Source organism: Sulfitobacter sp. IGS-18 (assembly GCF_059628195.1).
The window spans coordinates 2126937-2184330 of sequence record NZ_CM184556.1; the positions used below are offsets into that span (position 1 = coordinate 2126937).

The window sequence follows — 57394 nt, forward strand, 5'->3', positions numbered from 1 at the left end:
GCGACATTTCGGTCATCCCCCAGGCGTGGATCGTATCGACCCCGAATTCCTCGCGGAAGCTCTTGATCATCGACGGCGGACAGGCCGAGCCGCCCACCACGGTGCGCTTGAGGCTGGCCAGCGTGCTGCCGCTTTTCTTGGCCTCGCCCAGCAGGCCCAGCCAGATCGTCGGCACCCCCAGCGCCAGCGAGACGCGGTAGGTGTCGATCAGCCGGACCAGCGACGGGCCGTCCAGCCCCGGCCCCGGCATCACCATGCGCGCGCCGACCATGGCGCAGGCATAGGGCGCGCCCCAGGCGTTGACGTGGAACATCGGCACCACCGGCAGCACAACCTCGGCGGCGGAAATCGCGACACTATCGGCCAGGTTGATGCCAAAGGAATGCAGCACCGTGGAGCGGTGGCTGTAAAGAACACCCTTGGGGTTTCCGGTGGTTCCCGATGTATAACAAAGGCTTGAAGCGGTATATTCATCCATTTCCGGCCAGTCATAAGCCGCATCGCCCTGGGCCAGCAGATCGTCATAGGCGATGATGCCGGGCAGTTTGCCGGCGGCATCGCCCACCGCGCCCTCCATCAGGACGATATGTTCCAGATGCTCCAGCTTGTCGCGGATCGCGGCGACCAGCGGGACAAAGGTGGCGTCGATGAACAGCACCTTGTCCTCGGCATGGTTGAGGATATAGACCAGCTGTTCCGGGAACAGGCGCGGGTTGATCGTGTGGCAGACAAAACCGCCCCCCGATACGCCAAAGTAGATCTCAAGATGCCGCCGGTTGTTCCAGGCAATCGTGCCGCAGCGCGCCTGCGGGTCGAGCCCCAGGCCGGTCAACGCCGAGGCCAGACGCCGGGCATTCGCCGCGACCTGCCCCCATGTGGTTTCCTCGACCCCGCCACCGGTGTTGACCGAATAGATCTGCCCCCCGGCATGGTACCTCTCAGCATGTTCAATCAGGCTGGAAATCAACAGGGGTTGTGACATCATCTGGCCTAGCATCGGGATCCTCCTCATCCGTTCTTTTCGCCAGAGTGGATCAGCGGCCCCGCACTTGCAAGCGTACCGTAAGGTGCCTAAAGGTCAGCTATACGGCCTGTCTGCCTGCCCGCGGGCACGCCCTGAACCGGAGGATTTCCCAATGACACTGATCATTCGCCCCACCACATCCGAAGACCGCGAGAACTGGGACCGGCTTTACCAGGGTTACGCCGAATTCTACAAGGTCGAGCAGACCCCGGAAATGCGCGATACCGTGTTCGGCTGGCTGATGGACGAGGCCCATGAATGCAACGGTCTTGTCGCCGAAACCGCAGAGGGCCGCCTGATCGGGCTGACCCATTTCCGCCCCTTCGCCAGCCCCCTGCGGGCGGTGACCAATTGTTTTCTCGACGATCTCTTTGTCGACCCGGCCGCGCGCGGTTCGGGTGCGGCGCAGGCCCTGATCGAGGCGGTGGCGGAACAGGCGCGGGCGCGCGGCTGGGCCACGGTGCGCTGGATCACGGCGGATGACAATTACCGCGGGCGCAATGTCTATGACCGTCTGGCCACAAGGACCATGTGGGTCACCTACGACCTCAAGACATGAACTTTCTGCAGATCACGTCCCTGCTGATTGTCATGGCCGGGGCGTTTGGTGCGATCAACTACCTGTTTCTGAAGCTGCCTTCGGCCATCGGCATCCTTGTGGTGTCGCTGCTGGCCTCCTTCGGGCTGCTGGGGCTGGACCTTGCCCTGCCCGCCCTGGGCATCGCCGACACGGTGCGGCAGCTGGTCACCGGCATCGACTTTTCCGAGGCGCTGCTGGAGGGGATGCTGGGCCTGCTGCTCTTTGCCGGAGCGCTGCATGTCAAGCTGAGCGACCTGCGCAGCGAATGGCTGAGCGTGTTCCTGATGGCGACGCTGGGCATCGCCCTGTCGACGCTGGTGGTGGGCGTCGGGTTCTCCTGGCTGACCGGCATGCCGCTGCTGCTGGCGCTGGTCTTTGGCGCGCTGATTTCCCCCACCGATCCGGTGGCGGTGCTGGGCGTGCTGCGCGAGGCCGATCTGCCCAAGGCGCTGGAGACCAAGATCGCGGGTGAAAGCCTGTTCAACGACGGAGTCGGCTATGTGGTGTTCCTGGTGCTGGTGGGCCTCGCCTTTCCGGGCGCGCATCACGGGTCGGGCGGCAGCCCCTTCGGCGATGCGGCACTGCTTTTCGTGCAGGAGGCCTTTGGCGGCGCGGTGCTGGGGCTGGTGCTGGGCTGGCTGACCTTCCGGGTGATGCGCCGGATCGACGATTATTCGCTGGAGGTGCTGCTGACACTGGGGCTGGCTTTTGGCGGCTACGAGCTGGCGGTCTGGCTGCATGTCTCCGCCCCGATCATGGCGGTCTGCGCCGGTCTGCTGATCGGCGATGTGGGGACCGCGCGCGGCATGTCGGAAGAGACCCGCAAATACGTGGAGGCCTTCTGGAAGCTGATCGACGAGATCCTGAATGCGGTGCTGTTCCTGATGATCGGCTTTGAAGTCTTTGCCATCGCCCTGAACGCGGATGTTCTGGTGACCGGCGTGATCACGATTTTCATCGCGCTGCTGGCGCGGCTGGCGGCTGTCGCGGTTCCCATCGCGATGCTGCGCCCGTTCCGCAGTTTCAGCGCCGGGGTGACGCCGATCATGACCTGGGGCGGGTTGAAGGGCGGCATCTCCGTTGCGCTGGCGCTGTCGCTGCCGGACGGCGAGTGGAAATCGCTGATCCTGACCTGCACCTATGTGGTGGTGGTATTCTCCATCATCGTGCAGGGGCTGACCGTGGGGCGGCTGGCAAACCGGATGGGCCGGGCGCCGGACCTGATGTGACCCATCGGAGCGGCTGCGCCGCATTCGATCCATATTTTGTTGGGGCTCTGCCCCAAACCCCGGGAATATTTACAGCCAAAAAGAAAACGGGGTCAGGCCCGGTGTTTCAGGATGTAGCCCACCAGGGCGGCGGTGGAGCCGTCCTTGCCCTGGGGGTTTTCGCGGCCTTCCACGATGGGTTGCAGGGAGGTGGCCAGTTCCTTGCCCAGTTCCACGCCCCATTGATCGTAGGAATTGATGTTCAGGATCACCCCTTCGACAAAGACGCGGTGTTCGTAAAGGGCGATGATCTGGCCCAGGGTGAAGGGATCGAGCAGCGGATAGACCAGCGTGGTCGAGGGGCGGTTGCCCGGAAAGACCCGGTGGCGGGCCTGGCGTTCAAGCTCATCCCCGGTCAGCCCCTTTGCCTGCATCATGCGCCGCGCCTCGGACAGCGAGCGGCCCCGCATCAGCGCCTCTGACTGGGCGAGGCAATTGGCCAGCAGCAACTGGTGGTGATGGGCGAGGTCAGGCTCATGCCCGTTGGCGGCAACCAGGAATTCGCAGGGCACCACCCGGGTGCCCTGGTGGATCAGCTGATAAAAGGCATGCTGGCCATTGGTGCCTGCCGCCCCCCAGACCACCGGGCCGGTATGATGCGCGCACTCGGTGCCGTCCATCTGCACCGACTTGCCGTTGCTTTCCATCTCCAGCTGCTGGAGATAATCCGGCAACATCCGCAGCCGCTGATCATAGGGCAAGACGGCGCGGGTCGCATAGCCGCAGAGCTGGTTGTGCCAGATGCCCACCAGCGCCAGCATCATCGGCAGGTTTTCCAGCGGCGCTGCCACACGGAAATGCTGGTCCATCGACTGGCCGCCGCGCAGAAAGGCGTCGAATCCCTTTGGCCCGATGGCGATCATCAGCGCGAGACCGATCGGCCCCCACATGGAGTAACGCCCGCCGACCCAGTCCTCGAAGCCGAAGACCTGATCGGGGCTGATGCCAAAGGCTGCCGTCTTGTCCTCTGCCGTGCTGAGCGCTGCGAACTGCGTTGCGGGATCACCGCCGTGATCCGTCATCCAGGCCTTGGCGGTGCGGGCGTTGGTCATGGTCTCGATCGTGGTGAAGGTCTTGGAAGCGACGATCACCAGCGTGGTTTTGGCATCCAGCCCGCGCAGCGTGTCGGCGATATGCGCGCCATCGACGTTGGAGACGAAATGGCACCGCGGCCCGTCGTGATAGGGCGCCAGTGCGGCCACTGCCATTGCCGGACCCAGATCGGAACCGCCGATGCCGATGTTGACCACATCGGTGATGGCACTTGCGCGCACTGCGTCGGCATAGCGGCGCATCCGCTCAAGCGTGGCGTGAACCTGCGGCATCACATCGGTGCCATCCATCATGACCGGCCCGCCGTCGAGATTGCGCAGCGCGGTGTGCAGGACCGCGCGGCCCTCGGTCTCGTTGATCTTTTCGCCCGCGAACATCGCGTCGCGTTTACCCGCCACATCTGCCTGTTCCGCAAGGGCGATCAGATCGGCGCGGCTGTCCGCGTCGATGTTTGTCTTGGCGTAGTCGAAATGCAGATTCTCCAGCGTGACGGAGAAATCACCCGCCCTGCCCGCATCCTCGAACAGGGCCAACAGCGGTCTGTCGGTGACGGAATCCGCCCGGCTTTTCAGTTTGTCCCAGATCGTCATCATGCGGCCCAATGTACCTCTGCGTTGTTCAGAACGGTGGCGACGGGCGCCTCTTCGGGGGGCAGTGTTTCAGCGCGTTCCAGTGCCGCGCGTTTCGCATCGCCAAAGATGATCAGATGGGTGGACATCGCGCCGCGCAGCACATGGGCGGGCAAGGTCACGCGCGCGATCTCCTGATCTTCAGGGCGGACGACGCAAAGGTTGGGCGCGCCTGCGGCCATCGCCGCCGCGACCCCGGGAGCCCCCGGAAACAGCGAGGCGGTGTGCATGTCATCGCCCATGCCCAGCACCAGCAGCGACAGCGGCAATTGCGTCTCCAGACCGGGCGCGATGGCGGCGGCGCCCTCCTCTGCCTCCAGACCCGGCTGGTAGAAAGGCAGGAACTGTGCCGCCGCGGCATGGCCGGTCAGCAGCCGCGACCGGACCAATGCCCCGTTCGAACGCGCATCCTCTTCCGGCACCCAGCGTTCGTCGGTCAGCATCACATGCACCCGGCCCCAGTCCAGATCGGTGCCGCTGAGCATGTCAAAGACCGGGCCGGGCGTGGTGCCGCCGGGCACGGCGAAGGAGGCGAATTCATGCACCAGAAGGCATTTCTTCAATTCTCCGGCCAGCCGGTTCGCGACCTTCATCGCCAGGATTTCCCGGTCGGGATATTCGATCAGGTTCATGGGGTCACCTCGCGCCATTCGCGGCCGTCACGCCGCATCAGTTCATTTGCGTAATCCGGCCCGGCGGACCCGCTGTCATAGGGTTTGGGCACATCGTTGCGCGCTTCCCACCCCTGGATGATCGGATCGGTCCAGGCCCAGGCGGCCTCGACCTCATCGCCGCGCATGAACAGCGTCTGGTTGCCGCGCATCACATCCATGATCAGCCGTTCATAGGCGTCGACCTGATCCGCATCCTCGCCCAGGGCTTCGGCAAAGCTCATGTCGAGGGGCACGTCGATCAGCCGCATGCCGCCCGGCCCCGGCTCCTTGATGGTCACGCCGAGGGTGATCCCCTCGTTCGGCTGCAGGCGGATCGACAGCACGTTGCGGTGGCGGCCCGCGTCCTCGCCAAAGATCGAATGCGGGGTTTCCTTGAACACCACGGTGATCTCGGAGGACCGCGCAGACAACCGCTTGCCCGTGCGCAGGTAGAAGGGCGTGCCGGCCCAACGCCAGTTGCTGATATGGGTCTTGAGCGCCACGAAACTTTCGGTGCGCGACCGCGGCGATTCCACCGCCTCCCGGTAGCCGGGCATCTTTTCCTCATTGCCGGTCTCGGCCAGATATTGCCCCCGCACGATATGGTGCGGCAAGACCGGGTCAAGGGCGCGGATGACTTTCAGCTTTTCATCGCGCACCGCATCGGGCGAAAAGCGGGCGGGCGGTTCCATCGCGATCAGGCACAAAAGCTGCATCAGGTGGTTCTGCACCATGTCGCGCATCGCGCCGGACTTGTCATAATATTCACCCCTGCCCCCGACACCCACGGTTTCGGCCACGGTGATCTGGATATGGTCGATGAACTGCGCATTCCACAGGGGTTCGAACAACATGTTGCCGAATCGGACCGCCATCAGGTTCTGCACCGTCTCCTTGCCGAGGTAATGGTCGATCCGGTAGATCTGATCCTCGTTGAAATAGGTGGCCAAGGTCGCGTTCAGCGCATGGGCGCTTTCCAGGTCGCGGCCAAAGGGTTTTTCAACCACGATGCGCGCATCCTTGTCTGCCATGCCCCATTGCTGCAGCCGTTCGGCCAGATCGCCGAACAGCGTCGGCGAAACAGAGAAATAATAGGCTTCGGTCCGGCCCTTGCCCTTCATGATCTCCTGCAGCTCGGCCCAGCCGGCCTCACCCCGCGCGTCGATGGCGGTATATTCGATCCGCGACAGGAACGCCTGCAGCGCCTCGGGCGTGTGGCTGAACCCGGCGTTGAATTCCTCAATCGCCTCTGCCACCATCTCGCGATAGCCTGCGCTGTCCAGCTCAGTCCTTGCGGCGCCGATGATGCGCGATTCCGGTGGCATCTGTCCGGCGACGAAGCGGCGGAAGAGACCCGGCAGGATCTTGCGGCGGGCCAGATCACCCGTGCCCCCGAAAATCACCAGATCGAATGGATCGACCGGAATCACCCGGCTTTCCATATGTGGCAGCCGGTCTTTGGCCTGGGTCATGCTGGCTTTGGTCTGGGTCATATCGGCCCCCGCGGTTTCTGAGCTTCCGTTAGCGCTACCATACTCGTAATTTCGGGCTTCACAAGGTCGTGCACTGCCCCCGGACAGGTCTTTTCATGCCTTGCCCGATCGCTTAGCACAAAGAATAGCATCCGAAACGATCAGACAAGGACCTATCATGAAAGATATGGCCAACGCCAAATCGCAGGCGAATGTCGGCAAGTTCATCGATCCGGCGATCACCGCCAAGGGCGAGCCGCGCGCGACAGTGGCGCTGAGCAATCCGCAGACGCTGTGGTTCAACACCGGCACGCTGTGCAACATCGAATGCGCCAATTGCTACATCGCCTCCTCGCCCACCAACGACGCGCTTGTCTATATCACCGCCGATGAAGTCCGCGATTATCTAGACCAGCTTGAGGCGCGCAAATGGGCGGTGCGCGAAATCGCCTTTACCGGGGGCGAACCTTTCATGAATCCCCAGATGATCGAAATGACCGAGGCATCGCTGGCGCGCGGATATGAGGTGCTGATCCTGACCAACGCCATGCGCCCGATGATGCGCAAGACCATGCAAGAGGGGCTCAAACGGCTGAACACGGCCTACCCCGGCAAGCTGACGCTGCGGATCTCTGTCGATCATCATCGCCCGGCGCTGCATGATGCGGAACGCGGCGAAGGATCTTTTGACAAGACGCTCGCGGGCATGAAATGGCTGCGCGACAACGGCTTGCGCATGGCCATCGCCGGCCGCTCCGTCTTTGCCGACAGCGAGGCGGAAAGCCGCGCGGGCTATGCCGCATTCTTTGCCGAACACGGATTTGACATCGACGCCGACAATCCCGGCATGACCGTGCTGTTTCCGGAGATGGACGAACGGATCGACGTGCCCGAGATCACAACCGCCTGCTGGGGCATATTGAACAAATCGCCAGACGCGGTGATGTGTTCGTCCTCCCGCATGGTGGTCAAGCGCAAGGGGGCCGAGACGCCAGCGGTGCTGGCCTGCACCCTGCTGCCCTATTCCCCCGAATTCGAACTGGGTACAACGCTGGCCGAGGCCGAGGGTGCGGTGGCCCTGAACCACCCCCATTGCGCGAAATTCTGCGTGCTGGGCGGGGCCAGCTGCTCGGCCTAGGCTGAGGCTCCCGACAGATGCCGCTGCCAGCCGCGCTGCATCGCCTCTGGCACATGCCTGGATGCGGGCAAGACGTTCGGTTTCGGGCTGCCTGCACCGCAGGGCTGCTTCCTGACGCGTCCTTTCGGGCCGATCCAGAAGGCTTCTGCGAACCGCCTGGATTCACGAACAGCCATTGAACATGAACCGACCGCAGATCGTCGGACATCCTGCGCTATATGCCAGAGCGGAGGTCTCGGCCCCCTGCTCCCGGGCGGCGCGCACCAGCGCCAGCAGCGCGCCGTTCCTCCTGAACAATGCCTCGTGACCGATGATCAACGACAGATGCGGTGCGGCGGACCGCGCCATGAGGAAGCGGGCTAGATCACTTCGTGTATCAAGATGAGTTTTCAATCACGACAACATGTCCGTCGCGCGGGCTGGCGCGGCCCTCTGCCAGATCGGCATAGACCTGGGGCGCGGCCTCGATGCCCTCGTGCACCCGGACTTGCATCCAGCTCCCGGCTTCTGCTGCGATGCGCTTCCAAGCCGCCGTGATGCGCTTTTCGATCTCGCCCGGCCCCCATTCCTCGCGCCGCTTCGCAATCTGGGACGGGGCGAAAAAGAACTGTGGTTTCGGCCCCGGCAGGGATTTCTGCGGGCGAAACTGGTCCCAGTGGCTGGTGCCGACGGCGGCCGAATGCTTCAGAACCTCTGCCAGATGGCTGTGCAGCTTCAGCTTGACCTCCGCATTGCCCGACATGTCCACATAGACCGAGGGCACCTGCGCGATCTTTTCGATCTCATCATAGCTCAGCACCTGGTCACAGGCCCCCAGCCCCTCGACAAAGCTGCGGTTACCTTCCGAGGTCAGGCCGATGATGCGATACTTGCGGCCCTCCGGCTCTGCCAGGTATTTGCACAGCCCCAGACCGGTCTTGGAGGAGGCCGAGCCGATGATGATCTGCTCCGCGCCAAAGCAATCATTGTCCATCAGCCAGTCGAACAAAAGGTATGAGGTCGCCAGAAGCGGCTGCAACAGGGCGCGCAGGTGGTCCTGTTCCGCCGCCCCCTGCCGCACCGGGATATAGCGGTTGTAGACCGCAGGCAGTTCGGCCCGATGCGCCGCCGCATCCAGGATCACGCCCTGCCCGTCAATTTCCGGGGTGATCACAAGCTCCTCCGCCAGCGGATAGAACCCATAGATCCGCGCCCCCGGCTGCAGGGCATCGCTGCGGCTTTCCACCACATTTGCGACGCCCCAGACCGGGACCTGCCCCATACCGTCAACGCTCGTGGGAAAGAACTTCCAGTAGCCGATGTCAAATCCCACCGCCGCATAGGTGACGTTGTTGGCCGTGATGGCAAAGCTTTCCAGCCGCAGCCGGGCCTCGCCCGGTTGCAACGGCGGGTGCGCCACCTCTTCCAGCCGGATTTGCGTGATGTTCTTCTGGTCGACAAGCAGCCGTTTCATGCCGTTCCTCCCATATGGCCTGCCTCAGCCTAACCGGGGAACAGCCGCATGTGAGCCGGAAAATACAGCGACGCCACGTCACATTGCGATACGCTCAATGAAGGATGAATTCGCCCACCTGATTGCGCCACTCACCCGGGCCGATCAGCTTGCGATGGGTGAACCGCACGGAATGAAGCGGGCCTTCGATCTGCTCCTGCCAGAACTCGACAAAGCTGAAGAGTTTCGGATGATCCGGTGCCAGGTCGTAGTCCTGCCAGATGTAGCTGTTCAGCACATGGGTATAATCCGGCATCCGGTAAAAGAACTCTGCCGTGGTCAAACCATATCCCCTGAGCATCATTTCGGTTTCAGTTGGAACTTGTGTCTGGGCCATTTGTGACCTCTCCTTGCTGCTTCCATAGAACCACCTTGGCACGAATGAATTACTTTTCAATAAAAACAGTGTGTTATCACTCTATAAGATTGGCTGCCAGTGTTCCGGGGGCATCGTGCATTGCACCTGATATGCCCGGTCTGCTATAAAAACTTACAATATATAGATCGCCATCAGAAGCAGAGCAGTCAACGTGAACGACACGCCGGAAACCCCTGAAAACGAAGATGAAATGCCGCCACAGCGGCCCGAATTCGATGGCCCTTCGGTCACCATCGAACATGAGATGCGCACATCCTATCTGGATTACGCCATGTCGGTCATCGTCAGCCGTGCGATTCCCGATCTGCGGGACGGGTTGAAACCTGTGCACAGGCGTATCCTTTTTGCCATGCACGAGACCGGAAATACCCACGACAAGTCCTATCGCAAGTCCGCGCGGCCCGTGGGCGATGTCATGGGCCAGTACCACCCCCATGGCGATTCCGCGATCTATGACGCGCTGGTGCGGATGGCGCAGGATTTCTCCATGTCGCTGCCGCTGCTCGACGGTCAGGGCAACTTTGGTTCGATGGATGGCGATAATGCCGCCGCCATGCGCTATACCGAGGTGCGGATGGACAAGCCTGCGGGTTTCCTGCTGGCGGACATCGACAAGGATACCGTCGATTTCCAGGACAATTACGACGGCAAGCAGAAAGAGCCTTCGGTTCTGCCCGCCCGTTTCCCGAACATGCTGGTCAACGGGGCCGGCGGTATCGCGGTCGGCATGGCCACCAACATCCCGCCCCACAACCTGGGCGAGGTCATCGACGCCTGCCTGGCGCTGATCGACGACCCGGATCTGACTTCTGAGCAGCTGATCGAATATGTCCCCGGCCCCGATTTCCCCACCGGCGGCATCATGCTGGGCCGCTCCGGCGCGCGCAAAGCCTATCTTGAAGGGCGTGGCAGCGTCATCATCCGGTCGAAAACCCGGGTCGAAGAACTGCGCAAGGACCGCTGGGCCATCGTCATCGACGAGATCCCCTATCAGGTGAACAAGGCCACGATGATTGAACGCATCGCGGAACAGGCGCGCGAGAAGAAGATCGACGGCATTGCCCATGTGCAGGACGAATCCGACCGCAATGGCGTGCGGGTCGTGATCGAGCTCAAGCGCGACGCGACCGCCGAGGTCGTGATGAACCAGCTCTACCGCTTTACCCCGATGCAAACCTATTTCGGCTGCAACATGCTGGCGCTGAACGGCGGCCGCCCCGAAACGCTGACCCTGCGGCGCTTCCTGACCTCCTTCATCGACTTCCGCGAAGAGGTCGTGGCGCGGCGCACTGCCTATCTTTTGCGCAAGGCGCGCGAGCGCAGCCATATCCTGTGTGGTCTGGCCGTTGCGGTCACCAACATCGACGAGATTGTCGCGACCATCCGCGCCTCTGCCGACGCCGCGGAAGCGCGCGAAAAGCTGATGACACGACGCTGGCCCGCCGCCAGCATCCTGGAATATATCGCGCTGATCGACGATCCGACCCATACCGCCAATGACGACGGCACCTATAACCTGTCAGAGGCACAGGCCCGCGCCATCCTTGAACTGCGGTTGCAGCGCCTGACCCAGATCGGCGTCAAGGAAGTCACCGACGAGTTGGAAGAACTGGCAGGCAAGATCAAGGAATACCTGGAGATTCTGGGCTCCCGCGAGCGGATCATGGGCATCATCTCGGACGAGCTGCGCGAGGTGAAAGAGCTTTTCGCCGTGCCGCGCCGCACCGAGATCGTGGACTGGTCCGGCGACATGGAGGACGAAGACCTGATCGCCCGCGAGGACATGGTCGTGACCGTGACCTCCGGCGGCTATATCAAACGGACCCCATTGGCCGATTTCCGCAGCCAGCGGCGCGGTGGCAAGGGGCTGTCGGGTGGCGGGTTGAAAGAGGACGACGTGGTCACCACGCTCTTTGTGGCCAACACCCATACGCAACTGCTGTTCTTCACCACCGAAGGCATGGTCTACAAGCTCAAGACCTGGCGCCTGCCGCAGGGCAGCCGCACCTCCAAGGGCAAGGCGATTGTGAACATCCTGCCGATCCCGACGGGCGTGTCGATTGCCGCCATCATGCCGGTGGACCGTGACGAAGATGAATGGGACGACCTGCAGGTGATCTTCTGCACCGATCACGGCACCGTGCGGCGCAACAAGCTTTCCGATTTCACCAACGTCAAATCGAACGGCAAGATCGCGATGAAGTTCGAAGGCGAAAGCGAAGGCTGGAAGCTGATCAACGCGCGGATTGCCTCGAACGACGACAATGTGATGCTGACCACCAATTCGGGCCGGGCGATCCGGTTCCGCGCCGATGACGTGCGGGTGTTCAACTCGCGCGCCTCCACCGGGGTGCGGGGCATCAGGCTGGCGGGCGACGACCGTGTGGTCTCCATGTCGGTGATCCGCCACTTCGAGGCGACCTCGGACGAACGTGCCGCCTATCTCAAGATGCGCCGCGCGATGGCGGGCATTGCCGATGACGCCGAGGTCGAGGATGAGGACGAGGGCAACGCCAATGCGATCCTGCCGATGGAGCGTTACGTGGAAATGTCCGAGGCGGAAAACCTGATTCTGACGATCACCTCCGGCGGCGTGGGCAAGCTCAGCTCGGCCCATGATTATCCGCTGCGCGGGCGTGGCGGCATGGGTGTCACCGCCTGGGACAAGCGGATGCAGACGGGGCAGATCGTGGCCTCCTTCCCGGTGGAGATGGATGATCAGATCATGCTGGCCACATCCAAGGGGCAGTCGATCCGGGTGCCGGTGGATGGTATTTCGTTCCGGTCCCGCTCAGCGGGTGGCGTCAAGGTGTTCAACACCGGCAAGGGTGAAGAAGTTGTCAGCGTGGCCTGGATCGCGGATCAGGGTGATGCGGATGTCGATGGCAGCGCATCGGAAGATCCCGCTGAATAAAACCTTTCCGGTTTTCGTTGAAACGAAGCATCGCCAATCCCCCGATAGCGCCGAAGGCGTGGCAGGGTATTGGCGATACTATAGCGCTTCGGGATATACCTGAATCACTTGTTCGCTGCCTCTCCCTGCGGTCGAACGCGAAAAGTGATGCGGGATGTTTCAAGTTAATCCCGAAACGCTGTAGATAAACTGAAAACTCAATAAAGCGTCATGCGAAAAACCTGAATCAGGTAACGCTGCCTGATGTTTCAGGCATTTCGTCAGACTCTGTAATTCGCCAAATGGAATGTCGGTCCATCGCGTGACGAGCAGGTCAGCTTTGGCTGATCTCTGGCACCTGCGCCAGCAGATCCAACGCCCGGACCGTTTTACGATCCGGGGCAAAACAAAGGGTCACAAACGCAAACACCTCCCGACCATATGGCCGGGAGGTGTGAATTTTCCAAACCCTGCCCCGAGGGGCGCGGTCATGAATTAATCAGTGACAGTTGTGGTGGTTGTTGTGCCATTGCTGCTGTCGCTGGCTGCCAGAACGACAAGCAGCAGTGCACCGGCTGCAACTGCCGCGCCTGTGCCAAGACCGGCACCGGCTGCGTAGAGCGCGCCACCATCGTCATCCTGAACGCAACGACGTGCACGCACACCGTCGATTGTTTCGATTTCAGCTTTGCAGCTGTAGATCTGGCCATTGCCGCCCTGAACCCGGATCGGGTAGTTCGGATTGCCGGTTTCACCCAGGACAGCTGCCTGAGTTGTATTCTGTGCGGATGCACCTGCGGCAATGGACATTGCTACAGCTGCGGTAAGTGCGAAAATCTTTTTCATCTGGACCAAACTCCCAAGAGTATTTCTGTTCACAATTCTTATGACACGTATCAAAAGTCACTGAAAGCCATGTATCGCATTCATCGGCATTTTGCACCTGCTGATACAAAAAAATCGCACAAAAAACAGGAGAACATTGGCGAAAAAATGCTCATTGCCCGCTACAATTCGTAAATCTCGGTAAATTTGCTCCGCAAATAGCCCAGAAGCGGCGACTCGGATGGCGGTTTTCCCGTTGCCCGGGCGATGACATCGCGCGGTTCCAGCAGCCCGCCGTGGCTTTGTACATTGTCGCGCAGCCAGGCGGTTGCGGTGCTGGTATCCCCTTGCGCCAATTGGTCGTCCAGACCGGGAACCGCAGCCCGCATCGCCTCGTTCAGGCATCCGGCATAGACATTGCCCAGCGAATAGGTCGGGAAATAGCCCAGCAGACCCACAGACCAATGCACATCCTGCAGTACACCGTTCGACGGCTTGTCGACCGGAAAGCCGAAATCGGCCTCGAATCGATCGTTCCAGGCCGCTTCCAGGTCCTGTACCTGCAGGTCATGCGCCACCAGCGCGCGTTCCAGGTCGAACCGCATCAGCACATGCAGATTATATTGCAGCTCATCCGCTTCGGTGCGGATAAAACCGTCGGACACCCGGTTCACGACCCTGTAGAAGGTTTCGGCATCGGGAATGCCGAAATCGCCGAACACCTCTTTCATCTCGCCAAACAGCCAGGCGGTAAAGGCGCGGCTGCGGCCGATCTGGTTCTCGTAGATCCGGCTCTGGCTTTCGTGCACCCCCATCGACACGCCGCGGCCCAGCGGGGTCAGCAGATAGGCCCGGTCGATCCCCTGTTCATAGGCGGCATGGCCGACCTCGTGAATCGTGGAATAAAAACAGTTGAACGGGTCCGTCTCATTGGTCCGCGTGGTGATCCGGACGTCCAGACCGGAGCCGGAGGAAAACGGATGCACCGCCTTGTCCACCCGGCCCATGGACATGTCATAGCCAAAGGTCTTGGCCAGATGGCGGGTCAGTTTCATCTGCGCCGCCTCGTCAAATGTGCCCGTCAGCTTCGGCGGAGCCTTGGCGGCGCGGACCGCCGCGCGCAGCTCGCTCAGTTCCGGGCGCAGCGCGCCGAACATCCCGGCAATTTCCGCCCCCGTGGTGCCGGGCTCATAATCCTGCAACATGGCATCATAGACATCCCCGCCCAGGGCCAGCGCCTGCCCCTCTTCGCGTTTCAGCGCGATGACCTCGGTCAGCGTGGGGGCAAATGCGGCAAAGTCATCCGCAGCCCGCGCCTCGGCCCAGATGCCCTGCGCTTCGGAGGTGACGCGGGCGATCCGTGCCGCCAGCTGGGCGGGCACCTTGCTGGCGCGTTCAAAGCTGCGGCGGATGTGGCGCAGGTTGGCGCGGCCCACATCATCCAGCGCGCTGTCCTCGATCTCTGCCAGCCAGTCGCCCAGGCGGGGATCGACGCGGCGGGCGTGCAGCACCGATTCCATCGCGGCCATTTCCTCGGCCCGTTGCGGTGCTGCGCCGCGCGGCATCATGGTTTCCTGATCCCAGCCCAGCCTGCCGGCCACCTGCGACAGGGCTTCGGTTTCGCGCTGGTACGCCATCAGGTCATCATAGGCTGTCATGGTCATTTTCCTCTCAGGGATGTCGCGACGGGATAGGCGCTCAGGAACCGGGCGCGCAGGATCAGCACCCACAGGACCACTGCAAGCGCCTGATGCGCCAGGGCAATATGGACGGGCGCCGCGTAAAGCACGGTGGTGATACCCAATGCAATCTGCAGGGCCAGTGCCGCCATCACGGCGTTGAAGGCGAAACGGGTGGTGGCATGGGCAGAGCGGCGTCCGCGCAGCCAGACGACAATTCCGAAGACGGCCAGCAGATAGCCGGTCATGCGGTGGATGAACTGCACCAGCCCCGCATTCTCAAAGAAATTCCGCCAGACCGGGGTAAGGTCAAAGGCCTCGGGCGGAAAGAACTGCCCCTGCATCAGCGGCCAGTCGATGAAGTAGCGGCCCGCGTCGATCCCGGCGACCAGGGCGCCCAGCAGGATCTGCACGAACGCAAGATGCAGCAGCCCCGTGGCCATGCCGAATTGTTTTGCCTCCCTGGTCCGGCGCGCCTGCATCAGGTCGCGCTCCGACCGGCCCAGCATCAGGATGTACCAGGTGATGAACCCCATGATGACAAAGGCGAGGCCAAGATGCGTCGCGAGCCGGTAACTGGCCACATCCGTGACCCCTTCACCGCTGGTCACGCCGGAAGAGACCATCCACCAGCCGATCGCCCCCTGCGCACCGCCAAGCGCGCCCAGCAGCAACAGCCGGCCATGCCAGCCCGCCGGAACCTGCCGGCGCAGGGCGAACCAGCCAAAGCCAAGCGCCCAGACCAGCCCGATCACCCGGCCCAGCTGACGGTGGCCCCATTCCCACCAGTAGATCCGTTTGAAATCAGCCAGTTCCATCCAGGCGTTCTGCACCTGGAATTCGTCGATGGCCTGGTATTTCTCGAACTCCGACTGCCAATGCGCCTCGCTCATGGGGGGCAGCGCGCCGGTCACGGGGCGCCATTCGGTGATCGACAGGCCGGAATCCGTGAGCCGGGTCATGCCGCCCACCGCGATCATGATGAAGACCAGCGCGAAGAGGATCATCAGCCAGATCCGCATCGCGCGGCGGCCAGCGCCCCTGCCCCGGTCGATCACACCTGCCTGGGTCTGCGGCCTCGTGGTGCCGGTCTCGGCCACTTCTTCGAACAACTTGCGTTTTTCAGCCATATCCTGCCTCGGTCTTGAAGTACCGCCTTGGTAGGTCACGGCGCGACAGAGGTCCAGTGCGGCAAACCACCTGTCCGGGCGCGCAGTGTCGCACCCATGGGATGGTTCCGGGCGGGAAAGGTATCGGCGACGGTGCGGGCAAGCTTGGCATCGTCCTGGCAATGGCACAGCCGACGCCTGCGGCAGCGCGGTCCGCCGGGCCTGCACAGGGTTTGATCCCGACGTGATCTTCGCCCTTGCACCCCGTCATGTCCGAGGCCTGTGCCGTGCCGAAACTGCTGACATGTCATTTATGACAGGTCATCGAAGACATGTCATAAATGACATGTCTTCACCTTTTGACGCCTTCGCCAATTGTCGCGGCTCCTGTCGCAGCAATCATCTGCGTGCGGTGTGTGGCGTTTCGACGGGGCAGCGCTTTTCGCAAGGCGCTCACAATTCGATGGGGGTGCTCATCGGCTACGCGTCTTTGCCAACGAGGGTGCATGCCAAAGCCACCGCACCTCTCAGGCATGTCGGATTTCGGGCAATCGCGCACTGCCGCAGCAGCCCGCACCTTACTTGCCCCGATCCTTCCAGCGCACCATCTGCCGCATCATCCCGTGCATCATTTGCACATCCGCCCGCGTCATCGGCATCCGCGACCACATGTTGCGCAGGTTCAGCTTCATCGAGGCGACCTTATGCGCGGGGAAAAAGAACCCCGCCTCCTCAAGCCGTTCCTCGTAATGCGCCGCCAGATGCTCGATCTCCTGGCCGCTGGCCCAGTCCGTGCCTGCCATTTCGGTGGTCACATCGGTGACAGAGCCCGTGGCGCGCATCCATTCATAGCCCATCAGCAAGACACATTGCGCCAGGTTCAGCGATGCAAACGCCGGGTTCACCGGGACCGAAACAATGGCATTGGCCCGCGCCACATCCTCGTTCTCAAGCCCCGCGCGTTCCGGGCCGAACAGCACCGCAACCCGCTCGCCCCGGGCGATCCGTTTCGCCGCCTCCGCCATTGCCGCCTCGGGCGCGAAGACCGGCTTGGTCATATCGCGGCCGCGCGCCGTGGTCGCCAGCACGAAATCGCAATCCGCCAGGGCATCCGGCAGATCAGGGCAAAGCCGCGCCTCGTCCAGCAGCCGCCCCGCGCCTGATGCCATGGCCACCGCCGCAGGGTTCGGCCAGCCATCGCGCGGTGCCACGATGCGCATATGGTCCAGACCGAAGTTCCACATGGCGCGGGCCGCCGCGCCGATGTTCTCGCCCATCTGCGGACGCACAAGGACAAAGGCCGGAATTTTCGGAAGGCTCACAGGGCGGGTCATGCCGCCTCTTACCGCCGGTCCACCAGGCCCGCAAGAAAGGTTTTCATTTCCCCGCCGCTTGGGGTACGCAGACCGCCAAAGACCGCAAAGGACCGTGCCCATGGACACCCCCGAACAGCCGCAGATCTATCTGATCACCCCACCCGAAATCGAACTGGGCAGTTTTCCGGCCCTGCTGGGTTCCGTTCTTGATGCGCATCCCGTGGCCTGTGTCCGCCTGGCCCTGTCCAGCAAGAACGAAGACCGCGTTGCGCGCGCCGCCGACGCGCTGCGCGAGGTGACCCATGCCCGCGACGTGGCGCTGGTGATTTCGGATCATCTGCTGATGGTCGAACGGCTGGGCCTTGATGGCGTGCACCTGTCGGATGCCGCGCGGTCGGTCCGCTATGCCCGCAAGGAACTGGGCGAAGACGCCATCGTGGGCAGCTACTGCGGCCCCTCCAAACACGATGGCATGGCCGCAGGCGAAGCAGGCGCGGATTACGTCAGCTTCGGCCCGGCGCAGGCCTCCGCCCTGGGCGATGGCAGCCACGCAGAGACCGAGCTGTTCCAGTGGTGGTCCGAAGTGATCGAAGTGCCCGTCGTCGCGGAAGGGGCGCTGGACGCAGAGATGATCCGCACCCTGGCCCCCTATACCGACTTTTTCGGCATCGGCGACGAGATCTGGTCCACCGAAGATCCCGCTGCCACCCTTGCCACGCTGATCCGGGCGATGGTCTGAGGCAAGCGTCGCGCCCACCCCGAAGGGTGGGTGCAGCTTGCCGGTATCCAGAGACTAGAGAAACACCCGCTCTACCACCCAATAGGCCCCGATGATCGCGATCAGCAGCGATCCTGTGACCGAGACGGCGCGGAACATCACCGGGTATTCGGTCACCAGTTCTTCCTGGCCTTCCAGATGGGCCTTGCGCGCGGCCCCGACCGCCAGCCACAGCAGGATTGCAGCCATCGCGATCACGGTCAGCTGACCCAGTTCCACCCCGATGTTGAAGCCGATCAGCGCCGGCACGAAATGCCCCGGCGGCAGGCCGAAATCGCCCAGGACCGAGGCAAAACCCAGCCCGTGCAGCAGCCCGAAGCCAAAGATCACCATTGGTCGCCAGCGGCTGAGGCGGTGGAAAAAGATATTCTCGACAGCGACATAGACGATTGAAGCGGCAATCAGCGGCTCCACGATGGCGCCCGGCACATTGACCAGCCCCAGCGCGCCCAGCGCCAGCGTGACCGTATGCGCCAGCGTGAATGCAGAGACCTGCCAGACCAGCGGCCGCAGGTGGATGGACAGAAAGAACAGGCCAAGCACGAACAGGATATGGTCCAGCCCCTTGGGCAGGATGTGGTCGAATCCAACCGGGACATAGCCGACAAAAGTACCAAGGCCGGTCTGTTCCGCACCGCCCTGCAAGGTGATCTCCGGGCTGGTTTCGCCCCCGTCAAGATAGCCGGTGTAAGGGTCTTCCACCCCCTGCTGGCGCAGCACCATGGCCCCGCCGCCTTCCGGCCAGCGAACCTGCACAACCTCGGCGCGCGGATCGACCGGCGCGGTCAGCGTCCAATCGGAGATGCGGGACAGTTCGATGTCCACATCCTGAGGCATGGTGACAGAGGCGGTGCTCAGCGCCACCGGCGCGCCATCCGTGCTGAGCAAGGGCAAAGCATTCCACCGCTCAAGCAGGCCGGGGACACGGGCAATGATCTCCTCGCTGGAGAGCGCGCGCAGCGCATCATAGTCTTCGGCATTGGCGGCATCATTGGTGTCATCCACCGCGTCCAGGTCGATCCCGGCCAGAAATGCCTCAAGATTGATGTGCAGCACCAGTTCGATGGTGCCGTCCTCGACGCTCAGATCGCCAATGGTCGGCTGCAGCTCATGCGCCCCCGCGCGCTGCCCGCCAAGAAGGAACAGGCTTGACAAAAGCGCCACCAACAACAGCTTTGATATCAACCCGGTGAAAGTCTTTTGCATGTATCTGTCCCGTCTGTTTTTACTTGTTACCCTTGGCGCGGTGCCTTTGTCGCCCGCCCTGTCCCATGAATTCTGGATCGAACCGCATGATTATCAAGTCGATAATGGCGGAACCGTAGTGGGGGATTTCAAGAATGGACAGGAATTCGTGGGCAACACCCTGTCTTTCTTCGACAAAAGCACAGAGCGTTATGCCATGGTGGCGGATGGTGTCCGCACGCCGCTCAAGCCCCGCGCGGGCGACCGCCCCGCCCTGAACATCCCCGCCCCCATCGACGACGGGCTGCTGGTGGTGGTGCATGAAACCACACCGCAATACGTGACCTATACCGATTGGGACAAGTTTGTGAAATTCACCAAACACAAGGATTTCAGGGATGCCGTCGCCCTCCACGAACAAAGGGGCTGGAGCAAGGAAAGGCTCCGCGAGCGCTATACCCGGCACGTCAAGGCGCTGATCGCCGTGGGCAGCGGCGCGGGCGCGGATCAAGCTGTCGGGATGGCCACGGAATTCACTGCGCTGACCAACCCCTATGACCCCGGATTCGACGGCACCATGCAGGTCAGCCTGACCTATGACGGCGCACCGCGCGCGGATGCGCAGGTGGAGGTCTTCGACCGTGCACCCGACGACAGCGTGACCATCACCCTGCACCGGACCGACACCGAGGGGCTTGCCGAGATCCCCGTTACGCCGGGGCATGCCTATCTCTTTGACGCCGTGACCCTGCGCGAGGCCGCCGATGCGGGCGAAACCGAAAACGCGCCGGTCTGGGAAACGCTCTGGGCCGCGCTCACCTTCGAAGTGCCGCAATGACATGGCTTGCGCCCCCACCTCGGGCACGGGTAAAGCAACATCATGACGGCATCGCATCCCCCTGATATCCTGTGCATCGGCTCTGTCCTGTGGGACATCATCGGCCGCTCCGATCAATCCATGCGGCAAGGCTCTGACATGCCGGGGCGGATCACCCGCCTGCCCGGCGGCGTGGCGCTGAACATCGGCATGGCGCTGTCGCGTTTCGGGCTGGCCCCCGCCCTGCTGTCGGCAGTGGGCCGCGACCCGGAGGGGGATGAACTGATCACCGCCTGCGCCGTGCGCGGCCTGATCACCGATTTCATCTACCGCTCCGACGATCTGCCGACCGACCGTTACATGGCGGTCGAAGGGGCCAACGGGCTGATCGCGGCCATCGCGGATGCCCATTCGCTGGAAGCCGCAGGCGACAAGATCCTCGGGCCCCTGTCCGATGGCCGCCTGCCGCAGCCCTTTACCGGCGCCGTGGCGCTGGACGGCAACCTGACCATCGACCTGCTGAGCCAGATGGCCGAAAGCCCGTTGCTGGCCCGGGCCGACCTGCGCGTCGCCCCCGCCTCGCCCGGCAAGGCACTGCGCCTTGGCCCATTTGTGAAGGCCGGTCGCGGGACGCTCTATGTGAACCTTGAGGAAGCAGGCCTGCTCTGCCAGGCCGAATTTGCCGATTCCCGCGCCGCGGCGACGGGCCTGCTGACGCGGGGCGCCGCCCGCGTGGTGGTCACCGATGGCAGCAAACCCGCCACCGTGGCCGACCCTGACAGCATGCTGACCGAGACCCCGCCGCCCGTCCATGTGACCCGCGTCACCGGCGCGGGCGATACATTCATGGCCGCCCATATCGCAGCCGAACGCAGCGGCATCCGCGCCGAGCAAGCCCTGCACCGCGCGCTGGAGGCCACCGCCCTTTACGTTTCCGGAGAAACCCGCATATGACCCTGCCCCTGATCCTCAGCGCCGAAGTTGCCCGGGCCCGCGACAAAGGCACGCCCATCGTGGCGCTGGAAAGCACCATCATCACCCATGGCATGCCACACCCCCAGAACCTGGAGGTCGCCCGGCAGGTCGAAGACGACATTCGCGGGGCCGGCGCCGTCCCCGCCACCATCGCGGTCATCGAGGGGCAATTGCACATCGGGTTGGAACCCGAACAGCTGGAAGCCCTGGCAAAGGCGACCAATGTGGCCAAGCTCAGCCGCGCGGACCTTGCCGTTTGCATCGCGCGCGGCGGCACCGGGGCCACCACGGTTGCCGCCACCATGATCGCGGCACATCTGGCGGGAATCGCGGTCTTTGCCACCGGCGGGATCGGCGGCGTGCACAAGGGGGCCGAAAACAGCTTTGACATCTCTGCCGACCTGATGGAACTGGCGCAGACCCCGGTGACAGTTGTGGCGGCCGGGGCCAAGGCGATTCTGGATGTGGCAAAGACGCTGGAAGTGCTGGAAACCCAGGGCGTGCCGGTGATCGCCTTTGGTCAGGACAGTTTTCCGGCCTTCTGGTCGGCCTCGTCGCCGCTCAAGGCACCGCTGCGCATGGATGATCCGGCCCGGATCGCAGCGGCGCACCGGATGCGCGCGGCACTGGGCCTGCCGGGCGGACAGCTGGTGGCAAACCCGATTCCCGCGGCAGATGAAATCCCGGCGGCAGAGATGGCGCCGGTGATCGCCAAGGCGCAGGCCGATGCCACCGCCCATGGGATCAGCGGCAAATCCGTCACGCCCTACCTGCTGCAACGCATTTTCGAACTGACCGAGGGCCGCTCGCTGACTGCCAATATCGCCCTGGTGCGCAACAATGCCCGCCTTGCAGCCCGCATTGCCGCAGTAATCGTGAAAGCACCCGCATAATTGCCAGGCAAAGCGCCTGAAATGAAGCGGAAATGGATTGCTTGCCATTGTGGCAAGCAGGCAAAGGTCTTAGCTATATCGCGATCTTGCCGGGACTGCCCATGAACACGCCTTTTGATCTTGATACATCCGAACCCCGCCGCCCCGGACTGGTGGCGCGCCTGCGCGCGTCCTTCCTGACCGGCCTTGTGGTGATCGCACCTGTCGGGCTGACCATCTGGCTGATCTGGACCGTTGTCGGCTGGATCGACGGCTTTGTGCTGCCGCTGGTGCCCAAGGCCTATCACCCCGACCGGATGCTGCAGGATTTCCTTGGCCTGGATCCTTCCGTTCAGATCAACGTGCGCGGGCTCGGGGTTGTCATCTTTCTGGTGTTCACCATCATCGTCGGCTGGATGGCCAAGGGCATCATCGGCCGGTCGCTGATCCGCTTTGCCGAAAGCCTGGTGGAGCGGACCCCAGTTGTGCGCACCATATACTCCGGGATCAAACAGATATCCGAGACGATCTTTGCCCAGTCCGAACGCAGCTTCGAAACTGCCTGCCTGATCGAATATCCCCGCAGGGGCATCTGGGCGCTTGGCTTTATCTCGACCACGGCCAAGGGCGAAGTGGCTGAAAAATCGGACCCTTCGGACGAGATGATCAGCGTCTTTGTGCCCACCACGCCCAACCCCACCTCGGGCTTTCTGCTGTTCTTTCCCAAGAAGGATGTGATCGAACTGGACATGACGGTGGAAGATGCCGCGAAACTGGTGATTTCGGCCGGGCTGGTCTATCCCAGCGACCGGGCAGAACAGGGCGACATTCTGGACATCGCACCGGTGTCCCGCGACTGAGCAACGTCAAGGGTCTGCGCCAAGCTGCTGTAAAAAATATCAGTTCACATTGCGCGTAACGCCGTTTTCTTCAAAGAAAACGGTCCGGAGTTTTTAAAAACTCCGCCCCCCTCGGGCTACTAGGGTCAGGACCCATTAATCCTGCACCGCCAGTTTGACAGATTTTTCCGCTGACAAGAAGCATCTGTGCAGGAATAGTGGTTCTATTTCAAATAGATGCACCGCAGACATCGGGAAAATCCGTCAAACCCGCAGGGCGGCGATTTCACTTCATTTCAGCATCTTGGGCCGCTTGCAAATAGAACCACTATTGGCGGCACGACCCAAACCACTGAAATTTCGTGAAATTGCCGCTGGCGGTGCAGGATTAATGGGTCCTGACCCTAGCCAAACATCTCCGGAAGGTTCACGCTGCTTTCCACACCGATCTTCTCCTTATGCGCGTCAAGGAACCCCTCCGCCGCAGCTTGACCCGCTTCGAAAAGGGTCGCGATCACAGCGGGCAGCGGCACCAGCTTGGTGGCCACGGACAATTTTTCCATCAGGTTGTCGTCGGCCACCATATGCACCCTGATCCGGCTCATCGAGCCTTCGGGGATCTTGCCGCTGTCGAGCAGGCGCTGGACAAATTCAATCGCGCGCAGCTCCCTCAGCAGGCTTGAATTGAAGCTGATCTCATTGATCCGGTTCTGGATCTGCTTTGGTGTGCGCGGCAGGTCGTGCCGTTCCAGCGGGTTGATGTTGATCACCAGAACGTCGTCCGGCAACCCCTTGTCAAACAATGGAAAAAGAGCCGGATTTCCGGTGTATCCGCCATCCCAGAATGCCTCCATCTGGCCAGTTTCCGTGTCGTGCATTTCCACCGCCTGGAACACCGTGGGCAGGCAGGCGGAGGCCATGATCGCCTCCGGCCCGATCTCATCGCCCGAGAACACCCTGATCTTGCCGTTCCGCACCCGCGTCGCACAGATGAAAAGCTGCGGCGCTATGCCATTGCAGACCTTGTCGTAATCCAGCCTGGTCACAATATCGGTCAGCGGATTGCGGTAGAACGGGCCATAGGCATAGGGCGAGGTCACATTCGACACCGCATCCGCCATGGCAACCGGCCATGAATATTCCAGCGCCTGGCTGACGGCGGCGATGCCGAAAGGGGCCATCCAGCTCTGCATCCGCAGATCCTGCATGCCCGACACCTGCCGCCAGAGCCATGCCAGGTTTTCCCGCGCACCTTCGGCACCCCCGGCAACGAAACCGGCTTTCACCGCCGCACCATTCAACGCCCCGGCAGAGGTTCCGGAAATGCCGCAGATTTCCAGGTCCGGCTCCTGCAGGAGCCGGTCCAGCACGCCCCAGGTAAAGGCACCATGCGCGCCGCCGCCCTGAAGCGCCAGATTGATCCGTTTTTTCCCGGCTGCCATCAAATTGCGGTCCAGCCACCGTCCACGCTGATCGCTGTCCCGGTGATCTGCGCGGCCGCGTCAGAGCACAGGAAGGTGGTGGTCCCGCCCAGCTGTTCGACCGTTGCGAATTCCTTGCTGGGCTGTCGTTGCAGCATCACGTTCTTGATCACATCCTCGCGGGACATGTCGTATTCCTTCATCGTGTCGGGAATCTGCGCTTCGACCAGCGGGGTCAGCACATAGCCCGGGCAGATGGTATTGGCGGTGATCGGATCCTGCGCGGTTTCCAGCGCCGTGGTCTTGGTCAGGCCGACGATGCCGTGTTTTGCCGCCACATAGGCGGATTTGAAGGGCGAGGCCGTCAGCCCGTGGGCAGAGGCGATGTTGATCACCCGGCCCCAGCCGGCCTTGCGCATCATCGGCAGCGCCATGGCGGTGGTGTGAAAGGCAGAGCTGAGGTTGATCGCGATGATCGCGTCCCATTTCTCGACCGGGAAATCCGGAATCGGCGCCACATGCTGAATGCCCGCGTTGTTGACCAGAATATCGCAACGCCCCGCCTCGGTGATCAGCTGGCGGCATTGGTCGGCCTTGGACATATCCGCCCGGATGTAACGCGCGGTGACCCCGGTCTCCGCCGCGATCTGTTTGGCCAGATCGTGGTCTTCGGCGTTGTCGGTAAAGGAATTGAGCACGATGTCCGCCCCTGCCCGCGCCAGTTCCCAGGCAATGCCCAGCCCGATGCCGGAATTGGAACCGGTGATCACGGCGGTCTTGCCGGAAAGGTCGATTGTATAGGCCATGGTGAAATCTCCTGAAGTTGGATGCTGCGCCGCATCATGCCGCGCTGCACCTGCAAAGTGAACGCGCCGGGCAGAATAATCTTTCCCCTTGCATAGCGCGTCCGGGGGAAAGCTGAAACACCGGGTGATGCCGGTCGATGGCCCAGGACAAGCTATCTGGCCCCGGGGGTTTTCACGGGCAAAGCGCCGCGCCCGCCGCAATTTGCCCGGCACCGGGCGCGGCCAAAAAAAAACGCCAGCACGAAGCTGGCGTTAAGTTATTGAGGCAGGTTTCATACAGGCAAGAAACCTATCGAGCAGTGCCCTATGTATAAGCAATCTCGCGCCTCAGGCCAAGCATTAAGTTTGAAGTGCCCTCCAAGCCCAGCTATGCAAGGCCCTAACAAAATAAGGGCAGTGCGAGATTGTGCAGAAAATGGTGATTCATTTTTTCCAGAAAGCTTGGGCGGTTGCGGCGTTTTCTTCACTGATTCTCTGTGCCGCCCCGGCGGGCGCGGAACCGCAGCACGGGATATCTATGTACGGCGAACCCGCCCTACCACCCGATTTTGTGTCCCTGCCTTACGTGAACCCGGATGCGCCCAAGGGCGGGCGGATCGTACTGGGGAATTCCGGCAGCTTCGACAGCCTCAATCCATATGTCCTCAAGGGCTCTATCCCCTGGCAATTGCCGTTCTTCACCCATGAGACGCTGATGGGCCGGTCCCTGGACGAACCTTTCACACTTTACGGTCTGCTGGCCGAATCAGTGGAGGTGCCGGAGGACCGTTCCTGGGTCGCCTTCACCCTGCGCGAGGAGGCCCGATTCTCTGACGGCACCCCGGTGACGGTCGAGGATGTCATCTTTTCCTTCGAACTTCTGGGAACGGAAGGCCACCCGCGCTACCGGGACTTCTGGAAACAGATCGAAAGCATCGAACAGACCGGCCCCCGGTCGCTGCGCATCACCTTCAACACCGACAACCGCGAATTGTCGTTGCTGGCAGGCATCCGCCCGATCCTGAGCAAGGCACAATGGGAGGGCAAGGATTTCGCCAATGCACCCCTGCAGGAGGTGCCGCTGGGCAGCGGGCCCTATGTGATCAGCGACTATCAGGCCAGCCGCTATGTCACCCTGCGGCGCAATCCCGATTACTGGGGGGCAGATATTCCGTTTCGCCGGGGCACCAACAATTTCGACGAGATCAAGCTGGACTTCTACGGCGATGCCAATGTTGTCTTTGAAGCCTTCAAGGCAGGCGAGATTTCCGCGGTGCGCGAATTCAACGCCGAGACCTGGGACACGCAATACGACTTTCCCGCTGTCCAGCGCGGCGAGATCGTGAAATCGACGTTCCCCCATGCCAAGCCCTCGGGCATGACCGGATTCGTGATGAACACGCGCAAACCACCCTTTGACGACTGGCGGGTGCGCGACGCGCTGATCTGGGCCTTCAACTTTGAATATATCGGCGAGACATTGACCGGCGGCAGGCTGCCGCGCATCACCTCCTATTTCTCGAATTCCGAACTTGCGATGCGCCCCGGGCCTGCACCGGCGCCGGTGGCCGATCTGCTGAAACCCTTCAGCGACACCCTGCCCGAGGGCGCGCTGACCGGCTATGCGCTGCCCGAAGGGGACGGATCAGCCCGCAACCGGGCTGGCATTCGCCATGCGATGAAACAATTGCAGGCGGCGGGGTATTCGGCGCAGGACGGGGTGATGCGGGATGCGGCGGGCAAACCGCTGACGGTGAATATCCTGCTGTCCAAGGGCAGCAGGCTGGATGTGGCCGGTTCGGACAAGATTGCCGATCTTTATGTGCAGGCGCTTGCCCGGCTGGGGATCGCCGCAACGGTCGATGTGGTTGATAATGCCCAGCTGAACAAGCGGCTTGAGACTTTCGATTTCGACATCACCACCTTCCGGCGCTCACTGTCGCTGAGCCCCGGCACCGAACAGCGGTATTACTGGGGGTCTGACGCGGCGTCAGTGCCCGGATCGGGCAACATGATGGGGATCGAAAGCCCCGCCGTCGACGCGATGATCGACAAGATGCTGACCGCGCGCGGGGCGGATGAATTCACCCATGCCGTGCGCGCGCTCGACCGGCTGCTGACGGCGGGGCGCTACGTCATCCCCTTCTGGCAGTTCGACGAAGGGTTGATCGCCCATAAGGTCGAAATGAAATACCCCGACAGGATTCCGCTTTACGGCGACGGGCCGAATTACATGCCAGAGGTCTGGTGGTGGGATGCGTCACAAAATTGAAACATCTTCGCGATACCGCAGCGCCATGAATATTTTCGCAACACCCCCCGCGCCCTTCCGGCCCCTCCTGCCATGTCCACAGCCATGAGGCGCCTCGCCGCAGAGGGGCTGGGCACCGCGATGCTGCTGGTCGCTGTCATCGGCTCCGGAATCATGGGCGCCTCGCTGGCCGAGGGAAACAGTGCCATCGCCCTGCTGGCCAATGCCATTGCCACGGGATGCATGCTTTATGCCATCATCACCGTGCTGGGCCCGATTTCCGGCGCGCATTTCAACCCGGCGGTCACTCTGGCCTTTTACCTGCGGGGCCAGATGCCCGGCAGGGAAGTCCCGCTCTTTGTCGCCGCCCAGGTGGCAGGTGCCGTGCTGGGGGTCTGGGTGGCACATCTGATGTTCGACCTGCCGGTGCTGCAGGTCAGCCAGACCATGCACCGCACCGGTGCCGCGCAGTGGTTTTCCGAAGCCATCGCAACCTTCGGCCTGTTGTTCGTGATTTTCGGCGGGCTGAAACACCGTGAAGAGGCGGTGCCGGTTCTGGTCGCGCTTTATATCACCGGCGCCTATTGGTTCACCGCCTCCACCAGTTTCGCCAATCCGGCGGTGACCTTTGCACGCGGGTTCTCCGATACCTTTGCAGGCATCTATCCCGGCCATATCGCGGCTTTCATCGCGGCACAGATCGCGGCGGTGTTTCTGGCCCATGTCATCCTGCGCCCGCTGTTCGACGACAGGTGATCCGGTTGCATGGCTGCGCCGCATGCCATCCAGTCTGCTTGCAGCTTTGCCCCGAACCACAGACCTATCTGGGCACCTGAAAAAGGTCAGACCAGCGAGGTCACCCAAAGGATAGTGGCATCCTCGGCAGAGGTAGAGATCACATTGTGGCCCATGGCCGCATCGTAATAGGCGCTGTCGCCCCGGCGCATCTCCACGGGTTCGTAAAATTCCGTGTAAAGCGTGATCACGCCGGTCAGCACGTAAAGGAATTCCTCGCCGTCATGGCGCACCCAGCCGTCGAATTCCTCCATCGTGCGGGCCCGGATGCGCGCGCGGTAGGGCAGCATCTGTTTCTTGCGCAGGCTCTCGGCCAGCAACTCATGCTCATATGTGGTGGTGGCCTTGGCCGCCCCCTCGCCCGATTTGGTGAGCACCATGCGGCCATTGATCTTTTCCGCGGCAGGTGGCGTGAAAAGCTGCGGCACCGAGATTTCAAGCCCGATGGCCAGTTTCTTGAGCGCCTCATAGGTGGGCGACATCTGGCCGTTTTCGATCTTTGACAGGGTGGAGCGGGCCAGACCCGCCTGCTTTGCCGCCTGTTCCAATGTCCAGCCGCGCGCCTTGCGCAATTCCCGCACGCGCGCGCCCAAATCCAGAGGCGGGGTGATTTCCGGCTCACCGCTGGCGCGTGCAATCTCGATCAGGCTGGCGTTCTGGCTCATCCCCCTGCTTTAGCGCCCCGTGGCGGTGCTTGCAACGCGCCACGTGCTGGGCTAGCGCGGTGGCATGGCACGAACAACCGCATATACAGACTTCAATCTGGCGCAGCATGTGCTGCGGGCAGGCCTTGCCACGCCGGACAAGGTGGCACTGTCGCTGCTCTCGGCGGACACAAGCGAGGACTGGTCCTTTGACCGGCTGACCCGGGCGGTCCGCGGCACCGGCACAGGATTGCGGGCTGCCGGCCTTGCGCCGGGCGACGTGGTGCTGATGCGCCTGGGCAATACGCCCGACTTCCCGATCGCCTATCTGGGGGCGCTGGCCGCCGGGCTGGTGCCGGTGCCCACCGCAACGGCGCTGACCGAGGGCGAAGTGGCGCGGCTGCTGCCCGATCTGCGCCCTGCCGCCATCCTGCACGACCCCGATGTCCCCTGCCCGCCGCATCCTTCGCGCATTGATGTGGACGATCTGCGCGCCATGCAGGCGCTGCCGCCGGTAGACTGGCATCTGGGCGATCCCGACAGGCTGGGCTATATCATCTATACCTCCGGCACCTCCGGCAGGCCCACGGCGGTCATGCATGCGCATCGTGCGATCCTGGCGCGGCAGATGATGTTTGACGGCTGGTACGGGCTGCGCCCGGAAGACCGGATGCTGCACGCGGGCGCGTTCAACTGGACCTTTACCCTTGGCACCGGGCTGATGGATCCCTGGACGATGGGCGCCACTGCGCTGATCCCGGCGCCCGGCACCCAGGCCGCAGATCTGCCCGAGCTGATGGCACGGCATGGCGCAACCCTCTTTGCGGCGGCCCCGGGGGTCTACCGGCAAATGCTGAAAGGGCGCGACCACCTCGCCCTGCCCGCGTTGCGCCACGGGCTGAGCGCGGGGGAAAAGCTGAACCCGGTTGTGCGCGACGCCTGGACCGCAGCCACCGGCACCCCGGTTTACGAGGCCTTTGGCATGTCGGAATGTTCCACCTTCATCTCCGGCTGCCCGGGCCATCCGGCGACACCCGGCGCATTGGGCCGCGCGCAGGCGGGACGCCGGGTGGCGATCCTGACCGAAACCGGCCCCGCCGCAACCGGCGAAGTGGGCACCATTGCCATTCACCGCAGCGATCCCGGCCTGATGCTGGGCTACCTTGGCGCGCCGGAACAGACCGCCGCGCGGTTTCAGGGCGACTGGTTCCTGACCGGGGATCAGGGCGTGATGGATGCGGAGGGGCAGATCACCTATCTGGGGCGGCGCGACGACATGATGAACGCGGGCGGCTTTCGGGTCTCGCCGGTGGAGGTCGAGGCGGCGCTTGCCAATGCGCCCGGCGTCACCGGCGTGGGTGCCGCCGAAGTCGAGGTCAAACCCGGTGTCAGCGTGATCGCCGCCTTCTACACCGCGCCTGCCCCTCTGGACGATGCGGCGCTGGCCCGTTATGCGGAACGAACGCTGGCGCGCTACAAGCAACCGCGCCTTTACATTCACCTTGCCGCGCTGCCCACCGGGGCCAATGGCAAGCTCTTGCGGCGCAGGTTGCGCGCGGAATTTGAGGCCAGAAAAGATGCCGGACCCGATCAAGCTTGACATCATGTCAGACCCGATTTGCCCCTGGTGCTATATCGGAAAAGCCCATCTTGACCGGGCCCTGCTGGACCATCCGGACCATCCATTCGTGATCGAATGGCACCCGTTTCAGCTGAACCCGGATATGCCCGCCGAAGGCATGGACCGGCGCGCCTATCTTGAGAACAAATTCGGCGGCAAGGAGGGCGCGGTGCGCGCCTATGCCCCGATCGTGGATCATGCCCGGAAAGCCGGGCTGACGATCAACTTCGAGCAGATGAAACGCACGCCCAACACGCTGGATGCCCACCGGCTGATCCATTGGGCCGGGATCGAAGGGCGTCAGACGGCGGCGGTCTCCGCGCTGTTCAAGGCCTATTTCGTGGAGGCCCGCGACATCGGCGATGCCGAGGTGCTGGCCGATATCGCAGACAGCATCGAGATGGACGCAGGGGTCGTGACCCGGCTTTTGCAGACCGACGAGGACCGCAAGGCGATTCAGGACCGCGACGCCCACAGCCGCCGGATGGGGATCAATTCGGTTCCGACCTTCATCGTGGCGAACCAGCACGCGGTTCCCGGCGCGCAGCCGCCCGAGCTTTGGGCAAAGGTGATCGCAGAGCTGCAAGGCGGCTAGGCCCTGGGCTCTAGGCCCTGGACTCTGGCCCCCAAGCCAACATTCTGATTCCGCGTGACTATGGCAGATCGGCCACATCCGGTGTCCATGTGGTACACGGGCTTTGCCAGCACCCGCCCGCTGGCCTAACCTGATGGCACAAATGGGGCACAGACCCCTGATCAGAACAGTTTGAGCGGGTACAATGACAGACATCCAGGCGACGCCGGACCGCGATGCCGTGTGGCATTCAGGCAGGGCTTTCATCATTCTTCCCCCCTCTGAAGAGGGCGGAAAAGCGGCAGCAGAGCCGGTATTCTTCCCCCGGCCCTGCCCTGTTCATGCCATCTGGCTAAAGGAATCCGGCCCGGTGCAGAGGACCGGCGCATGATCGGCCAGGTGCCCGGCCGGGTGGTGCTGACATATGGTGTTTTTGACGATATCGGGCCGCAAACCAGCGCAAGGCTGCGCCATCTGGGCGGCCTTGGCAGAGAGCTGATCGTGGGCTGCGCCACCGATGCGCTTTGTCTGCGCAGCGGCATCCGCTGCGCCTTGCCCTATCACCAGCGGCGCGCGATGCTCGAACGCGCGCGCTTTGTGTCGCGGGTCATTGCGCAGGATTGCTGGGACCAGCTGCGCACCGATATCGTGAACTACAATGCAGGTGCCTTGGCACTGGGCGAAGTGCCCCCCTTTGTCGACCTGCAGGGGTTGAGCGACATCGTTCAGCTGCTTGAAATGCCCAATACATCAGCAACACTTTCTTGCGCAGAAACGCGGCTGGCATCCTGAGCGTTAGAAAAATTTACGACTGTTTTTATAAGTTGTTGTCTGACCTGCAACCATGGGTTATCCAAACGACGGAAAGCGCCTGTTTTTTTGTTCGGCGCACCCGTTGGAGTGCCGTGTGGACAAGCCCAAGCAAGAACTGACAATCCACAGGGCAGAGTTTGTCGGACTGATCGCGATGATGTTCGCCTCCATCGCGTTTTCCATTGATGCGATGCTGCCCGCGCTGCCGGAAATCTCGCGCGAACTGTCACCGGAACTTGCGCATCGCGCGCCGCTGATCCTGACCGCCTTTGTCTTTGGCATGGGAGCGGGCACATTGGTGACCGGCGCGCTTTCGGATGCCTTTGGCCGTCGTCCGGTGATCTTTGGCGGGGTGGTGCTTTATATTATCGGCGCGATGGCGGCCTGGGCCAGCCAGTCGCTTGAGGCGATGCTTGTCGCGCGGGTGTTTCAGGGATTGGGCGCCTCCGGCCCGCGCGTGGTGGCGATTGCCGTGGTCCGCGATCTTTTCTCGGGCCGGGATATGGCCAAGATCGTCTCTTTCATCATGCTGGTCTTTACCCTGGTGCCGGCGCTGGCCCCGATCATGGGATCGCTGATCATCGAATTGTCGGACTGGCGCGGCATCTACCTGGCCTTTGTCGCCTTCTCGGCCATCAGCGTGATCTGGATGGCGATCCGCCTGCCAGAGACCTTGCGGAGCGAAGACCGCCGCCCCCTGCGGCTGCGCCTTTTGCTCGATGCCATCCGCGAGATCATGACACATCGCACGGTGCGGCTGGCGATCATTGTACAGGTCATGGCCATGGCCATGTTCTTTTGCACCCTGATGCTGATCCAGCCGGTCTATGCCCAGGTCTATGGCCGGGCAGAGACTTTCCCCTATTGGTTCGGCGCCGTGGCCGTGATCGCGGGCACCTCCAGCATCCTGAACGCGCTGCTGGTCGAACGTCTGGGCATGCGGCGGCTGGTCAGGCTGACGTTGTTCGGACAGATCCTGCTGTCCGGGTTCATGTATTTCTCCGGCCTTGCCAGCGCCGGTGGCGTGCTGGGGTTCGGGGCCTTCCTGTTCTGGCAATTGTGCCTCTTCGCACAGGCCGGGCTGACGCTTGGCAACCTCAATGCCATCGCGATGGAGCCGATGGGCCATATGGCGGGCATGGCGGCCTCTGTCATTGGATCGGTATCGACCATTCTGGCGGCGCTGATCGCCTCGCCGGTTGCCCTGATGTTTGCCGACGATGTGTCGCTGCTCTTCGGTTCCGTCTTGCTCATGGCCTGCGCGGCCTGGGGTCTGATGCTGCTGCTGACACGCTCCGAAGTGGACCTCGCCGCCCCGGCGGAATAACCCGCCACGCTTGAAGACCGGCGCCCTTGCCGCTGCGCCCTGGGTCAGGACACTTTCCTGACCTTCTTTTCCTTGGCAATCACATGTTCGGCAAGGTCACGGGCAATGGCAAAGGCGCCCTTGATCTTGTCGGCTTCGGATTTCCAGTCGCGGCGCACGACAATCTTGTTGTCCTTGACGCGTGCCAGCCCGCGCTGGTCCTGGATAAAGGCCACCAGCCCCTCGGGAGAGGCAAACTTGTCGTTGTGGAACTGGATCGTCGCCCCCTTCGGGCCACCGTCCAGCTTGGCAATCCCGGCGCGTTTGCACATCGCCTTGATCCGCACCACCAGCATCAGCGTGTTGACCTCGCGCGGCAGCTTGCCGAAACGGTCGATCAGCTCGGCGGCGAAACCTTCCAGTTCCACCTTGGTGCTCAGCCCGGACAACCGGCGGTAAAGCCCCAGCCGCACGTCGAGGTCCGGCACGAAATCCTCCGGGATCAGCACCGGCACGCCGAGGTTGATCTGCGGGGCCCATTGCTCGTCCGCCTCCGACAGCCCCTCCATCTCGCCTGCCTTGATCTTGGCAATCGCCTCTTCCAGCATGGATTGATAAAGCTCGAACCCCACATCGCGCATCTGGCCGGATTGCTCCTCGCCCAGCAGGTTGCCCGCCCCGCGAATGTCCAGATCCTGGCTGGCCAGCGTGAACCCCGCCCCCAGCGTATCGAGGCTGCCCAGCACCCGCAGGCGTTTCTCTGCGGTGGCGGTGAGCTTCGCACGCGGCTTGGTGGTCAGATAGGCATAGGCGCGGGTCTTGGAGCGCCCGACCCGCCCCCGGATCTGGTAGAGCTGCGCCAGGCCGAACATGTCGGCGCGGTGCACGATCATCGTGTTGGCGGTGGGAATATCCAGCCCGGATTCCACGATGGTCGTCGCCAGCAGGATGTCGAACTTGCCGTCGTAAAAGGCGTTCATCCGGTCGTCCAGCTCGCCCGCCGCCATCTGGCCATGCGCCACCACATAGGTAAGTTCCGGCAGCTGTTCCTTGAGGAAAGCCTCGATCTCGGGCAGGTCCGACACCCGCGGCACCACATAGAACGATTGCCCGCCGCGGTAATGTTCGCGCAGCAATGCCTCGCGCAGGGTAACCATATCGAATTCGCTGACATAGGTGCGGATCGCCAGCCGGTCGACGGGCGGCGTGCCGATGATCGACAGGTCGCGCACCCCCGTCAGCGACAGCTGCAGCGTGCGCGGGATCGGCGTGGCGGTCAGGGTCAGCACGTGAATATCCGTGCGCAGCGCCTTCAGCCGTTCCTTGTGGGTGACACCGAAATGCTGTTCCTCGTCGATGATCAGCAGCCCGAGATTGTTGAACCTGATCCCCTTGGCCAGCAGCGCATGGGTGCCGATCACGATGTCGCAGGTGCCCTTGGCCATGCCGTCACGGGTCAGCGCCGCCTCCTTCGCCGACACAAAGCGGCTGAGGGTGCGCACCTGGATCGGGAAGCCCCGGAAACGTTCGGAGAATGACTTGTAGTGCTGGCGCGCCAGCAGCGTCGTGGGGGCAATGACCGCCACCTGTACGCCGCTCATCGCCGCGACAAAGGCCGCGCGCATCGCCACCTCGGTCTTGCCAAAGCCGACATCGCCACAGACCAGCCGGTCCATCGGGTTGCCGCTGGTCATGTCGTCCACAACGTCGGAGATTGCGCGCAGCTGGTCGTCGGTCTCAGTATAGGGGAAACGCGCCGCGAAGGCGTCCCAGGCGCCCACGGGGGGTTCCAGCACCGGCGCCCTGCGCAAGGCGCGTTCCGCCGCGATGCGGATCAGCTTGTCCGCCATCTCGCGGATGCGTTCCTTGAGCCTGGCCTTCTTGGACTGCCAGGCACCGCCGCCCAGCTTGTCCAGCAGCCCTTCCTCATGGCCGTATTTCGACAGCAGTTCGATGTTCTCGACCGGCAGATAAAGCTTTGATCCTTCGGCATATTCCAGCAGCAGGCATTCATGAGCGGCCCCGGCGGCAGTGATCACCTCCATGCCCTGATAGCGCCCGATGCCGTGGTCCACATGGACGATCAGATCACCCGGCGTCAGGCTTTGCGCCTCGGTCAGGAAATTCTCCGCCCGGCGCTTGCGGCGCGGCGCGCGGATCAGCCGGTCGCCCAGCACATCCTGCTCGGAAATCACCGTGATGCGGCCCTCTGGCCCCGCCGCTTCCCAGGGCGCCTCGAACCCGGATTCCAGTGCCCAGACCGCCAGATGCAGACCGCGCTTGCCGATGCGGGTGGCATTCCTGACCGGGATCGCCTCTGCCAGGCCCTCGTCCTCGATCAGCCCGGTCAGACGTTCTCGCGCGCCTTCGGAATAGCTCGCGATCAGCACCGGGCCTTCTGCCATCTTGCGGCGGATATGATCCGCCAGCGCGCCGAACAGGCTGATCGCTTCCTGCTGCCGCTCCGGCGCAAAGCTGCGCCCGATCCGCGCGCCCGCGTCCAGCACGCCGGGCCCGGTGGGTTGCGGCAGCGGCATGAACTGGATCACCCGGTGATCCTGCGTCGCCAGCAGCCAGGCCTCGTCGTCCAGATAGAGCCCTTCCGGCGGCGCGGGCTTGTAGACGCTGTCCATCTTCGAGCGGTTCGACATGGCGATGCGCCGGGTCTCGTATTGATCGGCGATGCTGTCCCAGCGGGCCAGCCGCGCCGGTGTCACCTGATCGTCCATCGTCACCGTGGCCTGCGGCAGATAGTCGAAAAGCGTCTCAAGGCTTTCGTGGAAGAAGGGCAGCCAATGCTCCGCACCCTGATGCTTGCGCCCCGCGCTGATCGCCTCGTAAAGCGGGTCATCCGTGCCCGCCGCGCCGAACTCGATCCGGTAGTTCTGCCGGAACCGGGTGATCGCCGCCTCGTCGAGGATGACCTCGCTCACCGGGGCAAGCTCCACCACCTCCAGCTTGTCGGTGGTGCGCTGGCTGGCCGGATCGAACCGCCGCGCGCCGTCCAGCACATCGCCAAAGAAATCCAGTCGCACCGGGCCCAGATCACCCGGCGGATAGATGTCGATGATCCCGCCCCGGATGGCATAATCGCCCGGTTCGGTCACCGTGGGGCTTTGCACAAAGCCCATGCGCACCAGAAAGGCCCGCAGCGCGGCCTCGTCAATGCGGCTGCCGACCCGCGCGGAAAAGGCCGCCTCGCGCAGCACGCTGCGCGCAGGCACCCGCTGGGTTGCGGCGTTCAGCGTGGTCAGCAGGACGAATTTGTCGGGCATCCCGTGCACAAGGGCCGCCAGCGTCGCCATGCGTTGCGCACAGATGTCGGCATTAGGCGATACCCGGTCATAAGGCAGGCAATCCCAGCCCGGAAAGGTGACCACCGGCATGTCCGGCGCGAAAAAGGCAAGTGCGGCCTGCATCGCCGCCATCCGCTTGTCATCGCGGGCGATGTGCAGCACCGGAGCGCCTTTGGCGACCTCCTCCAGCAGGGCCCGCGCATCATGGCCTTCGGGCACGCCCGACAGCGTGATTTTGCTCTGCTTAACCATGTCGTTCCAATTGGCCCCACGCAGGGCGCTGTCAACCGCCCAGCGGGCCAAGCGCCACGTTTTGATACATGCCCCAGATCGCGGTGATGAAAATCGACACCATGCCGATGATCTGGGTATAAAGCCGGTGCCGCGTCAGCCGCTTGCGCAGCCGCTCTCCGGTCGCACTTTCCGACTGGATCAGCCGCGCTGTGGACAGGCTGAGCGCCCCGATCAGCGACAGCGGAAAGGCCAGCAGGAACACCGCCTGCGCAAATTCCATGCCATAGACGAAGCCCAGCAGAACCAGCATGGTCAGCCCGAAACAGGCAAACCCCAGAATCCAGAGGCCCGAGACCTGCGCGATGAACAACAGCCGGTTCACATTGATGCGCACCATGTCTTCCAGATCGACCTCGGCCTGTGCGCCCTGACGGCGGGCACGCAGCACCATGTCATAGGGCACGCCCAGCACCCAATGGCTGGCCGTCGACCAGGTCACCGCAAGTACAATCCAGAACCACAGGTTCGAAAAGGACCGCATGTCGATGAGTTCGAATAGGGTCTGATACCAATCCAAGTCTTGTCCTCTGGACCACAAGTGCGCAGGTCATACCCAAGGCGCCGGGCAATTCCTACCCTTGAGAGCCCACTTTTTTCATGCCAAGCAATGGGTCTGGCAAACTGAGGTATTTTTGCATGAATCCCATCGTCGCCCCCTTCCCCGCCGCGCGCCTGCGCCGGACCCGTGTCAGCCCCGCCGTGCGCGCGCTGGTGCGCGAAAACGCGCTTGAGGTGGGTGATCTGATCTGGCCGGTCTTCGTACGCGCCGGCGAAGGCATAGAGGAACCGGTGCCCTCGATGCCCGGTGTCATGCGCCGGTCGGTCGACAAGATCGTCGAGGCCGCGGCAGAGGCCGATGCCCTGGGGATCGGGGCGATGTGCATCTTTCCCTACACCGGCCTCGAAGAGCGGACAGAGGATTGCACCGGCGCCTGGGACCCGCAGAACCACGCCAACCGCGCAATTGCCGCGATCAAGGCAAAGTTTCCGCAGATGGCGGTGATGACCGACGTGGCGCTGGACACCTACAACATCAACGGCCACGACGGTTTCGTCGAGGATGGCATCATCGTCAACGACCGCACGGTCGAGGCGCTGGTCAGGATGGCGCTGGCCCAGGCCGAAGCGGGGGCCGACATCATCGGTCCCTCCGACATGATGGACGGCCGCATCGGCGCGATCCGCAATGCGCTGGAATCGGGCGGGCATTCCGACGTCATGATCCTCAGCTATGCCGCGAAATATGCCTCTGCCTACTATGGCCCGTTCCGGGACGCTGTGGGGGCCTCCGGCGCGCTGACCGGGGACAAGAAGACCTATCAGATGGATCCCAGCAATGCCGACGAGGCGCTGCGCCTGGTGGCGCGCGATCTGGCCGAGGGTGCGGATATGGTCATGGTCAAACCCGGCCAGCCCTATCTGGACATCTGCCGGAGGGTGAAAGACAGCTTTGGCGCGCCGACATTCGCCTATCAGGTGTCGGGCGAATTCGCGATGATCAAGGCCGCCGCACAGAACGGCTGGATCGACGAAGAGCGGGTGATGATGGAAAGCCTGATGGGGTTCAAACGCGCCGGCTGCGACGGCGTGCTGACCTATTTCGCCCCCGCCGCCGCGCGCCTGCTGAACGGCGGCTGACGCCCGGCCGAACCTCCGCGGCCCTGTGGAACTGCCTGACCCGGACGGGCTGCACAATCAGCCATGACCTGACAAGATCTGCTGCGGACGGGTCTGCCGCTGCCGGATCACATCGCCTCAGGTCCGCATCCGTGACCTGACATATTTTCCCGCATTACGGGTAAGAATCACTGCATTTCCATATTCCAACGCGACGGGCGGATGGGCCGCCCGGCAAACTGGCGGCCAGAACGCACGAAAACCCTGTAAAAAATTCAACAAAACACTTTTCAGACATAAATCAGCCCACAGTTAGACACGATTTCAGTCATTACTCAACCTATAGGTTAGTCAGTGCGGGCGGCCACAGATTCCCGCACCGGTCGTATTGTGTGTTTCTTGGTGTTGCGCGGAGGGTCGCGTGTCGAATATTGCGAAGATAAGGCCTGACGTGATGGTTGAGCACGAGTTGTTGGCACAGGCGATTGCCACTGCGGAGATCGCGGTGATCGTGCTGGATCACAAGGGCGAGATTCTGATCAGCAATCCTGCCGCATGCACCCTCCTGGGATATGAGCCCGGCCAGCTGACCGGCATGGAAATCTCAACTGTTCTGCCGGGCCTCGACAGCGCCGCCCTGGACGCCCGGATCGCGCCACCCGCCACTTCTGCCACGCTGCATGACATCACGGGCAACCGCCCCGACAAGGAGCAGCGTCACTTCCTGGTGCATGTCACCGCCTGGAAGGACGCGGATGCACCTGCCCGTCATACCCTTGTCCTGCGCGACATCACCGAGGAACGCGCCCGTGAAGACGCCCGGAACGCCGAATTGCTGCGCGCGCAGAATGCAATCAGCGGGGCCGGGATCGGGGTGTTCGAATTCGACGTGATCACGAAGGAAGCCCATGTCTCCGACATCTGGCGCGACCTGATGGAGCTGCCCCGCGATGAGATCGTGGACGTTCAGAAAGAATGGCGCAGCCGGGTCCACCCCGATGACCTGAACGCCGCAGATGCCCCCATGCGCAGGCTCGCAAAAGGTCTGGAAAGCCGCAACAGCAATGAGTTCCGGCTGTTCAACCGCGACCGCAGCGAAATGCGCTGGATGCGCACCGATCTTTCCGTGGCCCGGCGGGACGCACAGGGAAACCCGACCCGGATCGTCGGCGCCCAGGTCGATGTGACCGACCGCAAGAGGACGGAGCTGGCCCTGCGCAAAAGCATGAAGCAGTTTCAGTCGGCCTTTGACAACGCGCCGATCGGCAAGGCGATCATGAGTCTTGACGGCAAGCTGCTGAAGGTGAACCCGGCCTTCTGCACCTTTGTCGGTCACGACAAATCGGCACTGAAGGGCAAGGGATTCCCGATGATCCTGCACCCTGATGAAATCGCGGAAAACATGCTGGAACTGGAGCGTCTGAAAGACGGCTACCTGTGCTATCACCAGACGGAAAAGCGTTTCCTGCACAGAAGCGGCAAGGTGATCTGGGGCCTGCTCAGCATCGCTGCCGTCCGTGACGAGGATGGCCAGGCCGTGCAATTCATCGCCCAGGTCGTCAATATATCCGAACAGCATCGCCTGCAGGACCTGAAAAGCGAATTCGTCGCAACCGTCAGCCATGAGCTGCGCACGCCGCTGACCTCGATCCTCGGCGCGCTCAAGCTGTTTCAGGCGCAGGCCGCAGATCAGGACCTGCCAAAACCGATGAGACGCCTGCTGGACATATCGCTTCAGAACGCCGACCGGCTGGGGATGCTGGTGGGCGACATTCTCGACTTCGAAAGGTTCTCGAAAGGCGATCTGGACATCGAAACCGGCGATCACGATCTGGGCGGGCTGATCGCAACAGCGGTCGAAGAGAACCGGTCGCTTGCCAAAAGCTACCGGGTCACCATCACCACGAAACTGGACGCAGGGCCGCTGCTGTGCCAGGTCGATCCGGCGCGGATCTGCCAGATCATGACAAACCTGCTGTCGAATGCCGCGAAATTCGCCGATAACGATACAATCGTCGAAGTGATCATGGACCGCAGGGACGATATGGCGCGGGTTGTGGTGCGCAACCGCGGACGGGGCATTCCCGAGGCGTTCCGCCCCACCATCTTCCTGCCCTTCGCGCAGGCCGCGCCCACCCTGACACGCGACCATGGCGGCACCGGCCTGGGCCTGAGCATCTGCAAGCAGATCGTGGAGTATCTGGGCGGTCAAATCGGCTTTGTCAGCGTGCCCGGCGACTTCACCGACTTCTGGTTCACCCTGCCACTCTCCCGATCCCAGCAATAATTCGCCCAAAAGCCCAAAGGGCATGACATCCTGCGGAATTATGCTTAAAGTTGCCCGCAAGTCGGACCAACCGGCATCAGGCAACTTTTACGGGCAGAAAAACATGAAAAACACTCAGATTTCGCGGCGGGCGTTCACCCTTGGTGCGCTGGCGGCAACTCCTGTACTCGCGGCATGCGGCAACGGTGTGGGCGGACGGGGCAGCAGCACCATCGACGCGCGCGTGCGCGCCACGCTGGAAGAAATGTACCGCAGCTATCCCAACACCCGCAGCCTTGCGGAAAAGGCCAACGGCATGCTGGTGATGCCGCTGGTGACCGAAGCGGGCCTTGGTTTTGGCGGCGCCTATGGGCGCGGTGCCCTGCTGATCGACAATGTGACGGTGGATTACTATTCCGTCGTCAAGGGATCGGGCGGCTTGCAGATCGGCGCGCAGCAATATGCCCATGTGCTGTTCTTCATGACCCAGGCCGCGCTGACCGAATTCCGCCGCTCTCCCGGCTGGGCTGCGGGGGCCGACATGGAATATGTGATTTCGGACAAGGGCGACAGCGTGTCTGCCGATACCACGACGGTGCTGACGCCGGTTCTGGCAGCGGTCTTTGGCCGCGCCGGTCTGCGCATCGGTGCCACGCTGGAAGGCACCAAATATACGCGCATCATTCCGTAAACCGGGTCAATTTCTGTTTATGTTGACACTGCGCCGGGGCGACACATAACCTCGGCGCATTCAACGACAGATTTGGAGCCAGGAATGATCAGAACAACAGCAATTATCGCCACTGCCCTCACCCTTGGTCTGGGCGCCGCACCGGCATTGGCCGGAGATGCCGCATGGACATATTCAGACGGCATGAAGCTCAAGATCAAATGCCGTTCCAGCGGCTGCAAGGTCACCGCCAAGAAACCGGGCGGCAGCTGGGTGCTGGTCGAGGAAGCCAAAGGCGGCAACGAGAACTTTCAGGTGCTCGAAGCCAAGTACAAAAAGGTCAAACCGGCGTATTGACCGGCGCTCTACCTTAACTTTGACCTGTAACCACCTGACAAGATGATATTTATTCAGGATTGATCCTGCCCCTTCCGGGGCAGGTCTCAGCCCATCGCGCGCAGGCGCTTGATCAGGCTCGATGTGTCCCAGCGCGCACCGCCCAGTTTCTGCACATCCTTGTAGAACTGATCGACCAGCGCGGTGACCGGCAGGCTGGCCCCGTTTTCATCGGCTGTTTTCAGACAGATGCCCAGATCCTTGCGCATCCAGTCCACCGCGAACCCGTGGTCGAATTCATCGTCCAGCATGGTTTCATAGCGGTTGGCCATCTGCCAGGAACCGGCAGCGCCCTGGCTGATCACTTCCACGACCGCACGGCCGTCCAGACCGGCCTTCTCGGCGAAATGCAGCGCCTCGGACAAGCCCTGCACGAGACCTGCGATAGCGATCTGGTTGCACATCTTGGTCATCTGGCCCGCGCCGCTCTCACCGATGCGACGGCAGATCTTGGCATAGACCTCCATCACCGGCAGCGCCCGGTCAAACGCGCCCTTGTCACCGCCACACATGATCGACAGCGCGCCGTTTTCCGCACCCGCCTGCCCGCCAGAGATCGGCGCATCCACGAAACTGATCTGCGCCGCATCGGCGGCCTTGTACAATTCGCGCGTGACCGCCGCCGACACGGTGGTATGATCGACAAAGATCGCCCCCGCCGTCATCCCGCCAAAGGCCCCGGTTTCGCCCAGGCAGACAGAGCGCAGATCGTCGTCATTGCCGACACAGGCCATCACAACTTCGGCATCTTTCACCGCCTCGCGCGGGGTCCGCGCCATCGCGCCGCCATGTGCCTTGACCCAGTCCTCGGCCTTGGCCGCGGTGCGGTTATAGACGGTCACGTCATGCCCGGCCTTTTGCAGATGCCCCGCCATCGGCGCGCCCATCACCCCCAACCCCAAAAATGCGAGTTTTGTCATCTGCTTTTCCTTGTCCATCAGTTGCGCTAGTCAGAGTTTTACCTATCACCCTGCGCGCGTTGGTCAATCGCGCCAGTCCCCTCGGAGCGCTTAATGGTCACTGTCTTTCGCTGGCTTGTACGGATCACCGCCGCCCTGATCGTGCTGAGCGTGGTGGTGGTGTCGCTCGTCTACTGGCTCGCGTCACGGTCCCTGCCCGATTACAACGACACGGTCGAGGTGGCCGGGCTGCGCGCCCCGGTCGAGATCGTGCGCGACAATGCCAATGTGCCGCATATCTTTGGCAGCGACGACCTGGATGTGTTCTTTGGCCTCGGCTTTGCCCATGCCCAGGACCGGATGTGGCAGATGATCACCCTGCGCCGCACCGCCCAGGGCCGGCTGAGCGAGGTCTTTGGCGCAAGCACCCTGAACACCGACAGGCTGCTGCGCCGCTTCGACATCTACCGGCTTTCGGTGCAATCGGTCGAGGCGCTGGATGACGCCTCCCGTGCCAAGCTGGAAGCCTATTCCGCCGGGGTGAATGCCCGGATCGCACAGATCAACTCGGAGGCGCTGGGGCGCGGCGCACCCGAGATGCTGCTGTTCAACGCACCCATGGCCCCCTGGCGGCCGGCGGATTCCATCGCCATCGCCAAGCTGATGGGCCTGCAACTGTCGGGGCACCTTCAGGCCGAGGTGCTGCGCGCGCGGGTGTCGCTGGCGCTGGCAGAGCCGGACCGGCTGCGCGACATCCTGCCCGATGTGCCCGGCCCCGGCATCGCGGCCCTGCCGGAATATGCCGCACTTGTGCCCGGCGCCCCCCGCTTTGCGGCAAACATGCCCCTTGATCCGCATCCGCTGTCGCCCTTCAAGGACATGGCCTTTGCCGGGGCCTCGAATGCCTGGGCCGCCGCCCCCTCGCGCTCTGCCGCCGGGGGGACATTGCTGGCCAATGATCCGCACCTGGGTTTCACCGCCCCCTCGGTCTGGTATCTGGCGCGGATGGAACTGGCCTCCGGCGGTGTGATCGGTGGCACGATCCCGGGGATTCCGGTGGTCCTCACGGGGCGCTCCGCCACCCTGGGCTGGGGTCTGACCTCCGCCTATGTGGACGACCAGGACGTGCATATCGAGGCGCTGAACCCCGATGACGGCGAACAATACCGCACGCCGGAAGGGTTCAAGGACTTTGTCACCCGCTCCTCGATCATCACGGTCAAGGACGGCGATCCCGTCACCATCACCCTGCGCTGGACCGACAATGGCCCGGTGCTGCCCGGCAGCCTCTACAACCTGGCCAGCATCACCCCGCCCGGCCATGTCGCCTCTGTCAGCTGGACGGTGCTCAGCGCCAAGGACACCTCGCTGGGCGCGGCCCTCGACCTGATGGAGGCGAAATCCATCGCCGATGCGATCCGCGCCTCGGAACGCTATATCGCGCCGGCACAGAACCTGATGCTGGTGGACCGCCAGCAAATCGCGATGAAGACCATCGGCGCGCTGCCCCGCCGGGATGCGGCGCATCAGTCCAGGGGGCGCTTGCCGTCGCCCGGCTGGATCGCCGCGAACCGCTGGCAGGGGGTGATGCCCTTTACCGCCAACCCCGCCTTTGTGGCGCCTGCGGGCGGCATCCTGGGCAATACCAACAACAAGACCGTGGACCGCCCCTTTCCGAACCATGTCTCCTATCTCTGGGGCGATACCCAGCGGGTGCAGCGCTGGCAGCGCCTGATGCAGGGGCGGCAGGTGCATACCCGCGACAGCTTTATCGAGGCGCAGCTCGACACCGTCAGCTTCACCGCAAGATCGCTGCTGCCGCTGATCGGGGCGGAACTGTGGTTTACCGAGGAAGCAGCCCCCGACGGCACCGCCGAACGCCAGCGCCAGCGCGCGCTGAACCTGCTGGCCGAATGGTCCGGCGAGATGAACGAACATCTGCCCGAGCCGCTGATCTATGCCGCCTGGCTGCGCGCGTTGCAGGCGCGGCTGATCCAGGACGACCTCGGCCCGCTGGCCGCCGAATTCACCCATGTGGACCCGCTGTTCATCGAACGCGTGTTCCGCAATGTCGAAGGCGCATCGGTCTGGTGCGACGTGCGCCAGTCCGCCCCGGTGGAAACCTGCCCCGACATGGCCCGGCTGGCGCTGGATGACGCGCTGCTCTGGATCAACGAGCATTGGGGCACGCAACTGGAATCCCTGCGCTGGGGCGATGCGCATCAGGCGACCCATGATCATCCCGTGCTGGGACAGGTGCCGGTGCTGCGCTATTTCGTGAACATCCGGCAATCGACCTCCGGCGGCGACAACACCCTGCAGCGCGGCCTGACCAAGGGCAGCCTGCCCGACCCGTTCAACAACGTGCATGGCGCGGGCTACCGGGGGGTCTATGACTTTGCCGACCCCAATTCATCGGTCTTCATCACCTCGACCGGGCAATCAGGGCATTTCCTGTCACGCCACTACGACGATCTGGCGCAGCTGTGGCGGCGCGGCGAATATATCCCGATGTCGCTGGACGAGGATCTGGCCCGTGCCGCCTCGGTGGGGATCACCACGCTGACGCCTGAAACCCCATGAACCGGGTCATCCTGTTCAACAAGCCCTTTGGCGTCCTGTCCCAGTTCACCGACAAGGGCACCGAGGGCTCCGCGCGCCCGACCCTGTCAGGTTTCATCGCCGAGCCGGGGTTCTACCCCGCAGGACGGCTGGACAAGGACAGCGAGGGGTTGCTGGTGCTGACCGACAATGGCGCCCTGCAGGCCCGTATCGCACATCCGAAATACAAGCGGCCCAAGATCTATCTGGTTCAGGTGGAGGGGCGGCCGGATGCGAAAGCACTGGATGCGCTGCGCCGGGGCGTTGTGCTGAAGGACGGCAAGACTGCCCCCGCCGAAATCACCCAGGTGGATGAACCCCTGGGCCTGTGGCAGCGCGACCCGCCGGTGCGGTTCCGCAAATCCGTGCCCGACGCCTGGCTGCGCATCACCATCCGCGAGGGCCGCAACCGCCAGGTGCGCCGGATGACAGCCCATGTGGGTCTGCCGACGCTGCGGCTGATCCGCTGGCGGATCGGGGATTGGGAGCTGAACGATCTGGCCCCCGGCGCCTGGCGCTGGGCCTCCGAGACAGGCGCCTGAAAACCGGGGCCTGAAAGCGGCCGGGGCCTACCCCACCAGCCGCGCCACCCAGACACCGCCCGTGGCCGCAACCGCTGTCAGGCAGGCGCCCCAGGTCACATCGGTCAGCGTCATCTGCCAGGTCCAGTCCTTCATCACCGCAAGCGAGGTAAACTCATAGGTGCCATAGCCCATCGCACCAATCAGCGCCGCATTGCCCAGAACCCACAACAGGCTCCTGTCCTGCGTCACCGCGGGCCAGGATACGAACCAGAGCAGGACGCCCACATAGAAGGCATAGAACATCAGCGCCGGGCCGATGCGGAAATTCTCCAGCAGCAGCGGGCCGATGTCACGCTCAAAGACGGGTTGGATCAGCTTTGTCAGCCCGATGTAATCGAGCCCCATGAAGATGACAAAGGTGGCAAGATAGAGAACAGCAAGGGTCATGGGGTGCTCCGCCTGGGGTGTGCAACCATATGATGCGGGGACCGGAAAATTCGAATTTTCCGGGCGAAATTCTTCAAAGAATTTCAGCTCTCCGGCGCAACATGGACTGTGGCAGACGGAAAATTCAAATTTTCCGGACCAAACTCTTCAAAGAGTTTGCCGCGTCACAGGCTCTGAAACTGAGCACCCCGCTCGACAGCCAGCCCAGAGCGATATCGCGCAAATCGGAAAATTCAAATTTTCCGGTCCAAACTCTTCAAAGAGTTTGCCGCATCACAACCCCTGAAACTGCGCTTCCTGTCTGGCCGACCAGCGCACAACCAGGTCGAATCCGGTCTCTGACGGGGTTTCCTTCTCCACCACATCCTGCTCGAACAGCCAGGCGCGTTTGCGCCCTTCGGAGAAGGCCAGCGATATCTCGGCAACCCGCACCGCCCCCTGCAGGGCCTCGGCCACGGCGGTTTGAAGCCGGTCCAGCCCCGCCCCGGTGATCGCGGAAATGGCGATCATGTCGGGGTCCCGCTCGGCGCGCTGGCGCAGGGCTTCGGCGGTCTCGGGCGGCAGCAGATCAAGCTTGTTCCAGACCTCGAAGGTCCGGGTTTCCTTGGCCACCCCCAGCGAGGTCAGGATCTCGCGCACATCATGCGCCTGTTTCTCGGTCTCCGCATGGCTGATGTCGCGCACATGCAGGATGATGTCCGCCGCCAGCACCTCTTCCAGCGTCGCGCGGAAGGCGGCGACCAGTTCGGTCGGCAGGTCAGAGATGAAACCGACCGTATCGCTCAGGATGATCTCGGGCCCGTCCGGCAGCGCCAGACTGCGCATGGTGGGGTCCAGCGTGGCAAAGAGCATGTCCTTGACCATCACATCCGCCCCGGTCAACCGGTTGAACAGCGTCGATTTGCCTGCGTTGGTATAGCCCACCAATGCCACGATCGGGTAAGGCACCTTGGCCCGGGCGGCCCGGTGCAGCGCACGGGTCTTCACCACCTTGTCGAGCTGGCGGCGCAGGCGCACGAGCTGTTCGTCGATGGCGCGTCTGTCGGCCTCGATCTGGGTTTCCCCCGGACCGCCGACAAACCCCAGCCCGCCCCGCTGGCGTTCAAGGTGGGTCCAGGCCCGCACCAGCCGCGTGCGCTGATAGTTCAGCGCGGCCATTTCGACCTGCAGCACACCCTCACGGGTTGCGGCACGGTCGCTGAAAATCTCAAGGATCAGGCCGGTCCGGTCCAGCAGCTTGACGCCCCAGGCCTTTTCCAGGTTGCGTTGCTGCACCGGGCTGACCGAGCCGTCGACCAGCACCAGCTCCACCTCCGCCGCTTCCAGCGCATCATGCAGATCGGCGATCTTGCCCTTGCCAAAGAGCTTGCCCGCATCGACCTTGCGCAGCGGCACCACCTCGGCACCCACCACCTCAAGCTGCGGCAGGGCACGGGCCAGCGCCACGGCTTCCTCCAGCGCGGGTTGCGGCGCGCGGCGGTCCGGGTCGGATCTGATTTCAGGGTGCAGAACCCAGGCCCGCGTCACGCGCGGGCCATCGGTATTGTCGATCTGAAAGGACGTCTTGCTCAAGAAGCGTCTTCGCCCTCGTAAAGGCTGATCGGCTGGCTTGGCATGATGGTCGAAATGGCGTGTTTGTACACAAGCTGAGACTGACCGTCGCGGCGCAAAAGCACGCAAAAGTTGTCAAACCAGGTGATGACACCCTGCAATTTCACACCATTGATCAGGAAAATCGTTACCGGAACCTTGGTCTTGCGTACGTGATTCAGGAATGCATCCTGAAGGTTCTGTCTGTCAGACGCCATAAGACTTCTCGCTTTTATTCTTGCCGGCACCCGCGGACCGGGCCCCCCCAATTTGGCCAACTATGCAGTCCCTGCCGGGGAGTTTCCACCCCCAATCTCCGCAGGTTGACCGGTTTTGGGTCAGCCCAGTGTCAGCCGCGCCACAGGTCGGGTGTCAGCAGCGCGATAATGGCCAGAGTTTCAAGCCGTCCCAGCACCATTGCACCGCAGAGGATCGCCTTGGCCGAGACCGTCAGTTCGATCAGCCGGATCGGCGTATCGGTGGCATATTCGATCAGCGGCCCGGTGGTCGCCAGCGACGCGACCGACAACACCACCGCATTGTCGAAACGCACACCGGTCAGGGTCAGCAGCAGGGTCACCGCCGTCAGCGACAGGGCAAAGAGCATGAAAAAGATCCAGGCGATGAAGGCCCCGTTGGATTGCAGCCGCCGTCCCGCGGCCCCGGCCCCGCTGACCGAGGAAGGATGCACCAGCCGCTCCATCTCCCGCGCGCCATTCTGATAAAGCGCAAAGACCCGCAGCAGCTTGACCCCGCCCGCGGTGGTGGCCACGCCGCCCCCGATCAGCGCCAGCCCCATCAGGATCAGCCCCGGCGTCGGCAGCCCGGACCAGTTCTGCGCCTCGATCCAGTGGACGGAGACAAACCCCGTCGTCGTCAGGAACGACAGCACCGTGAACAGCGCCCCCCAGAGCGCGCGCACCGCCTGGCCCAGATTCTCCATCGCCGACACGTCATAGGCCCCGATGAAATGCCGGGCAAACAGCACCAGCGGCACCGCCAGGGTGATGAAGATGCCGATGCGGAACTCGGGATCGGTGCGCAGCCCGCCTTGCGTCGCCGTCACCGTGTCCTTGGAAAAGGTCAGCCGCGACAGGGCAAACAGCATGAACAGCGCCATCACCGCCTCGCCCGACAAGCCGATGCCGGTGTTCTGGACCCCGCCCACCGGCGAGATGCCGGAAGTGGCCATGACCGACATCGCATGGCACAGCGCCACCAGCGGCGCCTGCCCCTCTGCCAGCAGCAGCAGCCACAAGAGCAGCGTCAGCCCGGCATAGATCGGCAGCAGCGTCATCGTCACCCGGATCAGCCGGAGCCGCGGGCTCATCGGGGCCATCCGCGACGAGGAGGTGTCGCGCCGCCCCGGCTCGGCCTGGGAGGTCACCTCGAATCCGCCCAGATGCAGCGGTGCAAGGATCGCCGATGCCGCGACCCACATCAGCAGCCCCCCCATCCAGCCGACCTGGGCACGCCACAGATGCAGCGTCGGGCTCAGCCGTCCGGGTTCCTGGAACATGGCGGCCCCGGTGGTGGTGATGGCGCTGACCATCTCGAAATAGGCATTGACGAAACGTGTCGTCGGCAGCGCCTCCACAAAGGGCAGCGCCAGCATCACCGGCAGAAAGACAAAGGCCGAGAGCAGCGACATCAGGGGCCCCAGCGTGCCGTGACGCGGCGCGCGCCCCGCATGTGCAATGGCAATCAGGGAAAAGGCCACCAGCCCCAGCACCCCCGCATACAGAAAGGCCTGCGAGGTGCCATGGTCATTCACTGCAAACCCGTGCAGCGCCGGCACCAGCATCGAGGCGCAGGCCACGCCGAAAATCAGCAGGAACAGGGGCAGTTCCAGGAAACTGTTGCGCAGCGTCGTCTTTTGCCTGTGGTGTGCGGGTCTCATGGCTCAGAAAAAGTCGATGGAAACTTGCAGCAGCTGCTCGACCTTGGGCACATCCCCGGCCAGGGCAAAGACCGCAATCGTGTCGCCCTCGTCGATGCGGGTATTGGCCAGCGGGCGCACGATCTTGCCGTTCTTGCGCAACATGCCCACCAGCACCCCTTCGGGAAACTCGATCTCCGAGACGGTGCGACCGGCAATCGGCGAGGTCGACAGCACCTCCGCCTCGATCACCTCGGCCTCGGCATCGCCAATGGAATAGACCGCGCGCACCCGGCCATGACGGATATGGCGCAGGATCGAACTGACCGTGGTGGCGCGCGGGTTGATATAGGCATCAATGCCCAGCGGGGTCATCAGCGGCACCAGCGTGGGGTCGTTGATCAGCGCGATGGTAAAGGGGCAGCCCTCGGCCTTGGCGCGCACGCAGGACAGCAGGTTGGTCTTGTCGTCATCGGTTACCGCCAGCATCGCATCGGCACGGCTGATGCCCGCCTCTGCCAGCAGCGCGGCATCCAGCCCGTCGCCGTTCAGCACGATGGTCCGCTCCAGCGCCTCGGCGGCGCGCTCGGCGCATTTGCGGTTCTTCTCGATCATCTTGGTGCGCATCCGGCTGGCACCGCTTTCCAGATGCTGGGCCACGGTCAGCCCCACATTGCCCCCGCCAACCAGCACGATCCGCTCCTGTTTGGAGGTGCGCTTGCCGAAGATTTCCATCGTGCGGGAAATGTCCTCGTGGTGGCAGAACACATAGGTGTCATCGCCCACGAAAAGCTGGTCCGCCGATTCCGGCGCAAACAGGGTCCCGTCCCGGCGCACGCCGACAACCACCGCCCGCAGCGTCGAAAACAGATCCGTCAACTGGCGCAGCGGCGTGTTCACCACCGGGCAATCCTGGTCGATGGTGATGCCCAGCAGATGCGCCTTGCCGTCCATGAACACCTCGGTGTCAAAGGCGGCAGGGGCCGAGAGGCGCTGAAGCGCGGCGGCGGCCACTTCCTTTTCGGGGCTGATCACCACGTCGATGGGCATGTGGTCGCGCCGGTAAAGGTCGGAATAGATCGCATCCAGATAGCTTTGCGAACGCAACCTGGCGATCTTGCGGTTGATGCCGAACACCGAATGGGCCACCTGGCAGGTCACCATATTGACCTCATCCGAATGGGTCGCGGCGATGATCATCTCCGCATCGCGCGCCCCGGCCCGGTCCAGCACATCGGGGTAGCTTGCGAATCCCGCAATGCCCTGAACATCAAGCGTGTCGGTGGCCCGACGGATCAGGTCCGCATTGCTGTCCACCACGGTCACGTCGTTCCGTTCGCCGCTGAGATGGCGGGCAATCTGCCAGCCGACCTGTCCCGCGCCGCAAATGATCACTTTCATGGCGCATCCCTACCTGTTGCCCCGCGTGAAGACACCCCGCGTATCCTGCCCCGGTTAGAGGGCATGATGCAAAGCTTGGCAAGGGGCGGCAATTGCCTTTGCCCCGCGCCCGGTGCAGAATGGTTGCATGAAACGCATCTGGATGGCAGCGATATTCGGTCTGGGGGTGGCGGCAAGCTGCGCGCCGCTGACGACCTATTACAAACCCGGCGTGGCGGTCGACCGGCTGAACCGCGACACAACTGCCTGCCAGGTTGCCGCGCTGCGCGATGTGCCCGCCAGCACGCAGGTCAGACGGCTGCCGCCCGAATTCATCCCGCCCCGCAGGCGCTGCGATTCGGCGGGCAATTGCACGGTGGTGCCGGGCTATTACATCCCCGGCGAGACCATCAGCTTCGATCCCAACGATGGCCTGCGCAAACGGGTCGAACAGCAATGCATGGCCGACAGGGGCTATGCCCCCGTGTCGATCCCGCCCTGCCCGGACAATGTGGCGCGCGCCGCACCGCCCGCAGCCACCAGGGTGCTGCCGGCGCTGGGTCCGGAGTCCTGCGCCATCCGCAACCGCGACGGCAGCTTCCAGATCGTCACGCGCGGCTGAACCGCGCAAAAACCTGCGTCCTGTGATCAACCCCCTTTTCTTTTTGGCCCTAAGTATTCCCGGGGTCTGGGGCAGAGCCCCAGTCCAACATCAGCGCCGGGTGAAACAATGGCCCGGGTCTATGGCAGCCATCCCCCGGATCACTCCGCCGTTGCCTGTTCCTCGTCCACATGGGCCACCCGCACCCCGGACTTGGCCGAGGTCACCACCCCCAGCGACTTCAGCTTGCGGTGCAGGGCCGAACGTTCCATGCCGACGAAATTCGCGGTGCGCGAGATATTGCCGCCGAAGCGGTTGATCTGGGTCAGCAGATATTCCCGCTCAAAGGCTTCGCGGGCCTCGCGCAGCGGCAGGGTGGCCAGCGCACCGGACAGCACCACGCGGCCATCGTCCTCGCCGCGCTCTTCCTCGCCGGGCAGTTCGCGCGCCTCGATCGGGCCGGTGCCCTCGCCCAGGATCAGCACCCGTTCCACCAGGTTCTTGAGCTGGCGCACGTTGCCGGGCCAGACCATGGTCTGCATCAGGGCAATCGCATCATCGCTGAGCGCCCGCTGGGGCAGCCCCTGGCTGCGGTTGAATTCGGCGATGAAATGTTCCGCCAGCAGCGGAATATCCTCGCGCCGCTCTTCCAGCGACGGCACCGTAATCGGCACCACGTTCAGCCGGTGATAGAGCTCCTGCCGGAAGGTCTCGGCCCGGATCGCCGCCTCAAGGTCGCGGTTGGTCGATGAGATGACCCGCAGGTCCACGCGCACCTTGTCGTTGCCGCCGACACGGGTGAATTGCTGGTCCACCAGCACCCGCAGGATCTTGGACTGGGTGCCCAGCGGCATGTCCGCCACCTCGTCGAAATAGATCACCCCGCCATGGGCCTGCTCCAGCAGGCCCGGCTCCACGCCCCGGTCGGCCCCTTCGCGGCCGAACAGGACTTCTTCCATCCGGTCCGGGGCCACCCCGGCGCAGTTCACGGTAACAAAGGGCGCCTGCGCGCGGCTGGAATGGGCATGAATATAGCGCGCCGCGATTTCCTTGCCCGATCCGGCAGGCCCGCTCAGCATCACCCTGCCGTTCGATTTCGTCACCTTGTCCAGCTGCCCGATCAGCGCGCGAAAGGCCGCCGAATTGCCCAGCATCTCCGAGGTCACGATATCCTTGCGCTTGAGGGTCTGGTTCTCGCGGCGCAGGCGCGAGGTTTCCATGGCGCGGCGGATCACCACCAGCAACTGGTCGATGTTGAAGGGTTTCTCGATGAAATCGTAGGCCCCCTGCTTGATCGCCGCCACCGCGATCTCGATGTTGCCATGGCCCGAGATGATCACCACCGGCACATCCGGGTTGTCGCGTTTGACGGTCTTGAGAATGTCGATGCCATCCATCCGGCTGTCCTTGAGCCAGATGTCGAGGATCATCAGCGCCGGCGGCTCGGTGTTGATCGCGGCCATCGCCTCGTCCGATCCGCCTGCCAGCCGCGTCGCATATCCCTCGTCTTCCAGGATGTCCGAAATCAACTCACGGATGTCCTTCTCATCGTCAACAATCAGAATGTCACTCATGCGGTTTCCTCCATCTGGGCCGGGGTCTGGGTTGGCACGATCGGCAGGGTAATCACCGCCATCGCGCCAAAGTGGTTTTGCCCCTCGAATACGGGGGCATTTTCGAGGGTCAGGCTGCCGCCATGTTCCTCGATGATCTTCTTGACGATGGGCAGGCCAAGGCCGGTCCCCTCGCTGCGCGTCGTAACATAGGGTTCGAACAGCCGTGCCCGGTCTTCGGGCAGGCCGATGCCATTGTCGGCAATGGAGATGCGGGCGGTTGTCTCGCCCGGAACCATCCTGACGAAAATCTGCGGCACCAGGTCATCCGGCGCGCCTTTTTCCTTCAGGCTTTCAATGGCTTCGCCCGCGTTCTTGATCAGGTTCGTCAGCGCCTGCGAAATCATCGTGGCATCGACCTGGGACAGCACCGGATAATCCGGCACTTCGGCCCGGATCCGCACCCCGGGCTGGCCTGCCTGTTGCAGGAACACCGCGTCGCGCAGCAGCTGGCAGAGGTCCTCCTGCGCGGTTTCGGGCTCCGGCATCCGGGCAAATTTCGAGAATTCGTCAACGATGCGCCGCAGATCCCCGGTCTGGCGGATGATCACGCCGGTCATCTGGTCCAGTTTCTCGGCATCATCGCCCTGCATCTGCGACCCGAACTTGCGCCTGATCCGCTCGGCGGACAGCTGAATCGGGGTCAGCGGGTTCTTGATCTCATGGGCAATGCGCCGCGCCACGTCGCCCCAGGCGGCCATGCGCTGTGCGCTGACCAGGTCGGTCACGTCGTCAAAGGCCACCACATAGCCCTCAAGCCTGCCATTGTCGCTGCGCCGGGTGGCCATACGGACCAGCAGGTTCTCCATCGCACCCTGCCGGGAAACCTTGACCTCGCCGGTGGTGGCCTCACCGCCACCGCTGGACAGCGTGTCGAACAGCGGGCCGAATTCCGGCACCGCGACCGTCAGCGACAGCGATTGCTGTTCCTCGGTCCAGTCCAGCAGGCGCATGGCCGAGCGGTTGACGAAAGTCACCCTGCCCTCGGGGTCCAGCCCCACCACACCGGAAGTGACAGAGGAGAGCACCGAATCGAACAGCCGCCTGCGGCGTTCGATCTGACGGTTGTTGTCCAAAAGCGTTTCGCGCTGGCCGCGCAGCTGGGTGGTCATCTGGTTGAAGTAGCGGCCCAGCATGGCAATTTCATCGTCGCCATCCTCTTCGCGCACCTGCACGTTCAGATCGCCCGCACCGACCTGTTGCGCCGCCCCGGTCAGACGCCCCACCGGCCCGGACAGACGTTCGGCAAACCACAGCCCCAGCCAGACCGCCGCCAGAATCAGGATCACCGCAAAGCCGACATAAAGCAGGCCGAATTCAAACAGCAGCCTGCCCCGGTCCTTCTCCAGCTGCTGATAGAGCCGTGCGGTTTCCTGGGTTTCATCCAGCAGCGACAGGATATCGCCATCGACATCCCGGCTGACATAAAGGTAACGGTCCACCGCCCCCTGAAGCGGCACCAGGGCTCGGAATTCATTGTTTGGCCAATCCTCGATCACCAGGACCTGGGCCCCGCGCGATTCCACGATCTGTTCGGTGCTCGGTTCCTCGAAATTGAACAGGTAGGACCGTGCGCCCCGCGCCCGGATCTGACCAGTGCCGTCAATCAGATAGGCTTCGCGCAGGCCCCGCTGGGATTGCCGCTGCCCCTCGGTCAGAAGCTCTCGATCGGTCAGCACACGCCCGGCCACGATGTTCTGGTCAATGAAGCGCGCCAGCGCCACCGCATCCTCACGCAGCCCTTCGCGCTGTTCGTTCTCATAGGCCTGTGCCGCGGTCAGCGAGTTTTCCACCACCGAGCGGACCCGGTCCGAAAACCAGCCCTCCAGACCCACATTGACCGTAAGACCGGCAAAGACCGCCACGCTGACCGTGGGGATCAGCGCCATCAGGGCAAACACCCCGGTCAGCCGCAGGTGCAGCCGCGAACCGGCGGATTTGGCACGCCGTGCCGCAACCAGTCGCGCCACCTGGCTCAGCACAAGGGCCGCGATCAGCAGCACATAGACCAGGTCGGTCAGCAGGATCAGACGCAGGCTGGGGGTATTGGCCCCCTGCCCCAGCGGCCCCAGAATCAGATAGGTCGCCATGGCCAGGACCGGCCCCAGAACCACCAGCCCCAGGGTCGCAAGATTGCGCACGCGTTTCACGCGCCGCAGACGGCCCAGACTTTCCAAGGTGATGCTGCGTGACCGGGATGCCACCCGCTATCCTCGCCGATGATGTGATGCACGGGTGCATCAACCGCCATATTATGTGGTCCTGATCGCATTCAACGTTAAGCTGAGACACGATGGCCACGGTTATGTGGCGCTTTTACATCATTTTGCGACCCCGTGTCACCTCAATATCGAGGTCGGTGATTTTCTTGCGCAGGGTGTTCCGGTTGATGCCCAGCAGATCGGCGCATTTCGCCTGATTCCCCGAGGTCGCCCCCAGGGCGATCTCGATCAGCGGGGCCTCCACTTCGCGCAGGATCCGCGCATAAAGCCCCGGCGGCGGCAGCATTGCGCCATGTTGGTCAAAATACCGCCGCAGATGACGTTCCACGCTTTGGCCCAGCCGCTCCGTATTGGCCTGGGTGCTCAAGGGTTCCGGCGAGGGCTGCGCCCCCAGCACCTGTTCGGCCTCCGCCTGCGAGATTTCGGCGGCGCGGCTGGTCAGGGCAAGCTGGCGCATCGCATGTTCCAGCTGCCGCACGTTGCCGGGCCAGGGATAATTCGCAAAGACCTTGGAGGCTCCCTCGGACAGGTGACGCGGCAGGGTGGAAACCGATCCTTCGGCCTTTTCCAGGAAATGCGCCGCCAGCAGATCGATGTCCTCCACCCGGTCGCGCAGCGCCGGCACATGCAGGGTGGCGCCGGACAGGCGGTAATAAAGATCGCGGCGTAGCGTGCCCGCCTTCATCGCGGCGGCAAGGTCGGACTGGCTGGTGGCCAGAAAACGCGGCGTATATTCGCCCGGCGCATCCATCATCCGCGCGATGCGGGCCTGAATCTCATGGTCGATGTCCGCGATCTCGTCGATCAACAGGGTGCCGCCACGCACCCGCGCCAGCACCCGCGCGGGGCCTTCAAGCTCCTGCAGATCGGCACCCGTCACGGTCACGAAAGGCAGCGAACGGCGGTCGGAAAAGTCGTGAATCGCGCGGCCGATCAGCGACTTGCCGGTGCCGCTTTCGCCCCAGATCAGCACCGGAAGGTCCGTGTTCATCACCCGTGCCACCAGCCGGTAAAGCGCCTGCATCACCGGTGTCCGGCCCACCAGCGGCAGGTCGTCGCGTTCCTCTGTGCCGGTCTTGCCGGAGGGGGCCGCACGGGTCGCGCCCTTGCGGTCCAGCGCCCGGGCGGTCCGTTTCATCAGATCGGGTAGATCGAAGGGCTTGGGCAGGTAATCAAAGGCTTCCGCCTCCGCCGCCTTGATCGCGGTCATGATGGTGTTCTGCGCCGAAATCACGATCACCGGCATATCCGGCCTGTCCTGCGAGATTTTCGGCAGCATCTCCAGACCGTTGCCATCGGGCATGGCCACATCGGTGATCACCACGTCGCCCTTGCCCTCACCGACCCAGCGCATCAGCGTCGTCAGGCTTGAGGTGGCATGCACCTTGCATCCCGCGCGGGTCAGGGCCTGTGTCAGCACGGTGCGGATCGTGCGGTCGTCATCGGCGACCAGTACGGTACCATCCATGTCTTATATCTCCTCTTGATGCGCCGGGGCGCGGGATAACGATATGCGAAAGACGGTGCGCCCCGGTGTGCTGTCCACCGAGATCCAGCCGTCGTGTTCGGAAATGATCTTGGACACCAGCGCCAGCCCCAGCCCGGTGCCGTTCTCGCGCCCGGATACGAAGGGATCAAAGATCACCGACCTGATGTGGTCGGGCAGCCCCGGACCATCGTCTATCACCTCGATCTGCAGGGGCAGCGACTGGCCGGAGCCATCGGCGCGGCGCAGGCGGAAGGAATGTTCGAAATAGGTGTGCAGGCGGATCGTCCCGCCCCCCTCTCCGGCGGCTTCCGATGCGTTCTTGAGCAGGTTCAGCACCACCTGCAGCAACTGGTCCTTGTCCCCCAGCGCGGGCGGCAGCGAGGGGTCGTAATCCTCGATGATCTTCATCTGCGCGCCAAAACCC

General features: G+C 63.2%; 49 protein-coding genes (2 of these 49 only partly in view). 22 read left to right on the top strand and 27 right to left on the bottom strand.

What is annotated here, in order from left to right:
* Positions 1-997, bottom strand: partial view of a long-chain-fatty-acid--CoA ligase gene (locus ACWNZ3_RS10320; protein ID WP_496899889.1) — the 5' portion only. The gene continues 623 nt to the left of window position 1, outside the view; the window shows 997 of its 1620 coding nt (coding positions 1-997); its start codon is at positions 995-997; its stop codon lies off the left edge, out of view.
* A 139-nt stretch (positions 998-1136) separates the two neighbouring features.
* On the opposite strand from ACWNZ3_RS10320, the gene ACWNZ3_RS10325 reads away from it, so the two are divergent.
* Entirely contained in the window at positions 1137-1583 is a 447-nt protein-coding gene (locus ACWNZ3_RS10325) for a GNAT family N-acetyltransferase (RefSeq protein ID WP_274575558.1), read from the top strand.
* Positions 1580-2833, top strand: coding sequence for a cation:proton antiporter (locus tag ACWNZ3_RS10330; RefSeq protein ID WP_496899890.1), 1254 nt, complete (start codon positions 1580-1582; stop codon positions 2831-2833). The genes ACWNZ3_RS10325 and ACWNZ3_RS10330 overlap by 4 nt, the downstream gene beginning before the upstream one ends.
* Before the next feature lie 92 nt (positions 2834-2925).
* Here ACWNZ3_RS10330 and pgi read toward each other — a convergent pair whose 3' ends face one another.
* The 3 genes from pgi to zwf are packed head-to-tail and all read right to left on the bottom strand — an operon-like array spanning position 2926 to position 6649.
* A complete protein-coding gene (pgi, locus tag ACWNZ3_RS10335; protein WP_496899891.1) occupies positions 2926-4518 on the bottom strand; it encodes a glucose-6-phosphate isomerase in 1593 nt (530 codons plus the stop codon).
* Positions 4515-5186 (bottom strand): 6-phosphogluconolactonase, encoded by a 672-nt coding sequence (gene pgl, locus ACWNZ3_RS10340; RefSeq protein ID WP_269361957.1) that lies wholly within the window; start codon positions 5184-5186, stop codon positions 4515-4517. Before pgl ends, pgi begins: the two co-directional genes overlap by 4 nt.
* Entirely contained in the window at positions 5183-6649 is a 1467-nt protein-coding gene (zwf, locus tag ACWNZ3_RS10345) for a glucose-6-phosphate dehydrogenase (protein WP_269362085.1), read from the bottom strand. The genes pgl and zwf overlap by 4 nt, the downstream gene beginning before the upstream one ends.
* 208 nt (positions 6650-6857) lie before the next feature.
* On the opposite strand from zwf, the gene ACWNZ3_RS10350 reads away from it, so the two are divergent.
* Entirely contained in the window at positions 6858-7817 is a 960-nt protein-coding gene (locus tag ACWNZ3_RS10350; RefSeq protein ID WP_496899892.1) for a radical SAM protein, read from the top strand.
* A 162-nt stretch (positions 7818-7979) separates the two neighbouring features.
* Here ACWNZ3_RS10350 and ACWNZ3_RS10355 read toward each other — a convergent pair whose 3' ends face one another.
* The 3 genes from ACWNZ3_RS10355 to ACWNZ3_RS10365 all read right to left on the bottom strand — a co-directional run bounded on the left by ACWNZ3_RS10355 (position 7980) and on the right by ACWNZ3_RS10365 (position 9646).
* Positions 7980-8165 (bottom strand): hypothetical protein, encoded by a 186-nt coding sequence (locus tag ACWNZ3_RS10355; protein ID WP_496899893.1) that lies wholly within the window; start codon positions 8163-8165, stop codon positions 7980-7982.
* A 28-nt stretch (positions 8166-8193) separates the two neighbouring features.
* The gene (locus tag ACWNZ3_RS10360) at positions 8194-9270 is read right to left on the bottom strand and encodes a DUF2855 family protein (protein WP_496899894.1); all 1077 of its coding nucleotides are present in this window, start codon (positions 9268-9270) and stop codon (positions 8194-8196) included.
* A gap of 94 nt (positions 9271-9364) precedes the next feature.
* Entirely contained in the window at positions 9365-9646 is a 282-nt protein-coding gene (locus ACWNZ3_RS10365; RefSeq protein WP_269361949.1) for an usg protein, read from the bottom strand.
* Between the two features lie 232 nt (positions 9647-9878).
* On the opposite strand from ACWNZ3_RS10365, the gene gyrA reads away from it, so the two are divergent.
* Positions 9879-12602 carry a DNA gyrase subunit A gene (gene gyrA, locus ACWNZ3_RS10370; RefSeq protein WP_269362083.1) on the top strand — a complete coding sequence of 908 codons (2724 nt, stop codon included), beginning with the start codon at positions 9879-9881 and terminating at the stop codon, positions 12600-12602.
* A 474-nt stretch (positions 12603-13076) separates the two neighbouring features.
* Here gyrA and ACWNZ3_RS10375 read toward each other — a convergent pair whose 3' ends face one another.
* From ACWNZ3_RS10375 to ACWNZ3_RS10390, 4 genes are all read right to left on the bottom strand, one after another.
* Positions 13077-13427 carry a hypothetical protein gene (locus ACWNZ3_RS10375; RefSeq protein WP_274575550.1) on the bottom strand — a complete coding sequence of 117 codons (351 nt, stop codon included), beginning with the start codon at positions 13425-13427 and terminating at the stop codon, positions 13077-13079.
* Between the two features lie 161 nt (positions 13428-13588).
* On the bottom strand, positions 13589-15064 hold the full coding sequence (locus ACWNZ3_RS10380) for a carboxypeptidase M32 (RefSeq protein ID WP_496899895.1): 1476 nt from the start codon (positions 15062-15064) through the stop codon (positions 13589-13591).
* A 2-nt stretch (positions 15065-15066) separates the two neighbouring features.
* Positions 15067-16215, bottom strand: a complete 1149-nt coding sequence (gene ctaA, locus ACWNZ3_RS10385; protein ID WP_496899896.1) for a heme A synthase — start codon at positions 16213-16215, stop codon at positions 15067-15069.
* A gap of 557 nt (positions 16216-16772) precedes the next feature.
* On the bottom strand, positions 16773-17528 hold the full coding sequence (locus ACWNZ3_RS10390) for an RNA methyltransferase (protein ID WP_269361940.1): 756 nt from the start codon (positions 17526-17528) through the stop codon (positions 16773-16775).
* 100 nt (positions 17529-17628) lie between these two features.
* On the opposite strand from ACWNZ3_RS10390, the gene ACWNZ3_RS10395 reads away from it, so the two are divergent.
* Entirely contained in the window at positions 17629-18249 is a 621-nt protein-coding gene (locus ACWNZ3_RS10395; protein ID WP_114277248.1) for a thiamine phosphate synthase, read from the top strand.
* Between the two features lie 54 nt (positions 18250-18303).
* On the opposite strand, the gene ACWNZ3_RS10400 is transcribed toward ACWNZ3_RS10395, so the two are convergent.
* Positions 18304-19494 carry a HupE/UreJ family protein gene (locus ACWNZ3_RS10400; RefSeq protein WP_269361938.1) on the bottom strand — a complete coding sequence of 397 codons (1191 nt, stop codon included), beginning with the start codon at positions 19492-19494 and terminating at the stop codon, positions 18304-18306.
* Here ACWNZ3_RS10400 and ACWNZ3_RS10405 point away from each other — a divergent pair.
* The 4 genes from ACWNZ3_RS10405 (at position 19493) to ACWNZ3_RS10420 (ending at position 22997) form a co-directional block, all read left to right on the top strand.
* Positions 19493-20311: a DUF4198 domain-containing protein gene (locus ACWNZ3_RS10405; protein ID WP_269361936.1), complete on the top strand. Its 819-nt coding sequence runs from the start codon at positions 19493-19495 to the stop codon at positions 20309-20311. The two genes, ACWNZ3_RS10400 and ACWNZ3_RS10405, sit on opposite strands and share 2 nt — an antisense overlap.
* Positions 20312-20353: 42 nt before the next feature.
* On the top strand, positions 20354-21244 hold the full coding sequence (locus tag ACWNZ3_RS10410) for a PfkB family carbohydrate kinase (RefSeq protein WP_269361934.1): 891 nt from the start codon (positions 20354-20356) through the stop codon (positions 21242-21244).
* Positions 21241-22158, top strand: coding sequence for a pseudouridine-5'-phosphate glycosidase (locus tag ACWNZ3_RS10415; RefSeq protein ID WP_496899897.1), 918 nt, complete (start codon positions 21241-21243; stop codon positions 22156-22158). Before ACWNZ3_RS10410 ends, ACWNZ3_RS10415 begins: the two co-directional genes overlap by 4 nt.
* Before the next feature lie 101 nt (positions 22159-22259).
* Positions 22260-22997, top strand: coding sequence for a DUF502 domain-containing protein (locus tag ACWNZ3_RS10420; protein ID WP_269361933.1), 738 nt, complete (start codon positions 22260-22262; stop codon positions 22995-22997).
* 383 nt (positions 22998-23380) lie between these two features.
* On the opposite strand, the gene ACWNZ3_RS10425 is transcribed toward ACWNZ3_RS10420, so the two are convergent.
* Positions 23381-24418, bottom strand: coding sequence for a patatin-like phospholipase family protein (locus ACWNZ3_RS10425; RefSeq protein ID WP_496899898.1), 1038 nt, complete (start codon positions 24416-24418; stop codon positions 23381-23383).
* A complete protein-coding gene (locus ACWNZ3_RS10430) occupies positions 24418-25191 on the bottom strand; it encodes a 3-hydroxybutyrate dehydrogenase (RefSeq protein ID WP_496901901.1) in 774 nt (257 codons plus the stop codon). The genes ACWNZ3_RS10425 and ACWNZ3_RS10430 overlap by 1 nt, the downstream gene beginning before the upstream one ends.
* A gap of 529 nt (positions 25192-25720) precedes the next feature.
* On the opposite strand from ACWNZ3_RS10430, the gene ACWNZ3_RS10435 reads away from it, so the two are divergent.
* Both ACWNZ3_RS10435 and ACWNZ3_RS10440 read left to right on the top strand, forming a co-directional pair.
* Entirely contained in the window at positions 25721-27454 is a 1734-nt protein-coding gene (locus tag ACWNZ3_RS10435) for an extracellular solute-binding protein (RefSeq protein WP_331284221.1), read from the top strand.
* 84 nt (positions 27455-27538) lie between these two features.
* Positions 27539-28189 carry an aquaporin gene (locus tag ACWNZ3_RS10440; RefSeq protein WP_269361925.1) on the top strand — a complete coding sequence of 217 codons (651 nt, stop codon included), beginning with the start codon at positions 27539-27541 and terminating at the stop codon, positions 28187-28189.
* Positions 28190-28275: 86 nt separating this feature from the next.
* On the opposite strand, the gene ACWNZ3_RS10445 is transcribed toward ACWNZ3_RS10440, so the two are convergent.
* Entirely contained in the window at positions 28276-28893 is a 618-nt protein-coding gene (locus ACWNZ3_RS10445) for a helix-turn-helix domain-containing protein (protein ID WP_496899899.1), read from the bottom strand.
* A gap of 64 nt (positions 28894-28957) precedes the next feature.
* Between ACWNZ3_RS10445 and ACWNZ3_RS10450 the strand changes: the two genes are divergently transcribed.
* From ACWNZ3_RS10450 to ACWNZ3_RS10465, 4 genes are all read left to right on the top strand, one after another.
* Positions 28958-30472, top strand: coding sequence for a class I adenylate-forming enzyme family protein (locus ACWNZ3_RS10450; RefSeq protein WP_496899900.1), 1515 nt, complete (start codon positions 28958-28960; stop codon positions 30470-30472).
* On the top strand, positions 30450-31088 hold the full coding sequence (locus tag ACWNZ3_RS10455) for a DsbA family oxidoreductase (protein ID WP_496899901.1): 639 nt from the start codon (positions 30450-30452) through the stop codon (positions 31086-31088). The genes ACWNZ3_RS10450 and ACWNZ3_RS10455 overlap by 23 nt, the downstream gene beginning before the upstream one ends.
* 366 nt (positions 31089-31454) lie before the next feature.
* Positions 31455-31859 (top strand): adenylyltransferase/cytidyltransferase family protein, encoded by a 405-nt coding sequence (locus tag ACWNZ3_RS10460; protein WP_496899902.1) that lies wholly within the window; start codon positions 31455-31457, stop codon positions 31857-31859.
* 115 nt (positions 31860-31974) lie between these two features.
* The gene (locus ACWNZ3_RS10465) at positions 31975-33207 is read left to right on the top strand and encodes an MFS transporter (RefSeq protein WP_274575530.1); all 1233 of its coding nucleotides are present in this window, start codon (positions 31975-31977) and stop codon (positions 33205-33207) included.
* A 44-nt stretch (positions 33208-33251) separates the two neighbouring features.
* Here the strand turns inward: ACWNZ3_RS10465 and mfd are convergent, their stop codons facing one another.
* On the bottom strand, positions 33252-36734 hold the full coding sequence (mfd, locus tag ACWNZ3_RS10470) for a transcription-repair coupling factor (protein WP_496899903.1): 3483 nt from the start codon (positions 36732-36734) through the stop codon (positions 33252-33254).
* A 31-nt stretch (positions 36735-36765) separates the two neighbouring features.
* Entirely contained in the window at positions 36766-37293 is a 528-nt protein-coding gene (locus ACWNZ3_RS10475) for a component of SufBCD complex (RefSeq protein WP_496899904.1), read from the bottom strand.
* Positions 37294-37412: 119 nt separating this feature from the next.
* On the opposite strand from ACWNZ3_RS10475, the gene hemB reads away from it, so the two are divergent.
* The 4 genes from hemB to ACWNZ3_RS10495 all read left to right on the top strand — a co-directional run bounded on the left by hemB (position 37413) and on the right by ACWNZ3_RS10495 (position 41686).
* Positions 37413-38414 carry a porphobilinogen synthase gene (gene hemB, locus ACWNZ3_RS10480; protein ID WP_496899905.1) on the top strand — a complete coding sequence of 334 codons (1002 nt, stop codon included), beginning with the start codon at positions 37413-37415 and terminating at the stop codon, positions 38412-38414.
* Between the two features lie 433 nt (positions 38415-38847).
* The gene (locus ACWNZ3_RS10485) at positions 38848-40680 is read left to right on the top strand and encodes a PAS domain S-box protein (protein ID WP_496899906.1); all 1833 of its coding nucleotides are present in this window, start codon (positions 38848-38850) and stop codon (positions 40678-40680) included.
* 103 nt (positions 40681-40783) lie between these two features.
* A complete protein-coding gene (locus tag ACWNZ3_RS10490; RefSeq protein WP_269361906.1) occupies positions 40784-41350 on the top strand; it encodes a lipid-binding SYLF domain-containing protein in 567 nt (188 codons plus the stop codon).
* Positions 41351-41434: 84 nt separating this feature from the next.
* Positions 41435-41686, top strand: a complete 252-nt coding sequence (locus ACWNZ3_RS10495; RefSeq protein WP_496899907.1) for a hypothetical protein — start codon at positions 41435-41437, stop codon at positions 41684-41686.
* 86 nt (positions 41687-41772) lie between these two features.
* Here ACWNZ3_RS10495 and ACWNZ3_RS10500 read toward each other — a convergent pair whose 3' ends face one another.
* Entirely contained in the window at positions 41773-42645 is an 873-nt protein-coding gene (locus ACWNZ3_RS10500) for an NAD(P)-dependent oxidoreductase (protein WP_496899908.1), read from the bottom strand.
* A gap of 93 nt (positions 42646-42738) precedes the next feature.
* On the opposite strand from ACWNZ3_RS10500, the gene ACWNZ3_RS10505 reads away from it, so the two are divergent.
* Together ACWNZ3_RS10505 and ACWNZ3_RS10510 are read left to right on the top strand one after the other, a co-directional pair.
* Positions 42739-45207, top strand: coding sequence for a penicillin acylase family protein (locus ACWNZ3_RS10505; RefSeq protein ID WP_496899909.1), 2469 nt, complete (start codon positions 42739-42741; stop codon positions 45205-45207).
* A complete protein-coding gene (locus ACWNZ3_RS10510; protein WP_496899910.1) occupies positions 45204-45767 on the top strand; it encodes a pseudouridine synthase in 564 nt (187 codons plus the stop codon). Before ACWNZ3_RS10505 ends, ACWNZ3_RS10510 begins: the two co-directional genes overlap by 4 nt.
* Before the next feature lie 27 nt (positions 45768-45794).
* On the opposite strand, the gene ACWNZ3_RS10515 is transcribed toward ACWNZ3_RS10510, so the two are convergent.
* The 5 genes from ACWNZ3_RS10515 to trkA form a co-directional block, all read right to left on the bottom strand.
* Positions 45795-46196, bottom strand: coding sequence for a DUF2177 family protein (locus tag ACWNZ3_RS10515; RefSeq protein ID WP_496899911.1), 402 nt, complete (start codon positions 46194-46196; stop codon positions 45795-45797).
* A gap of 273 nt (positions 46197-46469) precedes the next feature.
* Entirely contained in the window at positions 46470-47768 is a 1299-nt protein-coding gene (gene hflX, locus ACWNZ3_RS10520; RefSeq protein ID WP_496899912.1) for a GTPase HflX, read from the bottom strand.
* Complete coding sequence (gene hfq, locus ACWNZ3_RS10525) at positions 47765-48004, bottom strand: RNA chaperone Hfq (RefSeq protein WP_007119530.1); 240 nt, start codon at positions 48002-48004, stop codon at positions 47765-47767. The genes hflX and hfq overlap by 4 nt, the downstream gene beginning before the upstream one ends.
* Positions 48005-48135: 131 nt before the next feature.
* Positions 48136-49686, bottom strand: a complete 1551-nt coding sequence (locus ACWNZ3_RS10530) for a TrkH family potassium uptake protein (protein ID WP_269361896.1) — start codon at positions 49684-49686, stop codon at positions 48136-48138.
* Positions 49687-49689: 3 nt separating this feature from the next.
* Positions 49690-51066, bottom strand: a complete 1377-nt coding sequence (trkA, locus tag ACWNZ3_RS10535; protein WP_114277272.1) for a Trk system potassium transporter TrkA — start codon at positions 51064-51066, stop codon at positions 49690-49692.
* Positions 51067-51193: 127 nt separating this feature from the next.
* Here trkA and ACWNZ3_RS10540 point away from each other — a divergent pair, with 127 nt between their 5' ends.
* Positions 51194-51667, top strand: a complete 474-nt coding sequence (locus tag ACWNZ3_RS10540) for a hypothetical protein (RefSeq protein ID WP_496899913.1) — start codon at positions 51194-51196, stop codon at positions 51665-51667.
* A gap of 140 nt (positions 51668-51807) precedes the next feature.
* On the opposite strand, the gene ntrX is transcribed toward ACWNZ3_RS10540, so the two are convergent.
* The 4 genes from ntrX to ACWNZ3_RS10560 all read right to left on the bottom strand — a co-directional run.
* The gene (gene ntrX, locus ACWNZ3_RS10545) at positions 51808-53220 is read right to left on the bottom strand and encodes a nitrogen assimilation response regulator NtrX (RefSeq protein WP_274575510.1); all 1413 of its coding nucleotides are present in this window, start codon (positions 53218-53220) and stop codon (positions 51808-51810) included.
* Positions 53217-55463: a sensor histidine kinase NtrY-like gene (locus ACWNZ3_RS10550; RefSeq protein ID WP_496899914.1), complete on the bottom strand. Its 2247-nt coding sequence runs from the start codon at positions 55461-55463 to the stop codon at positions 53217-53219. Before ACWNZ3_RS10550 ends, ntrX begins: the two co-directional genes overlap by 4 nt.
* 112 nt (positions 55464-55575) lie before the next feature.
* The gene (locus tag ACWNZ3_RS10555) at positions 55576-56949 is read right to left on the bottom strand and encodes a response regulator (RefSeq protein ID WP_269361890.1); all 1374 of its coding nucleotides are present in this window, start codon (positions 56947-56949) and stop codon (positions 55576-55578) included.
* A 3-nt stretch (positions 56950-56952) separates the two neighbouring features.
* Positions 56953-57394 carry the 3' end of a two-component system sensor histidine kinase NtrB gene (locus tag ACWNZ3_RS10560; RefSeq protein WP_274575507.1) on the bottom strand. 632 nt of this gene lie beyond the right edge of the window, so 442 of the gene's 1074 nt are visible here — the last part of the coding sequence; the start codon falls outside the window, past its right edge — the gene reads right to left on this strand; its stop codon occupies positions 56953-56955.

What these genes read in the sequence shown, in the direction of transcription:
- ACWNZ3_RS10325 (WP_274575558.1), top strand. Translation starts at nt 1,137, where the DNA reads ATGACACTGATCATTCGCCCCACCACATCCGAAGACCGCGAGAACTGG.
- ACWNZ3_RS10330 (WP_496899890.1), top strand. Translation starts at nt 1,580, where the DNA reads ATGAACTTTCTGCAGATCACGTCCCTGCTGATTGTCATGGCCGGGGCG.
- pgi (WP_496899891.1), bottom strand. Translation starts at nt 4,518, where the DNA reads ATGATGACGATCTGGGACAAACTGAAAAGCCGGGCGGATTCCGTCACC.
- pgl (WP_269361957.1), bottom strand. Translation starts at nt 5,186, where the DNA reads ATGAACCTGATCGAATATCCCGACCGGGAAATCCTGGCGATGAAGGTC.
- zwf (WP_269362085.1), bottom strand. Translation starts at nt 6,649, where the DNA reads ATGGAAAGCCGGGTGATTCCGGTCGATCCATTCGATCTGGTGATTTTC.
- ACWNZ3_RS10350 (WP_496899892.1), top strand. Translation starts at nt 6,858, where the DNA reads ATGAAAGATATGGCCAACGCCAAATCGCAGGCGAATGTCGGCAAGTTC.
- ACWNZ3_RS10355 (WP_496899893.1), bottom strand. Translation starts at nt 8,165, where the DNA reads ATGGCGCGGTCCGCCGCACCGCATCTGTCGTTGATCATCGGTCACGAG.
- ACWNZ3_RS10360 (WP_496899894.1), bottom strand. Translation starts at nt 9,270, where the DNA reads ATGAAACGGCTGCTTGTCGACCAGAAGAACATCACGCAAATCCGGCTG.
- ACWNZ3_RS10365 (WP_269361949.1), bottom strand. Translation starts at nt 9,646, where the DNA reads ATGGCCCAGACACAAGTTCCAACTGAAACCGAAATGATGCTCAGGGGA.
- gyrA (WP_269362083.1), top strand. Translation starts at nt 9,879, where the DNA reads ATGCCGCCACAGCGGCCCGAATTCGATGGCCCTTCGGTCACCATCGAA.
- ACWNZ3_RS10375 (WP_274575550.1), bottom strand. Translation starts at nt 13,427, where the DNA reads ATGAAAAAGATTTTCGCACTTACCGCAGCTGTAGCAATGTCCATTGCC.
- ACWNZ3_RS10380 (WP_496899895.1), bottom strand. Translation starts at nt 15,064, where the DNA reads ATGACAGCCTATGATGACCTGATGGCGTACCAGCGCGAAACCGAAGCC.
- ctaA (WP_496899896.1), bottom strand. Translation starts at nt 16,215, where the DNA reads ATGGCTGAAAAACGCAAGTTGTTCGAAGAAGTGGCCGAGACCGGCACC.
- ACWNZ3_RS10390 (WP_269361940.1), bottom strand. Translation starts at nt 17,528, where the DNA reads ATGACCCGCCCTGTGAGCCTTCCGAAAATTCCGGCCTTTGTCCTTGTG.
- ACWNZ3_RS10395 (WP_114277248.1), top strand. Translation starts at nt 17,629, where the DNA reads ATGGACACCCCCGAACAGCCGCAGATCTATCTGATCACCCCACCCGAA.
- ACWNZ3_RS10405 (WP_269361936.1), top strand. Translation starts at nt 19,493, where the DNA reads ATGTATCTGTCCCGTCTGTTTTTACTTGTTACCCTTGGCGCGGTGCCT.
- ACWNZ3_RS10400 (WP_269361938.1), bottom strand. Translation starts at nt 19,494, where the DNA reads ATGCAAAAGACTTTCACCGGGTTGATATCAAAGCTGTTGTTGGTGGCG.
- ACWNZ3_RS10410 (WP_269361934.1), top strand. Translation starts at nt 20,354, where the DNA reads ATGACGGCATCGCATCCCCCTGATATCCTGTGCATCGGCTCTGTCCTG.
- ACWNZ3_RS10415 (WP_496899897.1), top strand. Translation starts at nt 21,241, where the DNA reads ATGACCCTGCCCCTGATCCTCAGCGCCGAAGTTGCCCGGGCCCGCGAC.
- ACWNZ3_RS10420 (WP_269361933.1), top strand. Translation starts at nt 22,260, where the DNA reads ATGAACACGCCTTTTGATCTTGATACATCCGAACCCCGCCGCCCCGGA.
- ACWNZ3_RS10425 (WP_496899898.1), bottom strand. Translation starts at nt 24,418, where the DNA reads ATGGCAGCCGGGAAAAAACGGATCAATCTGGCGCTTCAGGGCGGCGGC.
- ACWNZ3_RS10435 (WP_331284221.1), top strand. Translation starts at nt 25,721, where the DNA reads ATGTACGGCGAACCCGCCCTACCACCCGATTTTGTGTCCCTGCCTTAC.
- ACWNZ3_RS10440 (WP_269361925.1), top strand. Translation starts at nt 27,539, where the DNA reads ATGAGGCGCCTCGCCGCAGAGGGGCTGGGCACCGCGATGCTGCTGGTC.
- ACWNZ3_RS10445 (WP_496899899.1), bottom strand. Translation starts at nt 28,893, where the DNA reads ATGAGCCAGAACGCCAGCCTGATCGAGATTGCACGCGCCAGCGGTGAG.
- ACWNZ3_RS10450 (WP_496899900.1), top strand. Translation starts at nt 28,958, where the DNA reads ATGGCACGAACAACCGCATATACAGACTTCAATCTGGCGCAGCATGTG.
- ACWNZ3_RS10455 (WP_496899901.1), top strand. Translation starts at nt 30,450, where the DNA reads ATGCCGGACCCGATCAAGCTTGACATCATGTCAGACCCGATTTGCCCC.
- ACWNZ3_RS10460 (WP_496899902.1), top strand. Translation starts at nt 31,455, where the DNA reads ATGATCGGCCAGGTGCCCGGCCGGGTGGTGCTGACATATGGTGTTTTT.
- mfd (WP_496899903.1), bottom strand. Translation starts at nt 36,734, where the DNA reads ATGGTTAAGCAGAGCAAAATCACGCTGTCGGGCGTGCCCGAAGGCCAT.
- hemB (WP_496899905.1), top strand. Translation starts at nt 37,413, where the DNA reads ATGAATCCCATCGTCGCCCCCTTCCCCGCCGCGCGCCTGCGCCGGACC.
- ACWNZ3_RS10485 (WP_496899906.1), top strand. Translation starts at nt 38,848, where the DNA reads ATGGTTGAGCACGAGTTGTTGGCACAGGCGATTGCCACTGCGGAGATC.
- ACWNZ3_RS10490 (WP_269361906.1), top strand. Translation starts at nt 40,784, where the DNA reads ATGAAAAACACTCAGATTTCGCGGCGGGCGTTCACCCTTGGTGCGCTG.
- ACWNZ3_RS10495 (WP_496899907.1), top strand. Translation starts at nt 41,435, where the DNA reads ATGATCAGAACAACAGCAATTATCGCCACTGCCCTCACCCTTGGTCTG.
- ACWNZ3_RS10500 (WP_496899908.1), bottom strand. Translation starts at nt 42,645, where the DNA reads ATGACAAAACTCGCATTTTTGGGGTTGGGGGTGATGGGCGCGCCGATG.
- ACWNZ3_RS10505 (WP_496899909.1), top strand. Translation starts at nt 42,739, where the DNA reads ATGGTCACTGTCTTTCGCTGGCTTGTACGGATCACCGCCGCCCTGATC.
- ACWNZ3_RS10510 (WP_496899910.1), top strand. Translation starts at nt 45,204, where the DNA reads ATGAACCGGGTCATCCTGTTCAACAAGCCCTTTGGCGTCCTGTCCCAG.
- ACWNZ3_RS10515 (WP_496899911.1), bottom strand. Translation starts at nt 46,196, where the DNA reads ATGACCCTTGCTGTTCTCTATCTTGCCACCTTTGTCATCTTCATGGGG.
- hfq (WP_007119530.1), bottom strand. Translation starts at nt 48,004, where the DNA reads ATGGCGTCTGACAGACAGAACCTTCAGGATGCATTCCTGAATCACGTA.
- ACWNZ3_RS10530 (WP_269361896.1), bottom strand. Translation starts at nt 49,686, where the DNA reads ATGAGACCCGCACACCACAGGCAAAAGACGACGCTGCGCAACAGTTTC.
- trkA (WP_114277272.1), bottom strand. Translation starts at nt 51,066, where the DNA reads ATGAAAGTGATCATTTGCGGCGCGGGACAGGTCGGCTGGCAGATTGCC.
- ACWNZ3_RS10540 (WP_496899913.1), top strand. Translation starts at nt 51,194, where the DNA reads ATGAAACGCATCTGGATGGCAGCGATATTCGGTCTGGGGGTGGCGGCA.
- ntrX (WP_274575510.1), bottom strand. Translation starts at nt 53,220, where the DNA reads ATGAGTGACATTCTGATTGTTGACGATGAGAAGGACATCCGTGAGTTG.
- ACWNZ3_RS10555 (WP_269361890.1), bottom strand. Translation starts at nt 56,949, where the DNA reads ATGGATGGTACCGTACTGGTCGCCGATGACGACCGCACGATCCGCACC.